The 57,671-nt window shown below is 50.5% G+C and carries 54 protein-coding genes; 22 read left to right on the top strand and 32 right to left on the bottom strand.

What is annotated here, in order from left to right; genetic code table 11:
* Nucleotides 1–224: 224 nt before the first annotated feature.
* Nucleotides 225–1,184, top strand: a complete 960-nt coding sequence (locus LN341_RS15655) for a transposase (RefSeq protein ID WP_234205837.1) — start codon at nucleotides 225–227, stop codon at nucleotides 1,182–1,184.
* A gap of 267 nt (nucleotides 1,185–1,451) precedes the next feature.
* Here the strand turns inward: LN341_RS15655 and LN341_RS15660 are convergent, their stop codons facing one another.
* Nucleotides 1,452–2,372 (bottom strand): LysR family transcriptional regulator, encoded by a 921-nt coding sequence (locus tag LN341_RS15660; protein ID WP_234205839.1) that lies wholly within the window; start codon nucleotides 2,370–2,372, stop codon nucleotides 1,452–1,454.
* 105 nt (nucleotides 2,373–2,477) lie between these two features.
* Between LN341_RS15660 and LN341_RS15665 the strand changes: the two genes are divergently transcribed.
* Both LN341_RS15665 and LN341_RS15670 read left to right on the top strand, forming a co-directional pair.
* A complete protein-coding gene (locus tag LN341_RS15665) occupies nucleotides 2,478–2,933 on the top strand; it encodes a DMT family transporter (RefSeq protein WP_234205841.1) in 456 nt (151 codons plus the stop codon).
* A 34-nt stretch (nucleotides 2,934–2,967) separates the two neighbouring features.
* The gene (locus LN341_RS15670; RefSeq protein WP_234205843.1) at nucleotides 2,968–3,420 is read left to right on the top strand and encodes a DMT family transporter; all 453 of its coding nucleotides are present in this window, start codon (nucleotides 2,968–2,970) and stop codon (nucleotides 3,418–3,420) included.
* A 118-nt stretch (nucleotides 3,421–3,538) separates the two neighbouring features.
* Here the strand turns inward: LN341_RS15670 and LN341_RS15675 are convergent, their stop codons facing one another.
* The 3 genes from LN341_RS15675 to LN341_RS15685 all read right to left on the bottom strand — a co-directional run bounded on the left by LN341_RS15675 (nucleotide 3,539) and on the right by LN341_RS15685 (nucleotide 6,289).
* Nucleotides 3,539–4,786 carry a cysteine desulfurase-like protein gene (locus tag LN341_RS15675; protein ID WP_234205845.1) on the bottom strand — a complete coding sequence of 416 codons (1,248 nt, stop codon included), beginning with the start codon at nucleotides 4,784–4,786 and terminating at the stop codon, nucleotides 3,539–3,541.
* On the bottom strand, nucleotides 4,776–5,426 hold the full coding sequence (locus tag LN341_RS15680; RefSeq protein ID WP_120512880.1) for a 2OG-Fe dioxygenase family protein: 651 nt from the start codon (nucleotides 5,424–5,426) through the stop codon (nucleotides 4,776–4,778). The genes LN341_RS15675 and LN341_RS15680 overlap by 11 nt, the downstream gene beginning before the upstream one ends.
* 509 nt (nucleotides 5,427–5,935) lie before the next feature.
* Nucleotides 5,936–6,289 (bottom strand): hypothetical protein, encoded by a 354-nt coding sequence (locus LN341_RS15685; protein WP_234205847.1) that lies wholly within the window; start codon nucleotides 6,287–6,289, stop codon nucleotides 5,936–5,938.
* Nucleotides 6,290–6,425: 136 nt separating this feature from the next.
* Between LN341_RS15685 and LN341_RS15690 the strand changes: the two genes are divergently transcribed.
* Together LN341_RS15690 and LN341_RS15695 are read left to right on the top strand one after the other, a co-directional pair.
* The gene (locus LN341_RS15690; protein ID WP_046220198.1) at nucleotides 6,426–7,004 is read left to right on the top strand and encodes a hypothetical protein; all 579 of its coding nucleotides are present in this window, start codon (nucleotides 6,426–6,428) and stop codon (nucleotides 7,002–7,004) included.
* Between the two features lie 164 nt (nucleotides 7,005–7,168).
* Nucleotides 7,169–8,335 (top strand): cation:proton antiporter, encoded by a 1,167-nt coding sequence (locus LN341_RS15695; RefSeq protein ID WP_234205849.1) that lies wholly within the window; start codon nucleotides 7,169–7,171, stop codon nucleotides 8,333–8,335.
* A gap of 8 nt (nucleotides 8,336–8,343) precedes the next feature.
* Here LN341_RS15695 and LN341_RS15700 read toward each other — a convergent pair whose 3' ends face one another.
* Nucleotides 8,344–8,856: a hypothetical protein gene (locus tag LN341_RS15700; RefSeq protein ID WP_052729952.1), complete on the bottom strand. Its 513-nt coding sequence runs from the start codon at nucleotides 8,854–8,856 to the stop codon at nucleotides 8,344–8,346.
* Nucleotides 8,857–9,007: 151 nt separating this feature from the next.
* Entirely contained in the window at nucleotides 9,008–9,415 is a 408-nt protein-coding gene (locus tag LN341_RS15705; protein WP_234205851.1) for a hypothetical protein, read from the bottom strand.
* A 380-nt stretch (nucleotides 9,416–9,795) separates the two neighbouring features.
* On the opposite strand from LN341_RS15705, the gene LN341_RS15710 reads away from it, so the two are divergent.
* The 4 genes from LN341_RS15710 to LN341_RS15725 all read left to right on the top strand — a co-directional run bounded on the left by LN341_RS15710 (nucleotide 9,796) and on the right by LN341_RS15725 (nucleotide 14,517).
* Entirely contained in the window at nucleotides 9,796–10,839 is a 1,044-nt protein-coding gene (locus LN341_RS15710; protein WP_234205853.1) for a GMP reductase, read from the top strand.
* Between the two features lie 407 nt (nucleotides 10,840–11,246).
* Complete coding sequence (locus LN341_RS15715; protein ID WP_234205855.1) at nucleotides 11,247–12,554, top strand: mechanosensitive ion channel family protein; 1,308 nt, start codon at nucleotides 11,247–11,249, stop codon at nucleotides 12,552–12,554.
* Nucleotides 12,555–12,993: 439 nt separating this feature from the next.
* Nucleotides 12,994–13,389, top strand: coding sequence for a PEGA domain-containing protein (locus LN341_RS15720; protein WP_046220194.1), 396 nt, complete (start codon nucleotides 12,994–12,996; stop codon nucleotides 13,387–13,389).
* A 339-nt stretch (nucleotides 13,390–13,728) separates the two neighbouring features.
* Entirely contained in the window at nucleotides 13,729–14,517 is a 789-nt protein-coding gene (locus tag LN341_RS15725; RefSeq protein ID WP_234205856.1) for a hypothetical protein, read from the top strand.
* Nucleotides 14,518–14,615: 98 nt separating this feature from the next.
* On the opposite strand, the gene LN341_RS15730 is transcribed toward LN341_RS15725, so the two are convergent.
* The 12 genes from LN341_RS15730 to LN341_RS15785 all read right to left on the bottom strand — a co-directional run bounded on the left by LN341_RS15730 (nucleotide 14,616) and on the right by LN341_RS15785 (nucleotide 27,672).
* Nucleotides 14,616–15,551, bottom strand: a complete 936-nt coding sequence (locus tag LN341_RS15730; RefSeq protein ID WP_234205858.1) for a hypothetical protein — start codon at nucleotides 15,549–15,551, stop codon at nucleotides 14,616–14,618.
* A 101-nt stretch (nucleotides 15,552–15,652) separates the two neighbouring features.
* Nucleotides 15,653–16,444, bottom strand: coding sequence for a VOC family protein (locus LN341_RS15735; RefSeq protein WP_234205860.1), 792 nt, complete (start codon nucleotides 16,442–16,444; stop codon nucleotides 15,653–15,655).
* Between the two features lie 9 nt (nucleotides 16,445–16,453).
* Nucleotides 16,454–17,500, bottom strand: coding sequence for a ferritin-like protein (locus tag LN341_RS15740; protein WP_234205861.1), 1,047 nt, complete (start codon nucleotides 17,498–17,500; stop codon nucleotides 16,454–16,456).
* A 14-nt stretch (nucleotides 17,501–17,514) separates the two neighbouring features.
* Nucleotides 17,515–19,443: a hypothetical protein gene (locus LN341_RS15745; protein WP_144409027.1), complete on the bottom strand. Its 1,929-nt coding sequence runs from the start codon at nucleotides 19,441–19,443 to the stop codon at nucleotides 17,515–17,517.
* A gap of 9 nt (nucleotides 19,444–19,452) precedes the next feature.
* Complete coding sequence (locus tag LN341_RS15750) at nucleotides 19,453–20,685, bottom strand: alkaline phosphatase family protein (protein ID WP_234205864.1); 1,233 nt, start codon at nucleotides 20,683–20,685, stop codon at nucleotides 19,453–19,455.
* On the bottom strand, nucleotides 20,660–20,839 hold the full coding sequence (locus tag LN341_RS15755; RefSeq protein ID WP_234205867.1) for a hypothetical protein: 180 nt from the start codon (nucleotides 20,837–20,839) through the stop codon (nucleotides 20,660–20,662). Before LN341_RS15755 ends, LN341_RS15750 begins: the two co-directional genes overlap by 26 nt.
* Nucleotides 20,832–22,034, bottom strand: a complete 1,203-nt coding sequence (gene eboE / locus LN341_RS15760) for a metabolite traffic protein EboE (protein ID WP_234205869.1) — start codon at nucleotides 22,032–22,034, stop codon at nucleotides 20,832–20,834. Before eboE ends, LN341_RS15755 begins: the two co-directional genes overlap by 8 nt.
* 61 nt (nucleotides 22,035–22,095) lie before the next feature.
* Complete coding sequence (locus LN341_RS15765; RefSeq protein ID WP_234205870.1) at nucleotides 22,096–22,980, bottom strand: TatD family hydrolase; 885 nt, start codon at nucleotides 22,978–22,980, stop codon at nucleotides 22,096–22,098.
* Nucleotides 22,967–23,911, bottom strand: coding sequence for an EboA domain-containing protein (locus tag LN341_RS15770; protein ID WP_234205872.1), 945 nt, complete (start codon nucleotides 23,909–23,911; stop codon nucleotides 22,967–22,969). The genes LN341_RS15765 and LN341_RS15770 overlap by 14 nt, the downstream gene beginning before the upstream one ends.
* Nucleotides 23,912–23,928: 17 nt before the next feature.
* On the bottom strand, nucleotides 23,929–24,879 hold the full coding sequence (locus LN341_RS15775) for a UbiA family prenyltransferase (RefSeq protein ID WP_234205873.1): 951 nt from the start codon (nucleotides 24,877–24,879) through the stop codon (nucleotides 23,929–23,931).
* Nucleotides 24,879–26,798, bottom strand: a complete 1,920-nt coding sequence (locus tag LN341_RS15780; RefSeq protein ID WP_234205875.1) for a 3-dehydroquinate synthase — start codon at nucleotides 26,796–26,798, stop codon at nucleotides 24,879–24,881. The genes LN341_RS15775 and LN341_RS15780 overlap by 1 nt, the downstream gene beginning before the upstream one ends.
* A 415-nt stretch (nucleotides 26,799–27,213) precedes the next feature.
* Entirely contained in the window at nucleotides 27,214–27,672 is a 459-nt protein-coding gene (locus LN341_RS15785) for an N-acetyltransferase (RefSeq protein ID WP_234205877.1), read from the bottom strand.
* 211 nt (nucleotides 27,673–27,883) lie between these two features.
* On the opposite strand from LN341_RS15785, the gene LN341_RS15790 reads away from it, so the two are divergent.
* From LN341_RS15790 to LN341_RS15800, 3 genes are all read left to right on the top strand, one after another.
* On the top strand, nucleotides 27,884–28,201 hold the full coding sequence (locus LN341_RS15790) for a hypothetical protein (RefSeq protein WP_046220185.1): 318 nt from the start codon (nucleotides 27,884–27,886) through the stop codon (nucleotides 28,199–28,201).
* 270 nt (nucleotides 28,202–28,471) lie between these two features.
* On the top strand, nucleotides 28,472–30,919 hold the full coding sequence (locus LN341_RS15795) for a M9 family metallopeptidase (RefSeq protein ID WP_234205879.1): 2,448 nt from the start codon (nucleotides 28,472–28,474) through the stop codon (nucleotides 30,917–30,919).
* A 263-nt stretch (nucleotides 30,920–31,182) separates the two neighbouring features.
* The gene (locus LN341_RS15800) at nucleotides 31,183–32,097 is read left to right on the top strand and encodes a pirin family protein (protein ID WP_234205881.1); all 915 of its coding nucleotides are present in this window, start codon (nucleotides 31,183–31,185) and stop codon (nucleotides 32,095–32,097) included.
* Between the two features lie 46 nt (nucleotides 32,098–32,143).
* Here the strand turns inward: LN341_RS15800 and LN341_RS15805 are convergent, their stop codons facing one another.
* The 3 genes from LN341_RS15805 to LN341_RS15815 form a co-directional block, all read right to left on the bottom strand.
* Nucleotides 32,144–32,908, bottom strand: a complete 765-nt coding sequence (locus LN341_RS15805) for a helix-turn-helix domain-containing protein (RefSeq protein WP_234205883.1) — start codon at nucleotides 32,906–32,908, stop codon at nucleotides 32,144–32,146.
* Between the two features lie 34 nt (nucleotides 32,909–32,942).
* The gene (locus LN341_RS15810) at nucleotides 32,943–33,404 is read right to left on the bottom strand and encodes a carboxymuconolactone decarboxylase family protein (RefSeq protein WP_046220182.1); all 462 of its coding nucleotides are present in this window, start codon (nucleotides 33,402–33,404) and stop codon (nucleotides 32,943–32,945) included.
* A gap of 928 nt (nucleotides 33,405–34,332) precedes the next feature.
* Nucleotides 34,333–34,545 carry a cold-shock protein gene (locus tag LN341_RS15815; protein ID WP_046220180.1) on the bottom strand — a complete coding sequence of 71 codons (213 nt, stop codon included), beginning with the start codon at nucleotides 34,543–34,545 and terminating at the stop codon, nucleotides 34,333–34,335.
* Nucleotides 34,546–35,093: 548 nt separating this feature from the next.
* Between LN341_RS15815 and LN341_RS15820 the strand changes: the two genes are divergently transcribed.
* Nucleotides 35,094–36,071 (top strand): LysR family transcriptional regulator, encoded by a 978-nt coding sequence (locus tag LN341_RS15820; RefSeq protein ID WP_234205886.1) that lies wholly within the window; start codon nucleotides 35,094–35,096, stop codon nucleotides 36,069–36,071.
* Nucleotides 36,072–36,075: 4 nt separating this feature from the next.
* On the opposite strand, the gene araC is transcribed toward LN341_RS15820, so the two are convergent.
* The 5 genes from araC to LN341_RS15845 are packed head-to-tail and all read right to left on the bottom strand — an operon-like array spanning nucleotide 36,076 to nucleotide 41,517.
* Entirely contained in the window at nucleotides 36,076–36,915 is an 840-nt protein-coding gene (araC, locus tag LN341_RS15825; protein WP_082095723.1) for an arabinose operon transcriptional regulator AraC, read from the bottom strand.
* Nucleotides 36,916–36,966: 51 nt separating this feature from the next.
* Nucleotides 36,967–37,500: a hypothetical protein gene (locus tag LN341_RS15830; protein WP_234205888.1), complete on the bottom strand. Its 534-nt coding sequence runs from the start codon at nucleotides 37,498–37,500 to the stop codon at nucleotides 36,967–36,969.
* 50 nt (nucleotides 37,501–37,550) lie between these two features.
* Nucleotides 37,551–39,053 carry an L-arabinose isomerase gene (araA, locus tag LN341_RS15835; protein ID WP_046220176.1) on the bottom strand — a complete coding sequence of 501 codons (1,503 nt, stop codon included), beginning with the start codon at nucleotides 39,051–39,053 and terminating at the stop codon, nucleotides 37,551–37,553.
* Nucleotides 39,054–39,062: 9 nt separating this feature from the next.
* Nucleotides 39,063–39,821 (bottom strand): L-ribulose-5-phosphate 4-epimerase, encoded by a 759-nt coding sequence (locus LN341_RS15840; protein WP_255783143.1) that lies wholly within the window; start codon nucleotides 39,819–39,821, stop codon nucleotides 39,063–39,065.
* Nucleotides 39,811–41,517: a ribulokinase gene (locus tag LN341_RS15845; protein WP_234205890.1), complete on the bottom strand. Its 1,707-nt coding sequence runs from the start codon at nucleotides 41,515–41,517 to the stop codon at nucleotides 39,811–39,813. Before LN341_RS15845 ends, LN341_RS15840 begins: the two co-directional genes overlap by 11 nt.
* A 372-nt stretch (nucleotides 41,518–41,889) precedes the next feature.
* Between LN341_RS15845 and LN341_RS15850 the strand changes: the two genes are divergently transcribed.
* From LN341_RS15850 to LN341_RS15870, 5 genes are all read left to right on the top strand, one after another.
* Nucleotides 41,890–42,894, top strand: a complete 1,005-nt coding sequence (locus LN341_RS15850) for an arabinose ABC transporter substrate-binding protein (protein ID WP_046220173.1) — start codon at nucleotides 41,890–41,892, stop codon at nucleotides 42,892–42,894.
* Nucleotides 42,895–42,952: 58 nt separating this feature from the next.
* Nucleotides 42,953–44,467: an L-arabinose ABC transporter ATP-binding protein AraG gene (gene araG / locus LN341_RS15855; RefSeq protein ID WP_234206621.1), complete on the top strand. Its 1,515-nt coding sequence runs from the start codon at nucleotides 42,953–42,955 to the stop codon at nucleotides 44,465–44,467.
* 17 nt (nucleotides 44,468–44,484) lie between these two features.
* A complete protein-coding gene (gene araH / locus LN341_RS15860; RefSeq protein WP_304622706.1) occupies nucleotides 44,485–45,477 on the top strand; it encodes an L-arabinose ABC transporter permease AraH in 993 nt (330 codons plus the stop codon).
* Between the two features lie 131 nt (nucleotides 45,478–45,608).
* The gene (locus tag LN341_RS15865; protein ID WP_234205892.1) at nucleotides 45,609–46,919 is read left to right on the top strand and encodes a DASH family cryptochrome; all 1,311 of its coding nucleotides are present in this window, start codon (nucleotides 45,609–45,611) and stop codon (nucleotides 46,917–46,919) included.
* Nucleotides 46,900–48,459 (top strand): cryptochrome/photolyase family protein, encoded by a 1,560-nt coding sequence (locus LN341_RS15870; RefSeq protein ID WP_234205894.1) that lies wholly within the window; start codon nucleotides 46,900–46,902, stop codon nucleotides 48,457–48,459. The genes LN341_RS15865 and LN341_RS15870 overlap by 20 nt, the downstream gene beginning before the upstream one ends.
* Here LN341_RS15870 and LN341_RS15875 read toward each other — a convergent pair.
* Nucleotides 48,450–49,370: a LysR substrate-binding domain-containing protein gene (locus LN341_RS15875; RefSeq protein ID WP_234205896.1), complete on the bottom strand. Its 921-nt coding sequence runs from the start codon at nucleotides 49,368–49,370 to the stop codon at nucleotides 48,450–48,452. The genes LN341_RS15870 and LN341_RS15875 overlap by 10 nt on opposite strands.
* A 127-nt stretch (nucleotides 49,371–49,497) precedes the next feature.
* Here LN341_RS15875 and LN341_RS15880 point away from each other — a divergent pair, with 127 nt between their 5' ends.
* Nucleotides 49,498–50,412 (top strand): DMT family transporter, encoded by a 915-nt coding sequence (locus LN341_RS15880; protein ID WP_234205897.1) that lies wholly within the window; start codon nucleotides 49,498–49,500, stop codon nucleotides 50,410–50,412.
* 86 nt (nucleotides 50,413–50,498) lie between these two features.
* Here the strand turns inward: LN341_RS15880 and LN341_RS15885 are convergent, their stop codons facing one another.
* From LN341_RS15885 to LN341_RS15900, 4 genes are all read right to left on the bottom strand, one after another.
* Entirely contained in the window at nucleotides 50,499–50,993 is a 495-nt protein-coding gene (locus LN341_RS15885; RefSeq protein WP_234205899.1) for a VOC family protein, read from the bottom strand.
* 100 nt (nucleotides 50,994–51,093) lie between these two features.
* Nucleotides 51,094–51,840 (bottom strand): metallophosphoesterase, encoded by a 747-nt coding sequence (locus LN341_RS15890; protein ID WP_234205901.1) that lies wholly within the window; start codon nucleotides 51,838–51,840, stop codon nucleotides 51,094–51,096.
* A 221-nt stretch (nucleotides 51,841–52,061) separates the two neighbouring features.
* Nucleotides 52,062–52,718 carry a DsbA family oxidoreductase gene (locus tag LN341_RS15895; RefSeq protein WP_234205903.1) on the bottom strand — a complete coding sequence of 219 codons (657 nt, stop codon included), beginning with the start codon at nucleotides 52,716–52,718 and terminating at the stop codon, nucleotides 52,062–52,064.
* Between the two features lie 88 nt (nucleotides 52,719–52,806).
* Nucleotides 52,807–53,175 carry a hypothetical protein gene (locus tag LN341_RS15900; RefSeq protein ID WP_234205905.1) on the bottom strand — a complete coding sequence of 123 codons (369 nt, stop codon included), beginning with the start codon at nucleotides 53,173–53,175 and terminating at the stop codon, nucleotides 52,807–52,809.
* A gap of 237 nt (nucleotides 53,176–53,412) precedes the next feature.
* Here LN341_RS15900 and murQ point away from each other — a divergent pair, with 237 nt between their 5' ends.
* Nucleotides 53,413–54,321, top strand: a complete 909-nt coding sequence (gene murQ / locus LN341_RS15905) for an N-acetylmuramic acid 6-phosphate etherase (protein WP_234205907.1) — start codon at nucleotides 53,413–53,415, stop codon at nucleotides 54,319–54,321.
* 11 nt (nucleotides 54,322–54,332) lie between these two features.
* Here murQ and LN341_RS15910 read toward each other — a convergent pair whose 3' ends face one another.
* Nucleotides 54,333–55,214: an AraC family transcriptional regulator gene (locus LN341_RS15910; protein WP_046220163.1), complete on the bottom strand. Its 882-nt coding sequence runs from the start codon at nucleotides 55,212–55,214 to the stop codon at nucleotides 54,333–54,335.
* Between the two features lie 170 nt (nucleotides 55,215–55,384).
* On the opposite strand from LN341_RS15910, the gene LN341_RS15915 reads away from it, so the two are divergent.
* Entirely contained in the window at nucleotides 55,385–56,536 is a 1,152-nt protein-coding gene (locus tag LN341_RS15915; RefSeq protein ID WP_120512845.1) for an iron-containing alcohol dehydrogenase, read from the top strand.
* A gap of 316 nt (nucleotides 56,537–56,852) precedes the next feature.
* Entirely contained in the window at nucleotides 56,853–57,641 is a 789-nt protein-coding gene (locus tag LN341_RS15920) for a TetR/AcrR family transcriptional regulator (protein ID WP_234205908.1), read from the top strand.
* Nucleotides 57,642–57,671: the final 30 nt, after the last annotated feature.

The raw sequence follows: 57,671 nt of genomic DNA on the forward strand, positions 1-57,671 counted from the left end.
TGATTAAAGCTCGCAATAGGCCCCATAGAGAGGACAGACACTTTACTTTAAAGCCCATAAAAGGACAGGCACTTTAAGTCAGATTCTGCGGATTACCTGAAAGTTACAACTACCTCAATTACACCACACTGCGTATCGCGTCGAATTTTTCACTATCCGACTTCTCATCCAACCCGTCTTTATATACTGTTCATACATCCAGTAACTTATTTGTGAACGCTTTCATGACAACAGCCAGACACCAGCAAATTTGCCTTGAAGCCACGGCCTATTATCACTGCATTTCCCGGTGTGTACGCCGCGCTTTCCTCTGCGGACAGGATGAAGAGTCCGGTGTCAGTTATGAGCATCGCCGTAGCTGGGTCGAAGACAGACTGTTTGCCTTAGCAAAAGTGTTTTGCATCGACCTCTGTGCTTACGCCATCATGAGTAATCACTATCACCTTGTACTACATGTAAACAAAGCCAAAGCCGACTCTTTGACTGACAGCGACGTCATTGATCGCTGGCTTTCATTTCACAATCCTCCCATCTTGATCCAACGTTATCTACGGGGAGATATTCGCACCCAGGCTGAATACAACGCAGTCTGTTCCATCATTCAGACCTGGCGGCAGCGTCTCTACAGCATCAGCTGGTTTATGCGGTTGCTCAATCAATTTGTTGCTACCGAAGCAAATAAAGAAGACGGCTGTAGCGGTCACTTCTGGGAAGGACGGTTCAAAAGTCAGGCCCTGCTGGATGATAAAGCACTTGCCGCGGCGATGGCGTATGTCGATTTAAACCCCATCCGTGCCGGTATCGCTGAAACACCGGAAACATCAGACTTCACGTCAGTTAAATCCCGTCTAGATAACTTGCACAGTCCCAAAGCCAGTTTGAGTTACCTCTATCCTTTTATTGGCCAAAACAACAGCACACAAGAAGGAATTCCCTATCACCTGGCGGATTATCTGGCGTTTCTCGACTGGACAGGCAGGTATTTTCATGAAGGAAAAACGGGACAGATTGCACACGACGCGCCACCCATTCTTAAGCGATTAGGATTGGATAGTTCACCTTGGCTGCGCACATACAAACAATTTGAGAAAGGCAGCATGATAGGGGCAAAGTCATCAATGAAAGCCAATTTGGCGTTAATGGGACGGAAACGAATGTCTGGTACTCAGTTACCAATAAATTAAACAGAGCTTGGCCAATCGTGAAAAAGCTTCAGCATTTGGCTTTTGACCAAGTCAGGTTAACGCATCTCTAATCCCCCCCTCATTTCTGGCGCCTTACTACATCGACATAATAGCCTCAACTTTCCCAGCAGCATCTGGCTACGCTTGCTATCAGTCTTATCCTTACAGACACCTTAGCTTTCCCATAAAAAATCCAAATGGTTAACTCATTCATTTGACTGTCCCATTTAGGTTTCAGCGACACAACAAGTAAAAGTGCCTGTCCTTTTAACTAAAGCTATCCCAACTTGGCTTATCCCCTCCCAGCTTCTCCACCAAAAAATCAATCAGCACCCTTACCTTCTCAGGTAAGTGCTTACGTTCTGGAAACATGGCGTAGACAGCATGCAGTGGTAACACATAATCTGGCATTACTGGAATCAATTTCCCTGAAGCTAAATCCGCCCCCACGATAAAGGTCGGCATCTGACAAATACCTAAGCCAGCAACCAAAGCATCTCGCAGCACTTCACTGTTATTAGCCTGGAAATTCCCTCTGGGCTGAATGCTCTCAACACCAGCTGGCCCGTCAAATCGCCACTCTGCACCGCCACGAAAATAGCTGTAATACAGGCAGTTATGATTCTGTAAATCCGCTGGTGACTGTGGCGTACCGTGCTTTTCCAAATAGTGCGGAGCTGCGCACAGCACACTTCGGCAAGACGCTAACCGCCGCGCAACGAGGCTGGATTCAGGGATATGACCAATACGAATCGAGAGATCATAACCCCCTTCGACAAGATCGACCATTTTGTCATCCAGTGACATCTCCAGTCGGATATCGGGATATCGTTGCAGAAACTCAGGGATCAACGGGCTGATATGCAGGCGCCCAAACGTCATCGGGACAGTCACTTTTAGCAGCCCGCTGGGATTGCCCTGCAACTGGCCGAGTTTATCTTCAGCTTCACAAGCAATTTTGTATGCGGCTCTGGCAGATTCAAAGTACTGCTCACCGGCATCGGTCAGACTCAGGCTGCGCGTTGTCCTGTTCAGTAAACGCGTCCCCAGTTTCGCCTCAAGGTGATTGATACGTTTACTGACTGCAGATTTAGTGATCCCCAACCGTTCAGCAGCTCCAGAAAAGCTGCCACATTCCACCACAGTGACAAAAACCGGGATGGTACTGAAAGTATCGTTATCACGCATTTGTATACTATTTCTCAACAGTGTTTTTCTATTGAACCCAATTATAAACTCTACAGACACAATATAAAATCCATCATAGACACGACACAATGAGTTGGATTATCCATGCTGAAATTATCCCCTGCGCTACTTGCGCTTTTTGCTGGTGCTATGTTGTCACTCATGATTTTGCTCAACAGCCAGTTGGCCGCACACAGCTCTCCTCTACTGGCCTCCTGGGTTGCACATGGCATAGGCGCAGCGTTTGCTGGCTTTATATTGTTTGTCTGTCATCTTCGGAGTAAACGAACTCGCCCGGCCCCCAGACCAGTTCCAAAGTGGGCTTATCTGGGCGGTATTCCCGGTGCATTTACCGTAATTCTGGCTGCGGCTACGGTGAATAGTCCGCTGGGTCTGTCGGGCTCTGTGGCTTTTATGCTGGTGGGACAGACACTTTTCGGGATGCTCAGTGATGTGTTCGGGCTGATGGGTTCGAAAAGAAGGAAATTATCTTCGCAAGATTTAGTCGTGGTGTGCTGCATTTTATCCGGCAGCATGCTGATCATTTTCACACCAAGCTGATTGCTGATAAATCACCGATTAATGAGGATAAACCATGGCGTTGTTCATTTTTCTTGCTGTACTCAACGGTATCTGTATTAGCCTGAGCCGCATCTTGAACGGAAGGTTAGGACTTGACCGAACAGCAATAACCTCTTCTTACTGGAACCATCTGATAGGTTTTATCTTCCTGTCATTATTGGTGCTGCTTGTGAATGGCAGCTCTTTCTCTTTACCACAAAATGCACCATTAAGTGCTTATGCAGGGGGAGTCATTGGTGTGCTATTTGTAACGATTAATAGCCTTGTGCTACCCAAAATTGGAGCGATGCGAACAAGCTTGCTGGTGATCAGCGGGCAAATGCTGGTAGGTGTTTTGCTTACCTTGATTTTGTTGTTCTTAAAGGGACAGACACTTTTGTATATGATCTGGCCTATCGCGGGAATGATATTGATTTTGCTCGGTGTGTATCTAAACCAGCAGCGCCAGGCCAACCCTGATGCTTAACTGGGTAGCATGCACTAAACAACAAAAAGCCCACGAAAAACGTGGGCTTTCGTTCGATCAGCTTAATGGCTTAAGCCTGTGACAGTGTTCTGCTAATTGCAGTAATCATTGTTATTTATTATTCAGAAACAGGGTTCAAAAACGGCGTTAACGCTTCAAAAAGTCGATCAATTTCTGCTTGAGTATTGTAGTGCATGAAACCAATTCGGACGACGCCACCACTTTCAAGCACTCCTAACTGCCGGCACAAGCCTAACGCATAAAAGTGACCGTTCCAGACGCACATATTCTGTTGACCCAGGTGGGAGGCTATATCCGACGGCGGTACATTATCAATACGTAGTGCAAAAGTCGGGGTACGTTCTGCGAGCCGTTTATCATCCTCGATACCCAGCAAAGTCACATTGCTGAATTTCCTGACCCAGCTCAAAAAATACTGGCTCAGCGATTCTTCATGAGACTGGTACTGAGTGTAACTGGCTGCCAGACGCTTGCGGAAGCTGTCTTGCGGATCGCCCCACTGTGCCAGATAGTCAATGGCAGCCACGACACCGGCCAACCCCTCAAAGTTCTGGGTTCCCGTTTCAAAACGTCCCGGACCGAGATCGGTCGCAGGTTCAACTTTATACGGCTTCAACGTCTGCAGCCACTGAGGTGCCACATAAACGATTCCCACATGCGGACCAAAGAACTTATAAGCTGAACACGCCAGAAAATCACAGCCCAGTGCCTGCACGTCTACCAGCTTGTGCGGGGCATAGTGCACTGCATCAACATAGACTTGCGCGCCAACACTGTGCGCAGCTTTAACAATGCGCGCAATGTCCACCAGCGAGCCAGTTGTATTCGACGCGTATGTGACGGCCACCAACCGCGTTTTATTATTCAGCAAAGATTCAAAGTGCTCGTAGTCTAACGTGCAGTCGGCTTGATTCACCCGAACCTGACGAACCAGTACCCCTTTGTCATCCGCCGCTTGCTGCCAGCTAGACACGTTCGAATAATGATCCAGGGACGTCACAATCACTTCGTCACCTTGCTTCCAGTCACGTGAAATAGCACGGCTGAGCTGAAAAGTCAGTGAGGTCATATTCGGACCAAAAACAATATTGTCGGGCGACGGCGCATTCAGTAATGCCTGAACAGACTGACGCGCCTTTGCCATGAGTGACACTGTCACCTCGCTAGAGAAAAACGAACCGCCCAGATTGGCATTATATCGACCAAGATAATCCGTCATGGCCTGTAAAACACTGGCAGGCACCTGTGCTCCACCCGGTCCGTCAAAGAAATACACAGGTGCATCATTTATCTGTTGAGCCAGTGCAGGAAACTGCTGACGAACACTCGAAACATCAAACTGCATACTGCGTCTCCCGGGCTGTCAGAACAAAGAGGTCCATATAGCCTTTTTTATCTTTCTTCACCGCTTTGATGGGCCGCGCGTTATGCCAGAGCTGATCGTCGGCCAGAATCGCGACCTCACCCTGCTCTAGCGCCATACTCAGAAAAGGCAGTTCATTCTTATTCTTGTAGACCAGAAACTCCCCACCCTCGATGTTTTCACGCCCAATCCCAATCACCGCAATGTGATTAAAACCATCCTGATGAACCCCTTCAGGCGCCACCTGAGTCTCGCCTTCCAGCGTAGCAATACGGATCTGATGAATTTCAATTTCCTGATCATCTGATAAGGCATTGGCGCGTTTGAACACTTCACACATTTCACGCATCCCGGCACTAAAGAGTATCTTGTCCTCCAAAGGCTCAAAAGTGCGGCTGACATTACCCTGAAAATGGTTAATGTCGTCAGATTGCACAAAAGCTCTGGGTGGCATGTGCAGTACACCATTGGCGGTCGCTTTCACAATGGAATAGCGGCGCAGACGATACTCGCCATCTGCATGCCCGGTTTTGGGTAAATGGTCAAACGAAGGGGAAAGCTCATTGATAGCCTGTCCGCTCAGTTGTGTGAGTTGAAAAGTACGATCCAGTGAAACATTCATTGCATCAGCTCCTCTTAGCAGCGCCTTATCCCTAGCAGTCCGCAACAGCGTCGGACACTCTCCCATTTGCATCGAACTGCAAACAAGAGATTAACAATTCAGTTACAAGCTAGGGTAAAGGAAAATTCGATAATGCCAAGACCTTGCAGATGTAAACTTCGACATATGGGTAAAATTAAGAATATCCAACCAATAAAGTGATTATGACTGGCCTAACAAACTGGTATTTTAATCTTGCATCACCAAAAAGCAGTGTTCCTTGCTAGGAAAAATCGTAACCCATTGATTTTTATTGTGTAATGGTTTGACACTCTAGCGGTGGCACTTGTGTGAACTCGTCAAAAAGCCAGCATAAAATACCGTTTGTGATGTGTATCCCACCAAAAATATTGATATTTTCTGCATGTACAGAGGAAACGAAAACGCAGAGTGCAAAAAAAACCTCCTGCCATTTCTGACAGAAGGTATGCAAATCTGGAGGATAATGAACGGAACAGTCTGGTGGCAGCTTAAGGGCGGTATGGGGTGTAAACGTAATTGTCACCAGATTTTTTATAAAATGCGTTATCAATAATCGCATAGGTAATGCCAGAGACCACAGCAAAGGTCACCAGTTCGGGTAAATTGGTACGGTGATATTCCCTGCGTGGGCGTTCCTTAATGACGACAACATCATGGTGGTGATAATGTCTTACCGGTTTACGATGATGATGGTGTCTGTGCTTATGTTTATGCTTATAGTATTTTTTATAACCATGATCATAACCATGGTCTCTGCCACCGTGATCTCTGCCACCATGGGCAAAACTGGTTGCTGGTGCAATCAGAGACAAGCACAAAATACCAATCCATAGAGTTTTCATATAACACTACCTGTTTTTCTACATATGTGTACAGCGTACATATAGCTTGGTAAAGCAGTGTCAACCGCAAGTAAACCTTAAGTAAAATCGCGCTTACATTCACTCAACATACTGCATACAAAGAAGATCGACACATATGCCTGAAAAAACACACAATATCACCGAAGATACCACGCAACACCTTATCGGGCTGGGATGTCCCGACTTTTCCTTAGCTGCCTATATCGAACACCGGCCAGGTATGCCCGGGATGGCATGTTTGGATCAATTACAGCCTGCGGCTTCAGGCGAAATACAGGCTATCGGCCAGGCGTGCGGTAACGGCTGGCGAAAAGTATTCAATGTGTACGCCAAGCTGATTTATGCCCTCGACAGCAAGGTGTTTCCTCATTCAACGAATGCACCGAGTTGGCAGTCATTCAGAGATGAGTTCCTTCTCCAGCAATCCAGCCAAACCGCGCTGTTATTCAATCCGCCCATTCTTGATGCATCAGACACCGCCCCTCGCTACCACATCATGATGGGCAGAACCTACGCCAAGAAACTGATCCACGAAGAGAAACTGACAGTGCCTCTCATCTGGCTGGATAATGAATTCGCAATTAACCGCGAACACCGACTGGTCATCTGTCCCTACTTTGATTATCGCCAGCTCTCCAATAGCAAAATAGAGCGATTGGCGAATATCCTTGCCGGATTTTCCTGCCACACATAAATGTCTGTCCCTCTATGGCACTATGGCATCCGATCAGCCCGTCACAATTGTGACTGTCCCGTTAAAGCAGTATCCGATTTACCCGTCGCAATCGTGTCTGTCCCACCAAAGCATCTATGCTTTTAAGGGATCAACAAGCCTGATTTCTGTCGTATGGGTGCTGTATGTTAAATGAACTGCAAACCATGATTTTCGAACTCGGGATCATTGTGGTCAGTTCAGCGTTAATCGGCACAATGTTCCTGTACGCCCGCCAGCCCATCATTCTGGCGTACATCGTTGCCGGCATTGCCCTTGGCCCGAGTGGCTTAGGCTTGCTGAATGACAACGACCGAATCATCCAGTTCGGCCAATTCGGTGTCATCCTCTTACTGTTCCTGCTTGGCCTGAATCTGCAACCCTTCAAACTGCTGACTCTCTTTAAAGAAAGCGCCCTGATCACACTGGGGACCTGCTGTCTCTTTTTTCTGGTCACATTAGGGTTTTGCTTGCTGATCGACCTGTCCCTTGGCGATTCACTTGTGGCAGCCGCCGCGCTGATGTTTTCAAGTACCGTCATTGGGTTGAAATTAATCCCGACCACTACCCTTCACCATCAACGTGTGGGCGAAGTCATGACCAGCGTGCTACTGATACAGGACATACTGGCTATCATTGTGATTCTGTTTCTGAATGTGCGTGAACCAGATGCCATGATCAGCGCCTTTATGCTCATCCTGCTGAAATTAGGATTGCTCTGCCTGCTGGCCTATTTAGGCGTCCGCTATCTGGTGCTCCCGCTGTTTCGTCGTTTTGATGTGATTCAGGAATACACCTTTGTTACCGCACTGGCATGGTGTTTGCTGTGGGCGGAAACGGGTCACCTGGCGGGTTTATCCTATGAAATCGGGGCATTTGTAGCCGGGCTGTCTATAGCCATCAGCCGGGTTTCGCAAGCCATTTCTCTGCACCTGAAACCCTTGAGGGAATTTTTTCTGATATTATTTTTCTTCGCGGTGGGCGCAAAAATGGACATCACACAAGGCGGTACTGTACTGCTTTGGGGTGGGCTATTTGGAATGCTGCTGGTGGCAGTAAAAGCAGCAGGTTTCATGATTGCGCTAAAACTGGCAAAGGAAAAAGCGCCTCAGGAGCTGTCTGCCCGGCTCAGTCAAGCCAGCGAGTTCTCGCTATTGCTGGCTTATTCGGCCCTAACCGCCGGTCTGGTTTCCGAGCAGGGAATGCTCTTTATTCAAGCCGCGACCCTCATGACTTTCATCCTGTCCACTTATTGGGTCGTAAGCCGCTTTCCTACACCCATCTCAAGTGCGAGCAACCTGCGCAAAGACTGATTGCTCGGTCAGGCTGCCTGGCGCTGGCATTGCATAGAGAAATGATTCTGCGGAGTAATGTGATACCACATTTCGAACTGCGCTGCGTTTTTACCTTTCATCACCGGCTGCAAGAAGATGCGGTAACCCATGAGATCGCGCTGCGCATCATAACCAAAAGGATTAGCCTGATTGGGGTCTGACAGAATTTCCCGTTTCATTGATAAAGGTTTTAAACGGTATTCACCTTCCAGCGACTCAAGGTGATAGTCGACAAATAAGTTGAATTCCAGCTCAGTTTTGCCCTGATCCTGATAGCGAATCCATTCTTTAGAGCTGACTTTTCCATCATGATGAAAGTCATAATTCACCCAGCTCTCTTCCTTATCTGATGCCTTCTCATCCGGCAGGCACTGCCACTTACCCACCAACTCTGACATGGATGCCAGATCCGTGGTGGCGTGCACATTGCTGGCCAGCCCAAACTGAGTCGCCAGCAACAAAGATACGGCCAGAGATCTGCCCTGCGTCCATGAGTTCATCCATTCACCTACATGATTATTGTCAGATTCATTTCCTAACATAGCGAACTTAAGATAATGTCTCCACAAGCTTTTACCAAAATCAGACATTAAAAAAGGAGCCATCGCTCCTTTTAAATATTCAGTCGTCATTCAGGCCATAATTCAGCGCTTAAGATGACTTTGCCTGAAATTGCCCAGCATGCGTTGCGGCTTGGGTTTTCTCAGTGCCGCTCGTCTTGTTTGCCAGCCTTTCTGCTATATTAGCCAGTAAATGTTTGACCGGCACAATCGGCCCCATCATATTCACCCGCATCGCAGACCCCACGGCCCCCAAATGCAACTCCGAGACGTCAGAGGCCGAGTAGTTGTACTTATAGTTAAACTTGTCGATCGCTAGATGAAGCAGATCAAACTCCTTCCTGTGACAAGAAATATATGCACGCCAATACATAGCATCCAGAACTTCATCAGACGAGTAAGCCCGCAGAATAAAGCGCCAGCTGCCATCTTCACCGTAGAAATCCAGCGGGAATATCTGTTTTGTTTTTCTTTTGTTAAACAAGGTAAATCGATCCACTTAGCCAGCGAGACTCATAGGATTATCCAAGGATTGAAACAGATTGGAAGCAAAAAATAATAAATTTGACATTCGGATTCAGGAAGTCATCCGCGTCTGGTTATGAAGTGATTTGAATGCTTGAGGATTCACCAAAACGCCACCTGATTGTAGGAGTCGGGGTAAAACGTCTGGATGCAATCTTCGGGAGGATACCATAAAAAAAATGCATTTTTCAGGCTTGTAGAAAAAATAACTGCGCCTATAATGCTGAAAACCGGAGCGTCTGCCAACGCTCCGGTTTTTTTGTGCCTGCTCTTCAGGAAACTTGCTATCTGCCAATAGCGCATTACTGACGAGCAATATCCGATAATCACAGAGAAGATAAAGAAGGAACTTCCATGCGTATCGAACAAGACCTGAAACTGGGATTCAAAGATGTACTGTTTCGCCCGAAACGTTCAACCCTGAAAAGCCGATCTCAAGTTGAATTAACCCGCGATTTTACATTCAAGCATAGCGGTCGTCAATGGTCAGGCGTTCCTATTATTGCCGCCAATATGGACTCAGTCGGCAGCTTTGACATGGCTAAAGCACTGGCAAAACACAATGTCATGACCGCCATTCACAAACACTATAGTGTTGAGGACTGGGCCAGTTTCATTCAAGAAAACAGTGCTGATGTCCTGAAACACGCCATGGTCTCAACCGGTACATCAGATGCTGATTTTCAGAAAACCAAAGACATCATGGCGCTGACCGACGATCTGATGTTTATCTGCATTGATATTGCAAACGGTTACTCTGAGCACCTGGTCGAGTACGTGGAAAAAGTCCGTAAAGCATTCCCTGATAAAGTCATCAGCGCGGGTAACGTCGTCACCGGCGACATGGTGGAAGAGCTGATTCTGGCGGGTGCAGACATCGTCAAAGTGGGTATCGGCCCGGGTTCAGTGTGCACCACTCGAGTGAAAACCGGTGTCGGCTACCCGCAACTGTCTGCCATTATCGAATGTGCGGATGCCGCACACGGCCTGGGTGGACAGATCATTGGCGACGGCGGCTGCACCTGCGCCGGTGATGTCTCGAAAGCCTTCGGCGGCGGCGCCGATTTCGTGATGCTGGGCGGCATGCTGGCCGGCCATGAAGAAAGCAACGGCGAAATCGTTGAAAAAGACGGCCAGCAATTCATGAAATTTTACGGGATGTCATCCCAGAGCGCGATGGACAAGCATTCTGGCGGTGTTGCCAACTACCGTGCCGCTGAAGGAAAAACCGTCCTATTGCCTTACCGTGGCCCGGTTGAAAACACTATCCAGGATATCATGGGCGGCGTGCGCTCAACCTGCACCTACGTTGGCGCGGCGAAGCTTAAAGAGCTAACCAAACGCACCACTTTCATCCGTGTTCGTGAGCAAGAAAATAACGTGTACGGGAAAGAATAACTCGGTTTTTTCGAAGTATTTAAGGCCGCTTTTAAGTGGCCTTTTTTATACCCCAAATAGCCAAGTGTCTACAAAGTGTCTACACCTGAGAAATTTTTCTTTCTCCTCTGGCCTTGATTATTCCAACAGCTATGCCTTCATATTTCAAAAATCTAATATGGCGAAACAGCGACTAAGGCCGAGAGTGTTAAACACACGCATTTAGATAACCAATACAGAGATTACGAACTGGGATTATTTAGTAGCACCACACGAAGTGAATCGTTTAATGAAACCTATAACCTCCCCAATCAGCACTTCACACAATCCCCCACTCCACCCAGATTTAACATTTCCCCTCATGTTGAACAGCCGCTATCCATGCTACATTGACGGCCTGTTTGTGATTTATGGCAGCACTATTTTTCATGCTTACTGAATGGTTTACTTCTCACAATATTCATATTGAACAACTGATTGATCTCGGCGAGGTGCTAGGATTGATCGCCGGTATCTCTGTCGTCATTCATTTCATCCTGCACCGCGGTGTGATTCTGTGGCTGAACCGGTTTACCGGGCATAGCGAAACGCTCTGGCACCAAGCTGTGTTTGGCAAAAAGCTCTTCAGCCGGTTTGCTCTGCTGATTCAGGGCATTGTGATTGCGGTGCAAACGCACTTGTGGCTGTCTGACGACAGCGCCGTGTATGAGATTTTGCAAACTTTCACGTCGCTGTGGATCGTGCTGTACAGCTTACTGACACTCTACGCGGTATTGGGTGTGATTGAAGTGCTGTTAAGCCGGACGCAGGCTGGCCGCAATATGCCGTTGCGAGGCATTTCGCAGAGTCTGAAAATCATCTTTTTTGTGGTTGCAGCCCTGCTGAGTACCTCGATTTTGATCGGTAAATCTCCGGTCATACTGCTCAGCGGTCTGGGTGCGATGACCGCAGTGATCATGTTGGTGTTTAAAGATCCGATTCTGGGACTGGTGGCAGGCATTCAGTTATCCGCCAATAAAATGCTCAGTGTTGGCGACTGGCTGGAAATGCCGAAATACGGTGCCGACGGTGATGTGATTGATATCAGTCTGACCACGGTGAAAGTGCAGAACTGGGATAAAACCATTACCACGATTCCGACTTATGCGCTGATTTCAGACTCATTTAAAAACTGGAAAGGCATGCAGCAGTCAGGCGGACGCCGTATTAAGCGCAGCGTGCTGATTGACGCCACCAGCGTGCACTTTCTGGCCGATAACGAGATTCGCTATCTGGAAAAAGCTCAGCTGCTTGAGCCGTATATCAAACATAAAGTGGCAGAGATCAATCAGTACAACGAGCAAAAGAAGTCGGATTTAGGCTGCCGTATCAATGGCCGCCGCTTAACGAACCTTGGCAGTTTCCGTGCGTATCTGGAACGCTATCTTCGCCAGCACCCGAATATTCATCAACACATGACATTAATGGTGCGCCAACTGCCGCCTTCACACGAAGGGATATCGCTGGAAATTTACTGCTTTACCAATACCACGGTCTGGGTGGAATACGAGCAGATCCAGTCGGATATTTTTGATCACCTGTATGCCGTGCTGCCCGAGTTCGGATTACGCGTCTCGCAAGCGCCAACCGGCAGTGATTTTCGCGAATGGCACTATGCCAGAAGCTCAGCCACCCCACAGGGGATCGCATCCGATACGCGTTCAGCGCAAATATCTGAACCGATGAAGATGAATTAAAGACGCAAATGAGTCAGGGCAGACTGAATCTGTCTGTCCTGACTGAACCTGATTATTGCGATGCTTTAAAAAGAATAATTAGTCACATCTTATTTTTTAATCGATGCTCAGCATTATTCTTTCTATCCTCTTTCGCTCTGAGATTATAAACAACCCACTCTTTATCAAAAGGCACCCGATTTACTTTTCACGCTGCCATTTTGAATAGCCAAGCAATAAATCGAAATAAAACACCCCGCTATGTGCACAACAGAAAATCCATATAGAGCACTGATATTAATAGATTTATTCACAAAACCGCTTCTAGTTTATTGTATTTCATGTACAATCCCGTCCGACATTTTCATCAACCACTTAGATTAGTTTTTGGTGAATTATCTTTTTGATACGCCCTTTTCTGTCGTATCCCTTTCAACAACTCACAAACCCAAGGTAAACAATGAAAAAGCTGTTTTGTTTATTTATTGCTCTGTTCATGCTGAATGGCTGCGCGGCCATGTTTAGCGGTACCAGCCAGGAAGTCAGCATTCGCAGTAAAAGCCCGAATGCGAAAATTTATGTTAATGAGCGCTATATGGGCCAGGGCCAGGTTCTGACGTCGTTTAAAAAGAAAGAAGAATACACAATCCGTGTAGAAGAAAACGGTTGCGAGTCAGTGATCCCAGTGTCTAAATCTTTTGATGCCACCACACTGCTGGGTATTTTCATCGACTACGGCCTTGTCTCAATCCTGGTGATTGATGGCGCGGCAACAGGTTCATGGCAGGAATTTGATCAAACCAACTACCTGGTTGATGCAGAATGTCAGGCTGAAGCCGTCACCGCTGCTATCTGATTGATCTCTCCTTATTGACAATCATTCCCCCGCTAAGACAAGAGCAATCCTATTCAGGATTGCTCTGTGAATATCAGAGTTCATTCACCACAAAAATCAACCCAAGAGTGCCTGTCCTGTTAATTTGGTTCATGACGCAAAAGTGTCTGTCCCTCTAATTTCTTCCGTTACTACTGAGCCATAAACGTGCCTGTCCTGCTAACTTCTAAAGTGTCTGTCCCGTTAATTTCCGGCACCGGAACAAGGATGAATTCTTCGAACAGCTTCACTAAATTCTGATGAAATAACAGTCAGCCCAAGCACCTGTGATAGCCTGAACCGTCTAATCTTTGGAGAGCAATGATGGTTAAATTTTTATTTCTCGCACTTCCATTTTTTATCGTATTTGGCGTACATGCTGAAGCTGGTAACGCACATGCGGGTTACACGAAAATAGATGAAGTGGACGGCAGGATGGTCAGTTACTTTAATTTTCGTGCCGAAAATATCACTGAAAACCGGGCCATTACCTCTTTTTATCCGCTATCCATCCAAAGCTATTCAAATGTCTCTCAACGAAGAAAAAGCCTTGCTGTGATTGCAGAGAATCTCTCTCAGACAGCATCCAATGATTATTTATTGCAGTTCAGCAACGACGAGATCGATGGCGACATCCTGTTTTTCTTAACCTATGGCTTAGGCATTCTGAGTACCCGGAAAGAATTAGTTCAGGGCGTAACACTCACATCGAATGATGCCTTCAGGGTGAAAGCAAAGCTGAATGAAACCTATCAACAGGTCTCTGAAAAATTAACGGCGAGAAATTTTCTCTCGTCCCTGACCCGATCAAAATCAGGCAACCTGGCGGTCTATTTTGACTGGGAAGGCGATTGCAGCCAGATGGCGCCAAAAACGACAACGACGATTCCGGTGAATAACGTCGCGGTGAATATGACCGTTTGGTGCGATGCTAAATCCAATGCACTGACTGCCACACCCAACTCGCGTGAAGACTTGCAGTCTGTCTATGACATCTTCTCAATGAACGAATGGGCGACCATACAACTGCCGCAAACACAGCATGAGGTCAGATTCTGGGTGGCTGGATTTCAGCAAAGCTGGGCATCGGCAAATCAGAAAGACCTGTAACCTGAATCGGGACAGACGAGATAACCTGTCTGTCCCGATAATCTTACTGCACAACAACCACCAAAGAGCCCACAAGAGTACCTGTCCCGTTAACGTGATTACTCACCCGATGGTCTGAGACGTGGTGCTTTCAAGTCACTCCAGACACCAGCGCCGCGTTTTTCCGGCACGGCCTGCAGTGCTTTGTTGTCCTGCTGGGCCTGATACGTAAACAGCTGACACTTGGGCAAAGGCTGCGCTGTACACATCTGGCCGACTGTGTCCCAGGTATCTGCTGCCTGAGGTTGTTGCTTACGAAAACTGGTGTAGTTCTGACTGACAATAGGGGCTTTTGCGGTTTGCGAATCTCCCGAGAAATAGAAAGACTGCGGATGTCTGTACCATTCGCCGGTCGCAGCGTCAGGCGACAGTGCTTGATTGAATGCATAACCAAACAAGATCGGCTCCGGTCCTTGCAGGGTCAGCGCATAGGCCTGTACTGATCCATTCAGCAACGCGCTCCGGTTGGCGCTATACGGTAAGTGCTTGATAAAATCCCGGCGAGGCGGATGATTTTGCGGCGAGAACAAACAACATTCCGGCATATCGGCTGGCCTGTCTTCCGGATAAGTCAGGAAGTACGCCTTATTTCCGAGAGACACAAACGAGCAGGAATATTCGTTATTTTCTATCGGGAAAATGGGCAGGCAGTATTTGTGATAATGCTCCATCATTGCCCCTTCACCATCACCGTCTGCTGGTTTGTATGTGCTGTCGTAATAGGTCGTGCCGTATGACACCGTATAATCCTGCGGACTCAGTGTAGAAGGCGGGTTGGTGTAAGGCGGCGGATTATCCGCATAGTTCTGGAACACCCGGAACATGGTCCAGTCGCTGATCCAGTACTCCGGATACTGAGGATCGCTCGGATCGCCCGCCTGACGCTGTGGCAGGCAGTTAGACGCAGGCTGACAGCCAAAATCATTATGCACACCCATCGTAAAATACACATCCGGGGCATCATCATTGTCAGCAGCATGAACAGCGCTACTCATAACTCCTGCAACCAGAGCGCCGACTGCCAGGACATGAGAACTCAGGGCGCCGGGCGTCAGAGTACTGAACAGCAAACCTCTTTTTTCTGAACAAAACAAACTCATGGCTTCACTCCCTGAATCCGGCGAATTAATCCCAGCTGATTGCGCTGCGGGTCGGTAAACATGGCAATCGACACCATTTCATCCCCTAAGGGCACTGTGACTTCCGGCATAATCACTTCACCGCCCATCTGAGCAATCTTCTCTAAGCTGAGGGCGATATCGTCCACCTTGATATAAAAACCGGCGTACGCATGAAATCCGGGCTGATCGCTGACTTTCGCAATGCCGCCGCTCAGTGTCGCGTTCTGGTCGGTACTGATGGTATAAAAAGGCGCTTCCGCAGAGCCCGTCATCTCAATCGCCCAGTCAAACAAGGGCCGATAAAAACGCTCGACCAATGCCGAAGGATTCGCTGTCACGATTTCATTGAAATCAAAGGGCGTTTCGGGAAGCGCTGCTACCTGCCCGGCTCGCGTTACCGCTTTCATCACCCCAAAGTGGTTTCCCTGCGGATCGCACAGCACAGCCAGACGGTACTGCCATTCCCCGAGCGAAGACGCCATTGCGGGCATCACGATCTGAGCGCCAAACGATACTGCTTTTGGCAAAAATGTATCGATCGCCTCAACCTGAATATAAAACAGCGTATTTTGAGAAAACCCCGGTTCGTCCGAGGTTTTTGTCAGCAGACCAACCGGTGCACAGCCCGGTGTGGAAGATCGGATAGCGTACAGGGTTCCCTGATCATCAATACGTTGAAACTGCCAGCCAAAGACCTCGCCATAAAAATGGCTGAGGTCATAGGGGGATGGCGTGACAATCTCGTGGAAAACAAACGGATTCGTCATACGCCAGCCTCATACATTGGTCGTTACATACTGAAATGGCGGCGCGGCAAACTCGCCATTGCCCAAATCGATTGTGACCATTTTTTGTACACTTAATCGCAGTTCATACATCAGCCCCATGGCATGATCCAACTGTTGCGGCTCACCGTTGAAGGTGTGATGCAATGAGTTCAGCAAAGATGAGTAAGTGTAATTAGTTTGCTCCGCGTAGCGCCGGGCCACACTGCCCTCAGGATAATCCTGCGCCTTGGCATTGTGCCGGAGGTTGTATACATCCTCCGGATTGAGCGGCACGGGTTCGCCGCTGAATGACCAGCCAACCGGTGAACTGGCATCTTTGACCAGGCGTTTGCCATAATAAATTTCGGCAAATCGGTAATAGTGCGCCAGCTCACCTTCTTCATCGGTCGGCGATTTACTGCTGCCCTCCCCCTGCTCAACAATCAGTTTAAGTGCGCTGCAAGCAGTTTCCACATCGGTTACGGCCCATAATTCATCCGCCGGAAACCACTTGGTGTCAGCCAGCTGGCGGCTGGGATCGCCGGTAAAAATGCTGTTTCCCAATTGCACGATTTTGTCGATAATCGCCTGATAAAACTCACCAATCGTGGCGTAATTGGCATCTGCCTGGAGCATACGGGTTACTGGGATATCAATGGGGTTTTCCGGCTCTTCGATGGCCATGAACACGGTTTTCACCTGCTCTTTGGTCAACGGTGCCAGGGTGGCAATTAACCCTCTGTCTTCCCCCACCCCCATAGGCAGGGGACCGGGAAACGTCGGAACAAAATCGGGCTTGTTGATTTGCGGCGCACCGCCAATTGCATTGAGCACATTACAGGCAATGCTCATGTGCAGCATTTCTTCAATCACCACACTGCGGACTATATTGCCGGCTTCGACATTCTGCGCCTGTTTCAGCGAGAACAAACCGGTCAGATACACAGGCACTGTCGCGTGTTCAAGCTCGATCGCGCTTTGCAGATACTCACGCAATTCGCTCACTTCGGAAATATCGCGAATTTTATCAATGATTTGTCTTTTGAGTTTCAACATGTTCGTACCCGCCTTTAATCTTGTTGAGTGAGATTGCGACGATACTGCTCCGCAGCCAGTTCTTTTGAGCCTTTGATATCTTGTGATGATTCCGCTTCCAGGCTGGCTTTTGCCAGTGGCGAGCTGATTTCACAAGAAGCACAAGGTTCAATCGGTAAAGGCGCGTCGTTCTGCCCTCTTCGCAGCAGGTAATTGCCGTTGGCGTCCTGCTCGCACAGCCACTTGAGCACCATTTGTCGCTTCGGCTCGGAAAGATCACGGGTGACAGGCATGTAATTCGGATCGCTCTGCTCGCGGGAGAAAGCCAGTTCCAGCAGATTGCGGAATCTCACCATCGAATCGTAACTGCTGAGATTAACCAGCATGCGGCCCATGATCGGGTACAGGTTGTTGTACTGACTCATAATGGGCTTGATGTCATCCCAGGTGGGTTTATCGGGCACGGTAAATTTGTCAAAGACCAGATTGGCAATAAAATCAAACATCTGCTGGATATAACCCGGATCACTCACCGGTGTGTAACTGAGTAGATACACCTGGCCGTCGATATACTCTCTGGGATTACCCGGCGCCGAAACGCTGTAACCATAATGCGCCCTGCCGTGTGAGTCGGTGGCGACGGTCTGGCCGAGGGAGATGGCAGATGCCGGGATGTTGATGACAGGAATAGGCACATCTGCCGGTTGTGGGCCACCGCCGCCCATACCTTTTGCCGGCGGCTGGAGCGTCACGGCAATCTTTTCTCCGGCAGCAGGAATACCATAACGGGATGCGTACAGATCGACCGACACAGGTACAGCCGGATTTAACCGATGTACCACCTGATCGGCCCGCACCAGAAGCCCTTCTGCCGTTTCCCGGATCAGCACGCCATTGTTGTCTGTGCTCAGCAAGGCCAGCGGCTGGCACTGTATTTTCTGAAGCAGAGTCGGGTCAATATCAGTGACATTGAACAGCGCCCCTTCAGCATTGAGCCAGTCCGGTGTCAGATAAGGGATCGCACCGCCAATCGGGGTAAACTGATTGCCAGCGATGAGCTGGGTGTCGCCTTCTTTGATGTTCTCAAAAGGCGGCTCTAAGACCACCAGTTTCATCTTGCCAAGATCAACAAAGGCGCCGTCAGTGCCCGACAGCGGTAATGCATTACTGAAGTCAACGCACAGATTGCGGTTGGCAGCATCCACCTGAGCATTAAAGAAATTAATGTTTTGTGTCGTATTCTGCCCGTTGGCTGGCGCAAAACGACGCCCGAGCACAAAGGTATCCGGCTCAAAATCCAATGCCGGGCCAATCACCCCGCTGACACGGCCAATGGTAAAGTCCGGATTCTTATGATCCATGTTGTAGCTGTACAGCATCATGCGGACAGACAGTTTTCCAACCTGCTCTGTCATTGCTTTCAGCTGCTGCAGAAAAGGGGAATGACTGGAATCAACCCAACTCAGATCCTCCAGTACCGACTGATAAATTGCCGTGGCAGCCTGATCGCCGGCACCGCCGCCCTGCTGTCGGCCAAACAGAATGTCACGAAATGGTGCAGGCAAAAAACGGCCTGCCACGAAATCTGGCGTCTTGCCGTCCGTCAGCCGCATGCTCAGCCCCCAGATTTCAGAGACCATCTGCATCTGCGGATCCAAGTCCACCATTTTGGCACTGACCAGATCATTAGAGCCACCCAGCAACATGCCGATGACAGGATCTTTGGCCGGATCACTGGTAGTTGTACCGTCCTGATAGCCGACCTGCGTTACTCTGCAGTCGATCAAGCGAAACGCACCGGAGCCACACGGGTTCCACCAGCCATTGGTCGCACCCGGCCCGTATTCCTGATACTTGGGGACGAACTTGTCGACATCGAAATGGCGCACATCATTATTGACGGTTGATACGTCCGACTGAAACCGACCGGAAAACACCATCCGCAAGTTATTTAAGTAGCTCATATTGCCTCGCTATTGAAAGTGCTGTTGCAACAGACCACAAACTTGCTGCATGAGTAGACAATCCGGCTGATTCAACCGGTCTAACATCTGCTTATTATTGGTTATGAATATCGGTCCATCTTCCGGCCGTTCGGCCAGACGCCCGTGGCTGCCTTTCACCAGGGAAGGATCCAGAGGAATGACGTCCATGAGCATGCGCTGCCCGAGTTTTTTCTGGAGCAATCGGGCGGCAATTTTCAGTTTGACGAAACGAATCGTAGGGTCGACAAACAGTTCTGCCGGGTCGTAACCGGGTTTACGGTGAATATCCACGGTGCGGGCAAAATCAGGCGCTTTGCTGTCATCCAGCCAGTAGTAATAATTGAACCAGCAGCCCGGCTCGGCGATCAGCACCAATTCTCCTGCCCGCGGATGCGCAATGCCATACGCTTGCTGATCGCGGTCATCAAGCACCTGCGCAATACCCGGTTGTGCCTGCAACAGAGATTTCACGGCAGAAAGGTCTGCCGGATCTTTGATATACACATGCGCAACCTGATGATCCGCAACAGCAAAAGCCCGGCTGCTGCCACAGTCGAGCAATTCCCAGCCCAGTGACTCGCGAACGCGAAGTAAACCGGCTTCTCGTAACAGCCGGTTGACAGACACTGACTGACTGACCTGCGTAATCCCGTATTCAGAGACCACCATGACATCAGCGCCCTGCTCACGGGCAAAATCAAGCAAACGCCCGGCTTCGTGATCGATCATCGCCAGATCTTTGGCAATCTCCGGTGAGTCCGGCCCTAAGCGCTGCAGGTTGTAGTCGAGGTGCGGTAAATACACCAATTGGAGATGCGGGCGATTCATGGTGAATTCGAGCATGGCGCAATCGACAATCCAGCGGCTGGATCGGATATCGGCCGTTGGTCCCCAGAAATTAAAAAAAGGAAATGTACCGACCCTGGCTTCGATTTCCTGATGCAACTGCGACGGCTCTGAATACAGGCCCAAGATTTTGCGGCCATCGGCAGGATAATGCGGACGCGGCGTGATCGCATGGTCAACATCCGCGTACATGTTGTACCACCAGAACAGTTGCGAGCACCGCAGGCCGGGATTGTCCCGTTTAAGCTTGTGCCAGATTTTCTCGCCCTGAACCAGCTGATTGGGTTGCAGCCAGAATTTCACTTCTGCCAGTTCGCGAAAATACCAGCCGTTGCCCACGATGCCATGTTCAGCAGGCAACAACCCGGTCAACATGGTGGCCTGCGCTGTTGCTGTGACCGCAGGAAACACCCCCTTGCATGGGTAACATGATGCCGTCATTGGCCAGTGCATTCAGCTGGGGGGTGTGTTCACCGAGCAGGGCAGGCGTGAGTCCGACAATGTTGATCACAATTAAAGGCTTAGTCATGAATTAACAGCCCTCGGTCAGCCAGTTGCTGCTCCAGCCAGTGCAATTCACCGGCAATCCCGTCAATCAGAGCATCATCATCCTGAGGCTGCAACGCTGCCGGCAAGACACCCCAGGTGTAGGTTTCAACTTCCAGATAAGGCTTCACGACACCCTGATAGTCAGCAAGAAACTGAAAAACACCATTGAGTGTATCGTGCAAAGGCTTGATCGCCGGGTGTATACAGGATGAAACGCTGAGCGGTATATGAAAATGGACCCGCCAGCTTGTTGTATCGTTCAGCCCGGTTCGCGCCATATACATTGACGCTAATGCCTCAGACAAATCCGATACAGCCATGATTTGTCCGTCCGGGCGACGGGCTTTGACCTGATGGAGATAACGCGCTTCGGCGAATTCAGACAACAAATCGTGCACATCTGACACGGGATCACGCAGACTGTCCGTATCCACTTCGAACGCATTGGAAATCTGGATCTTTCCTATTGTGATGCCAGCTTCAGTGAGCCGGCGTAAGGCATCATAGCTGTCTTCATACATCACGCCCTGATGGCAGACATCGAAACACACGCCCAAATGTACCGGATATTCACCATTGGCAGCTGTCAGCGCCGAGAAAAACGCGATCAGCTGCGATGTGGTTTCCAGCACACAATCGGGCTCCATTTCCAGACACACCACAATGTGCTTGCCCTCCAGCGCTTTCAGCACAGCCAGTTCAGCATTGAGCCGTAATAACTGTTCAATACTCTTTTGCTGCTTTTCCTCACTCCATTGGTGCCGGTAACCGAGTGGTAAGGTTGAAATCGTCCCCTGCGCCACGGATGAAGGCAGACAACTGGCCAGAATGACCGCTAACTGGCAGGTATATTTCAGCCGCTCTGGTTCGCTCCAGTCTGGCAGATACACCGCCTCTTTCACCGTCCTCTGATGAAAGTTTCCATAAGGAAATCCATTCAGGCTTGTCAGTACCACACCTTGGCGATCAAGAGTTTCTCTGAACGCTTTTAACGATTCAGGCAACTGGAGTGTACCGGCTGCAGCAGCACTGAGCCAAAGTCCACTTGCCATGTCTGACAGCGCGCGCCAGGCGACCACACGGGAAAAATACCGCGCCAGATTTTCTTCCACCTCGGCCAGTTGCTCGCCAGGATGGAGATTGCTGCAGTAAGTCAATTCACTCCGTCGCCACATATATGCGCCTCTCCTTGTGCGTGTTGCGTGGGTTGTTGGAACCGAACGCCAGTTTTCTGTATCAGTTTTCTACAATGGGTGTTTGCCCGCGCAGTGCCGAATTGGATTCCCAAAGTTTTGTCTGATCCACACTGATGGGAATACTGACCTCCTCTTTGCTGATACGGCCACTTTGAGCAAAGAAATCTATCGGGTTATCAAACAGCACTTGGGTAATCTCCGCATCGCTGTAACCCGCCTGCCGCATCGCAGCGCCTGTTTTCGGCACTTTGAGCGGATCGCTGCATCCCCAGTCAGCAGCACTGTTCACCACCATTTTTTCCAGTCCGTACTCTTTCAGCAGCGCGACCATGCGTTGTTCAGACATCTTGGTATTGGGATAAATGGAGTGGCCGCGCCAGCAGTCGGTTTCCATCACCAGCGGCAAGGTTTGTTCATTCAGGTGATCGATAATGACCATGTGTTCTGGAATACCCACTTCACGGATCAACGCAATGGTGCGTTTCGTTCCGCCGATTTTGTCTCTGTGCGGGGTGTGAACCAGAACCGGCAATTCAAATTCCATCGCGAGCTGCATCTGTTCTGCCATAAACAGCTCTTCTTCAGGCGTAATATCGTCATAGCCGATCTCGCCGACCGCAACGACCCCGTCTTTGGCCAGAAAGCGTGGCAACACTGCCATGACTTCTTTCGCCAGTCCCAGATCATTGGCTTCTTTGGGGTTCAGCCCCATGGTGCAGTAATGATGGATACCAAACTGGCTGGCTCTGAACCTTTCCCAGCCCAGCAAGGTGTCAAAATAATCGATGAAACTGCCCACAGAGGTTCGTGGTTGCCCCTGCCAGAAAGCCGGCTCAATAACGCCGACAATACCGGCGGCGAACATACGCTGATAATCGTCTGTGGTGCGCGACACCATGTGAATATGCGGATCAAAATATTTCATGATTGAAGTACCCGGTGAGTGAAGAAAGCGATTGAGAATGGCCAAAGCGAGACGCGGTCAGAAGATGGTCTATCAGTTGTTGAACCTCGCTGGTCAGTGACTGTGATTGCCTTGCTGCAAGCCTTTGCCAGAATGAATCCGGGCAGTCCTGTGCACCATTATTAGCCAGTGCCAGTAAGGCGTAATACTGATGCGCATCAGACTCGGAAAAGACATACCCCAGATAGGTATCTTTGCCACTGTCAGACAAATACCGAAAGCGCATCCCCAGCCAGATTGACTCTGGCACTTGGCGTTCAGCCAGCAGCCTTTCCTGCACCAGATCCGCACAAAGTTGTGTCAGTTCTGCCGACTGGCGCAGTGGCAGGCCTCTGACTGAATCAATATTCAAATCAAGAAACAGCGCCTTGAGCACTAACTGATGAAACGACCGCTCATTGAAATACTTCACCGGGTAGGCATTATTCAGCGCCAGTGCCGCAAACAGGTTCACATCATTGGTCCGTGCGGTTTCGTGCGCAATACCGTTCAGTTCATGATGACTGGACAACCAGTCCAATGCCCTGACCAGAACAATCTTCTCGTTTTCATCGAACTGACGATAGATAGAGAACAACACATCACTCCAGTCCGAAACCGGCACTCTGGCTCTCAGCGTCAGTAACAGCAGTAAACGCCCGGCCTGATCCACCCGCCAATCGGTGCCTTCGGGTTGATAGGGCAACACCGCTTGCCCCAGCTTTCGCCGTGCCATGGCACTGGTGAGCAGCAAAGCGGACACGGCGCCCTCAACAGATTTGGTGCCAAGAATCTTGTCTCTGGCAACCTGTAGCCAGGTCCTGGCTTCAGAGGTCAGGGCAACCGCCAGTTCACTTTGCAGTGCGTCGGGTGAAAAAGGGCTAAGTGGCGTATCAAAACGTCGTGAATGCATGACTTTGTCTCACACGATCAGGTTGCCTGTATCCACTTCTGTAAACCAGGCATGATGAAAAACACCGCCACGCACAACAGGCTCGGCAGAATCAGATTCATACTGGCAAGCATTAAGCCATCCAGCAGCGGTATAGCCGCAAGCAGACCGCCGATAAAACCCCGTACATTTTTGTGCGGAGTGAACAGGCAACGTCGCAGGGTATCAAGCAAATACAAACTCAGACCGCAGGCATAGAGCCAGAAAAACGGGAAGGAATAACCCAGAAGACTGACCAGAAAAACAGGCAGGAAAAGCAACCCGACGGACCAGAGCTGAGAGACTTTATTCGTGTGCTCTTCACGGGCGACATAGGTGATTCCGCTGATATAGAGACACAGCGCCAATGCCGCGAGAAACAGCTCAGGGGTAATCTCTGCCAGCATGAGCGCAGCAATCAGGTAGACACTCAAACGGCATCCGCCCATCAGCACCGCGCTGTGCCTGAACCGCTTATGGACCAGGTTGTACAGCAGAATCAATGTTGCCAGTAAACCAACGGCAACCCAGCCATAGGCCGCCTGTCCGGGAACCGCGCGCTGATACAAACTCCCTGCCAGCCCCATTCCCAGCACCAGCATCCCCAACCCATTGAGCCAGACAGCGGCAACAGAGACCTTGCCCTGAGCAATGGGCCTGGTGTTGTTGTTCCGTCTGTCCCAGTTGGCATCAAAAGCATCATTCAGAAACATGCCGCCCAGATACATCAGTGAAAGGGATAACAGACAACCGGTCCAAAGCATGATCTGCAGGCTCAGGCTGCCCGGTATCCATGCTTCATTATCCATTGCGCCAGTACTCAGTGCGTCGTTACCCAAAATCTTGGTGTTCAGACTGGTTTGCGCAATCAATGCCGCAGCAAATACATTGCTCCAGACGCTGGGGAGATTGGAGGCGCGGCCAAGTGTCAGCCAGGTATGCAGGCGCATTAGCCTACCTCCGATAAAGTGAGCGACTCACTTCGCGCGCTCACTTCAGCCTGATGCTCGCGTTTCAGGGCACGTAAGGCGCTCAGCAACCGGTCTGCATCAATGTCGTGCACTTCGACGCCCACCCCGACAGACGACAAAAGCGTGACACATAGCTGGCCGCCAAGATGCTGCCGGAAATCCTCCAGCCCCTGAAACACCACGGGCTGGCCAAGCTCATCACACCGATCCAGCGCCGGGTGCCATAAGGCAAAACCGAGTGCTGTCAGCAGCTGAATCAACCTTTGCAAGTCACCCTGGCTCAACAGCCCGATCTCTGCCGCATAATAAGCATCCAGCGCCATGCCGATTGCAACGGCTTCGCCGTGACGACACTCATAATGGCTCATGGCTTCCAGTTTATGTGCGGCCCAGTGGCCGTAGTCCAGCGGACGGGCGTTTCCGGTCTCGAAAGGATCGCCGGCAAGCGTAATCTGGTTAATGTGCAGCTCAGCACACCGCGCGATAGCATATTGAGTGGCCTGATCGTCAAAGGTATTCAGCGAATGCGCATTGTTTTCCAGCCAGTCAAAAAATTCTCCGCTGCGGATGGCGGCCACTTTCACCGCTTCCGCCAGACCCGCACGACGATCACGGTATGACAAGGTATTGAGCAGGGAAAAGTCGTTCAGCACGGCGAAAGGCGGACAAAAAGTACCAATCAGGTTTTTTGACCCATAACCGTTCACACCATTTTTCACCCCGATACCCGCATCATTCTGAGCCAGCACTGTACTCGGCATGCGCAGCAATTGAATACCGCGGTGAAACGTCGCGCACACATAACCCACAGTGTCCAGCACAGCACCACCGCCCACAGCAATCACCACATTGTGTCGGTCCACCTGATGATTCAGCAGGTACTGATACAGCAGGTCTGTCTGCGATACCTGTTTTATCGCCTCCCCGCCTTTCACCACCAAAGGTTGTCCTTTCAGGTGTATGTATTGCTGATGTTGCTGAAAATAAGCCTGCGCCTGTTCCAGCCAGTCGGGACTTTCATTCACGACCCCCTGATCAACAATCAACACACAACCTTGAACCGCCTCTTCCCGGCGCGCTCTGAGCAAGAGCGTTAATAAATCCGAGTTGCTGGGGGAGAAAACATCGTGCGTAAAACAGACGGGATATTGGTATTGAACTGTAAAGCGGGCTTTGATTGTCTCAATCTCGGTTGCTGACGGCTGGGTATGTGATGTTGAGGAAACAGCGGATACTGGCGTCACTCGTTGCCAGAATCTATGCAGCAACCAGCCAATCACCGGAATCAGTACGCTGCCAGCCACCACTAAAAAGAAAGGATCACTCTCGGCGCTGTAGAGACTGACATACGCAAAAGCACCAGCTAACCAGCCGTTGGCCAGCGAGGTAAACAGTAAGAATTTAGCAAAGGGATACCCAAGCATGCCTGCCGCAATCACTGAGGTCTCAGCAAGTACAGGCACACCCCGCATCATGATGAGCGCGCCGCCGCCCATTTTGTCCGCCAATTGCCGGGCCTTTTGACGCTCTTTCACAGATAACCAGCGCGTACCCATCCATTTTTCCGAGCAATCACCGAGCCAGTATCCAACACAGCAACCCAGTGTCAGCCCCAGCCACACAGAAGCCGCACCGGGAAGCGGGCCTAGAGCGGTTACCGCGAACATAGCCACCACACTCGAAGGCACAGGCAGAACAATGTCAAATGCCAGGATGACGACAACAAAGAGAAAAAGCAGAAACAGCCCGGAACCGTGAGAACCGGAAAGCTGAGAAATGGCTGATGACACCCATCCCATTGCATCCTGTTCAAACAATAAAAAGCTGATGGTGATCAGGGCCATGACACTTGCACAGTAAAGCAGCAAGACAGTGCCTGTTCGCTGAAATGTATCCATATGTCCAACCTTGCCCAACTGAAAGTGGGTGACTCACCGACCGGATACATCGCACTCGCTTACTGACTTATCCCTGTCAACAGAAAGCAAAAAGGCACTCTGGTCACTCAACGCTGAGTCAAGAATCACACCACATCGTTTCCAAAAAGGAATCATTGTTGTTTGAGTTGAATATAGCCCTGCCCGAATCAGGGCTAATGGAAGAACACAGCTTACACTCAATCAAAGGTTTATATTGCGAGCCGATTAGGAAAATTAATGTAAAAAATAATAAAGTCAGTTACATTAAAGTGAATGGGCAAAGAATAAAATAACAATTTAAAATCAACAAATTAAGACGATGCAGTATATAAAGACTTGGATTTTCACTCACTTGAAGATCTCAGGTAACCCATCACTCTTATCGCCACCATAGTTACTCCCTGTCAAATGGGTGAAAAAGCATATTGAACTCAAATTCAGATTCACTCATGCACTGGAAGCCAAGACGTTCATATAAACGCCGGGCAGGGCTGCCTTTTAATACACTTAAAGATACAGACTCATGATTGTCCGTCGCTTTAGTGATCAGCTCGGTGATGAGTGCCCTGCCTATTTTATGATTCTGATACTCGGGAAGGATTTGAATCTGAGCCAGATACCACTGGTTCAAATCTGCCTGATAAAATGCTTTAAACAAGCCAACACGTTTATCGGCTATTTCCACAATTTGCGCGTCATCAAAATGATAGAGAATTCGGTTTTTATAGGCATCTTTGTCTGTTGGTGCACCTGCCTTTTGCAAATACTGTCGCATAGTCCGATCACGCAATTTCAACAAAAAGTCCATATCTGCCCATGTCGCTTTTCTTAGTCGAACCGGGTCAATATCCATGCTTACTTCATCCTGTTCCATCTTCATTTTGATAATAAGTAGCATAGTATCAAACACTTAAAATCAATCCAGATAATACACACACCACTCATTCGAAAAAACCGAACAACACGGAAGAAAAAACACTCTTTAACGTGATGCAAATCACACTTATTATCACTACATGCTTTAAAACATCCTTCTCACCTGAATCAATTGTCGGAGTCACACTATGAAAACCTTTATTGCAGCACTGTTCACAGCCGCCATCGCATTTTCCGGTTCAGCATTCGCCGATTTAACAGAATCACTCACGGTACAAGTTACGCCTTTAAAAGGCGGGGCATGGGTGTTCGTAGAAAAAGAGGGCGTGCCGCAGGCCAATGTTGATGTTTCTGTGCCAAGCCAGAAATCCCATTACAAAACCAAAGAAGACGGCCGTGTTTTTGTTTACAGTCACAGAGAAGCGGCCCACACGCTCACCCTCAATATTTCTGAACAAGGTGGCGAGACATTTGCGGTTCAACGTCTGATTCCATCAAACCGATAATTCAGCAGCACCCACGACTTTCTACTGACACTGGCGCGTTTATCCGCGCCATTTTTATTCCTGCGCCTTGCCACTTTGCCCCTTTCAATTGGTGAGAGTTATTTTCTGCCCTGATTTTTTGTACTTGCCTGGCAACCATATCAGGCTGTTTCCTTTTTCGTTGATTTGTGGACCGACCTCTTAGTTTAATATTCAACACAGTGCACTATTATTTCCTGCTGGTATAACAGGCGGCTTACCTTAATACTGATAAATCAAATGGTTGGCCATATGAAATACCTACACTCAGGATGTCAGCGTTCAGCGCTGGCTTTGCTCATCTCCGCAGCTTTCTATGCAAACACAGCCTCTGCCGCGCCGGCTTGCGAGATTGATGCCTTGTCATCTTCACCGTCGCCGATCAGGACCATTGAACAGGCCGATCTCGAATGCAGAATTGCCTGGTTCTCTGCGCCTTCTGATATATTGAACTCGCTGTTCAGCGAGAGCAGTATTCGCCAGATACAACAGCAGTTAATGCTGCATATCAGTAACTACCGGGGAGAAACCCAGCAAGCAAGTGTCATCGAAAATCTCGGTGAATTTATCCGGGCTGCCTATTACGTGCGTTATCCGCATCAAGGACAATACGGCGATTTCTCTGATGCTTTAGATGTGTCGCTGGCAAATACCATTCAGACTTTTCTTGCCTCACCCTATGCCACGCAAAGTGGCAGGGAACAGGTTGCAGCGCTGAAAAGCATGACAACCATGGTAGACAACATCCGTCAGTTACCCTTGACCATGGCCAGCCAGTTACAACTGCTGAATCATTTCACCGCTGAAAAAGCACAGGATCTGCAATTTGTTGACACCCTCAACAACCTGTTCCGTGCTATGAGCGGACATATCGGCGTTGACCATTTCTATGATGATTTGGCACAACACCCTGAGTACCTGGAACAGTTACACCGGTTTATTCTGGAGAGTGAATGGGCCTTGGGCACTGAGGCTGATTTCATTGTGACCAATGCCGCCCGTGAAATGGGCCGTCTGCTGGTAACACCTCATGAATCGACCCGAACTCAAGTGCTCGCCATTCTGGAGTCACTGCTCCAGCGCTATCCGCTGGGCGGTAAGAGCGACAAAATGTGGGTCGGTATTGCAGAAATGATCAATTACTTCGCCCCCGAGAAAGCAGAAGCGCTGGGGCTGAAAGATGCGAAAAATCAGCTTGAAGCCAGAATCATGCCACTGCGCCATCACTGTGACGGACCGGCCATTATTCGCGCTCAGGCAATGACGCAAGAACAGGCCGCAGAGGCCTGCACTCTCCTTGCGGAGAAAGAAGCCGATTTCCATCAGGTCGTCAACAGCGGGTATCAGCCGGTAGCCGATGATTATAACGACAGTGTTGAGGTGATCGTTTTCAACACCAATGCCGATTATGTCAGCTATTCCAACTTCCTGTTTGGCAACACCACCAACAATGGCGGGCAATACCTGGAAGGCAATCCGGCCAACCCTGACAATCAGGCCCGCTTTGTGGCCTACCGGAATGAATATTCGCAAGGTTACAGTATTCTCAACCTCGAGCATGAATATGTGCATTATCTGGATGGCCGCTTCAATCTCTACGGTGACTTCAACGATGTATTAAGCCCGGGGCACACCGTGTGGTGGCTGGAAGGTTTTGCCGAATACATGCATTACAAACAAGGTTATGACGCTGCCGTTGAACTGGCCCGCAAACAAACCTATTCCTTGTCTGAGATACTGAGTACCACCTACGATCACGATCTGGATCGCATCTATCGCTGGGGTTACCTGGCCGTCCGTTTCCTGATGGAAAACCATCCGAATGAGGTCAATACTTTGCTCTCTTTCGCCCGTCAGGGTGATTACACGCAGTGGACAGAAACCGCAAATACGCTGGGCTCGCGCTATGCGGAAGCGTTCAATCAGTGGTTACTGACCGTGAGCACTGACGGTGAGCAGCCTGAGAACCCGGAGCCTGGCCAGGATGAGGCGAAAGCACTGGCATTAAACAGCACTGTCACACTGTCCGGTGCGGCTTACAGCGAGCAACTGTTCTATGTTGATATCCCTGCCAACACCCGCAATCTTACCTTTGCGATCACAGGTGATGGCGATGCGGATCTGTACGCAAGTTATGATCGCACTGCTCATTACTACGACTATGACTTCACTGCTTTCACAGCCGGCAGCCATGAACAGCTCACGATCAGCCCTGATGCCAATGGCAACATCAAGCCTGGCCGATATTATCTGAGCATTGCAGGGCGTGAAGCATTCAAGCAGGTCGTACTGAAGGCCGCTGCGGATATCGCCGAGCCCGAGGAAAATGGTGGACACACCGGTTCACAGCCCGCAGATGATTTAACCCCTGTAATATTAGAAGCCGATACCCCTCAGACGTTACGCATTTCAGCGCAGCGTTATCTGGGATTTTATGTGCCGGAGGCAGGACAGACACTACGGGTCTGGGTAACACCAAGCGAGCAGAACCAAAACGCGAATGTCAGCCTCTATGCTGCCAGCTCGCACTGGCCGACAGCAGAAAGACACGACACAGCATCGGCTGATCCAGACAATCAGGCGTTCATCGAAATCACGGCTGACAAAGCCGGGTACATGCATTTACTGTTGACCAATGCAGGTGAAACCGCCCATGTTGAGGTATACGCAGCAATCGTCGGATCTGAACGCGATATCTGACATTCAAGATCAAACGCGTTTTAACGCTTAGGCATCACTCAAACAGCGCAGTACGGACACTGCGCTGTTTTTTTTGTCTTTCACCCTTGGACAATGTATTTAAACCGAAACACCTGACATGTCTCACCCGCCAATTGGTCCATTCTTCTTTCTGCACAGGCTTTTTCCATCTTTGTTCAAGACTATGTTTGTTCACGACCAAATTGTTCACGAATGACTGTCACTACGCCATACTTAAACCAAAACAACGGGCAGGAGAGATGATGAGCAATACATTGAAAGATGCAGAGCAGCCGTGTGACTGCACAGACAGTTGCGGGGCAATCAAGCGCATTCTGTTTGCAAAAGACAAAGACTTAGGGGGCTTTTCCGTTCGCCGCTTGCTGCCGACAGCACAACAGAAAATGGTGGGACCGTGGATTTTTTTCGACCATATGGGCCCGGCGAATTTTCCCGCAGGCGAAGGGATTAACGTGCGTCCCCATCCGCACATCGGCATCGCAACCGTCACCTATTTATTTGAGGGCGAAATTCTGCATCGTGACTCGCTGGGAAGCCTGCAACCTATTCAACCCGGCGACATTAATCTGATGGTCGCAGGCAAAGGGATTGTGCATTCCGAACGTGAACGATATGAAGTCACCGCTACTGATCACCTATTGCATGGCCTGCAGCTCTGGTTAGCGCTCCCGCTGGCCGACGAAGAATGTGAGCCGGCATTTTATCACTACCCGAATGACACGATTCCATCCCTTCATATCGACGGTGTTCCGGTCAGAGTATTGATGGGCACCGCGTTTGGCGTAACATCACCGGTACAAACATTTGCAGAAACCCTGTACGTAGAAGCAGATCTCCAGCCGGGACAGCGCTTCACCCTGCCGATGGCCGAAGAACGCGCGATCTACATTGCCAAAGGCCATGTCACTGCAAAAGACAGCGACTTGCCGGAACATAGCATGGCCATCGTGTCGCAGCAGGAAGGCATCACCATTGAAGCAAAAGTGCCCTCCCGCATTGCGATTATCGGGGGTGAAAATGTAGGCACACGTTTCATTGAATGGAACTTTGTCTCCAGCCGTAAAGCGCGGATTGAACAGGCCAAAACCGACTGGCGAAACCACGATTTTCCGCTGGTTCCTGGTGATGAGACGGAGTTCATTCCTTTACCAGACTGACAACCGTGAAAAAGAAGCGTACTCAATGAGCATTCAGTGACAAGCGCTATCTGCCCTGCTTCTGTTTGACCAGCCGGCTGTATTGCTTCGGAGTAATTTTAGCGATGTGGCTGAACTCCCGCGTCATATGTGCCTGATCGGCAAACCCTTGTTCAGCGGCCAGATCCGCCAGCGGGATATCAGGTGAGCGCTGTATCAGCTCCAGTGACTGTTTGACCCGCAGAATTCGCTGATAGTATTTGGGCGTCATGCCCATCCATTTCTGGAAATGTCTTTCGATCTGCCGGGTACCGACCGGCAGCGCTTGTGGCCAGCTGTAAGGCTGCACCGCTTTCACAATACGGGTAATCGTCTGGTGTGTAGCATCGTCAGTATCCAGATGGTATGTCAGCCAGCGATACATGGCGACAAGGCGCGCCTGATGGTGGCGGCACGCGCCAAGCTGCTGCTGCAGCGATTGAAGAAAATAGAAACGATCCGGTTCATCGGCAATGGAAACCGGATGGTCAAAACGCTTGCCCAGCACGCTATAGCCCATGCCGGGATGAAAACGAATCCCGGCCAGAACAGCACCGGGAGGCAAAGTCACATACTGGGCTTCTTTACTGTTTGGCATGATCATCACGCCTTCCGGCTGACTGTAATTCCCAAAACAGACCTCGCCTCCCAGATTGAACATGATGCCGCTTCCGGCATCACTGAACAGCAGTTTTTTCTCATCAACAACCCGATGAGGTGACACAGAAAGCGACCATATTCCCTGAACATGATCTTTCAGCACGCCTTGTGGTTTAAAGATCCTGAAATCCATATATGGTCACTATCCTATATCCTGTACTGCGGTTCTATGCTGCGGTAAAACTCCCGACTTCGGGTTTGAAGGTTTTTACCACCCGGTTCCAGCTGTTAATCGCATTGATGGCGAACGTCAGATCAACCATAGCCTGTTCACCAAAGGTGTCCAGCACCTGCTGATACATAGCATCGTCCACAGGTTTGCAAGCGCTGAGGTGTTCTGCAAATGCCAAAGCGACTTTTTCCTGCGCGGTATAAAACGGCATGTCGCGCCAGGCGTTCAATCCCCAGATACGTTCCGGTTGCTCACCCAGTTTGAGTGCATCTTTGCTGTGCATGTCGATACAAAAAGCACATTGGTTGATCTGTGATACACGCAGTTTCACCAGCTCCCAAATGATCATCGACATGGTTTGTGATTCACTGAACTGCTGATGAAAATAGTTTTCCTGCTGGAACAGAATCTCTATCGCTTGCGGGGCAATGCTGAAGTAGTTTACGCGTTTCGTCATGTGATATCTCCTCTGTGTTGAACATGAAGATACTCAGCCAGGCGTGTGATTTATTGAATATTTCCGACACAGAACATGATTCGTTCATGGTTGTGACCGTCAATGGACGAAACGTTGCAACCTGTACGCACTGTTGCGAGCAAAGCACATCAGCAGCCCAGCTGGAAATACAGCTAAAAAACCGGATGCAGTTGCTTAAGAATTCGATTTTTATACGGTGCTGGCTGACCTGCGCATTTTCAGGCTGAAGTAAAGACGGCAACAAAGATACGGGGGCAAATGAATATCATCGGCGGGAAATGACTCAATCATCGTTCACTGCATGGCCTGGCGGCGGTAGCCATGAAATGAATGACTGGTGGTGTTATGGCGAAGTTATGACGAAAAAACGCTGAAATGACCAATCACTTGATTTTCACTGTTCAGAATATTTCCCGAGTGGGATCTTTCACAGTAGGAAAAATCGATATCTCTGCGGGCAATATTTCCCTGAAGGTGGACATGCCGGAGCAGGACATCATCATTTAACTGATGAATACGTGAACTCCAGGATTTTTGTTCTTGATAAAGCGTAAAATTAACAATCACTGAATGGCGACCCTCTTATTTTCGGATGTATTTTTAGTACGACTTTGATGAAACCAAAATCGATGACGACCAATTGAACGAGACATAATGTCTCCTTATTTTTTCTTTCAAATAAGCAAAATCATTACGTATAAAACGCAATATGAAACTTGCTTAAGATAAATATGCTAATGGAATTTATTTGCAGTTTAATGACAAAGCAAATACTGGTGTTTGATGGTGTGTTACGAAGGCGTTTGGAAGCTTACAGCTGACGTGCTTTTAAGGCAGGAGAGGCATAATTTTCGTTGTCGATACATTGGCGTAAAAGGCATAGTGCCCTTTACGCCAATGAAAAAAATTACAGTGCTACTACGTTAGCAGCCTGTGGGCCTTTCTGACCTTGCTCAACGTCAAAAGACACTTTCTGACCTTCAGCCAGAGTTTTGAAGCCTTCTGAAGCGATTGCACGGAAGTGAACGAATACGTCAGCACCGCCGTTGTCTTGAGTAATGAAACCGAAACCTTTCTCTTCGTTAAACCACTTAACCAGACCAGTTGATTTGTTAGACATAATTTGTCCCTTTTATTTAGATGAATTCAAAATATTTACCGCATTCATGCGATGCGCTGAGAGCCTAAATTATTGAATGTCACAATGAAGCTAAGGGAAACACTGAGGATAACGACAGTTACGAAGAAATTCTGAGGTTTTACTTTGACTTGAAGTTGCATTAATTAATCTGAGCGACAGAGCAAGATGAATCATACGCGACTCTCCACCGTTGTAAAGGTTTATTTGATCTGGTTCTAAAATAATATCGCTGTCTGCCTGAAAAGCCTCTCTTTCGTACATTCTTTCCCCGGTCACAACCATCCGCCATACCCGAGGAAAATCCGTTACGCGTAATTTTCAGCACCTGCCAGACAAGCAGAACCGAGGAGAACACCGTCAGCCATCACACGCCCGCTGTACTGAGGTCCGGAACCGGATAATACCCATCTCGAGTATCAAGATTCACTTTGCTTACCTATAGTTAGAACAATAAGAACAATGGAGCGCCTACACTTCCATTGCGACGTGATGAAATCTGATGGATAGGTCAATCAACAACGATGAACATGGATAAGTCATTTGCCCTGCTGCACTACTTTCAGGCGGTCGCGGAGTACAACAGCTTTTCCCGTGCGGCGAATAAGCTGAACATTTCGCAGTCCACCATCAGTGCCCAAATCAAGAAGCTGGAGTCCCAACTTGGCTGTGATCTGTTTATTCGTGAGAACAAACATCACTTCAAGTTAAGCCGTGAAGGCATGACATTGCTGGCAGAATGCCAGACCAGTCTGAACGGGTTGCGTCACTGCATGATGTCACTCGGACAAACAGAGACAATGGCAGGTTCGTTCAATCTGGCCTGTTCGGTCGCGCTGGGCAATCGGGTGATGCTGCCTGTCATCGACCAACTCATGGCCACTTACCCGCACTTGGTAATCAATCTGGTCGAAACCAGCCTTGAAAAAGCCTTCTTTGACGATGATTTAGATATTGCGCTGAATTTTTCTCAGCCTGAACCGGCCTTTTATTACCAGCGGGTGGCAGACGTCGATAAAGTGATTGTCGCCAGCCGTACATACCTGAAACGTTACGGTACGCCTGCCTCACTTTCAGATCTTGGTGAGCACCGCTTGCTGATTCAGTCGAAAGGGAAATTAGACTGGCCGAACATCTATGCTCAGCAAAGTAAGTTCTCCCTGCCTGAGCGCAGCCAGTATTTTGAGACCAACCTGACCAAAATGCATGCCGCCGAAAGAGGGATGGGCATTGCCGTGCTCCCCACTTACCTGTATTCGCCCGATAGCCAGTTAGTGCCTGTATTACCGCATTACGCCCTGCGGCTGAGCGAATCTCTCTACATCATGTGCAGCAAAAAAAAGGTCAGGCAGCCGGGCATGGTCGAGCTGATTGTCGAAATCGCAGAAATGATCCGGCAGCGGCTTTACGATACCACCTTTACCGCTGAGTGTTTCCCTGGTCACGAGGCCAAGCCTTCAGGAACAGAACAAGCTCAGAAAGCGGCAGAACGGATTCTGGACGTGTAGCGCCTCAGGTGACCTGCTCACGATACAGCTTAGGGCTGACGCCTGATTTACGCTTAAACACGCGGGAGAAGTACAAAGGGTCGGTATAGCCGACAATGCGGCCGATATGGTTGATGGAATAGTTCGTGGTAACCAGCAATTGCTTGGCACGGCTGATCCGCTGATCATCCCGCCACTGAGTGATGGTCATTTCCATTTCATCCCGGAACAAATGCCCGAGCCGCGACGGGGACAGACAGATATGGGCGGAGATGTCTTCAATGCTGAAATCCTGATTCAAATGCTGCGTCATATAATTCATCGCTTCGATCACACGCGGATCAAGCGGCCTGCTCACCACATCCGGTTGCAGACTCTTACAACGAATCAGTAGCTGCTCCAGCAGATTCACCGCCAGGTCGTTGCGATAGGGCACATCCGACTTCGAGGTGTATTCGATATCGATAAATAACCGTTCGATATGACGAATCGTCTCTTCATCTAATCCTCTGGTGATGTACACACCATTCTTTTCTTCCTGCCAGTTCAGCCAGTCGTGCCAGAATGCCCGTGGCCGAAAATACACCCAACGGTGAAACCAGGACGAACAATCTTCCTTGCGTTGGTAGTAATGTGCCGCAGAAGGCGGGAACAGCAAGAGATCCCCGGGCTGGACATCAAACGCATCCTTGCCGTGGAAAATGGTTCCTTCCCCTTTGCTGGTAAAATTGATGATAAACCCTTTCATTCCGTTCGGGCGATCAATCGTAAAGTCGAGCTCATCCCCTTCGATAATCGGCGTCAGCCCGGCAACCAGGTGGGCATCAAAATTATATCCGGGTTTGAGTGGATCGTTTTGCATCATTCGTTTTCTGTACCCGCTGTAAGCAGCCTTCTAGTGTATGCAGGCGGCGCATTAAGTACGAATGTTCTCATCACAGTTTTGACCTAACAACAGCCACAGAGAGGCCGAAAAGGCTTCGCAGAAACCATGAGTGGTCTGCTCGATTAAATATTCGCTTGGCTGTCCATTGCGTTGAAACAGCCAGCTCACTGCAGGTTTGCTATCCGATTGCGCTTCCTGCAACACGGTTGAGCTGATCTGATGCGCCAGTTCAAGCCGGGAGGGAATCGGATTACGGGCCAGATAATCAATTTCCAGCCTGTCTGCACTAAACCTGTAAGTCATGCTGATGGATAAGGTGTCGCCCAGGGTGAGATTGCACCACTGCTCCAGCTGATGCGCTTTCCGGCGAAATTGCCAGCGAATATCATGCAGAGACAAAGCCCGGCCATTCACGCTGAGCGCGAGCACAGCCTGGCACTGCGGCTGATCCCGAAAGTAAAGAATAAAGGTCTCAGGTTCAGCGACAGAGACTTCCACCCGCCAGTCCTGATAGCCCGTCGTCTCATGTTGCAACCCTGCTGCTATGGCGTTGTCTTCTTTCACAAGTGATCCGTTAGCGCCCTTTTCATCACGAAGAGGGCGCAAAATGAAGTTTAAATCCCTGATGCCAACCGGTAATAGACGCTGTTATTTTTCAGCTCGGCTTTGAACGGACGAATCCGGGTCTCCTGATCAATCAGCACCATTTCAATACCGGCCATTTCGGCGTAATCCGCCAGCATATCGACGGTGACCGACTGGCTGTAAACGGTATGGTGAGCGCCCCCGGCATGGATCCAGGCGGCAGCGGCCGTTTCCAAGTTTGGCTGAGGTTCCCAAAGTGCATGGGCAACGGGCAGATGCGGCATCGTCTGTGGCGGAGTCACGGCTTCCACGGTATTGACCAGCATGCGAAAACGGTTCCCCAGATCAATCACAGACACATTCACCGCCGGGCCGGCTTTGCCCCTGAACATCATCCGGGCAATATCACAACGACAGCCAATGGTATGACGGTGGATTTCAATCGCGGGCTTGGCATCGGCAATGGACGGACACACTTCCAGCATGTGCGCGCCCAGCACCTGGTCCTTCGCACCAAAGTTATAGGTGTAGTCTTCCATGAAAGACGTCCCGCCACTGCGGCCCTGACCCATCACTTTCATGATTCTTGTCATCGCGGCGGTTTTCCAGTCACCTTCGCCGCCATAGCCGTAGCCTTTTTCCATCAACCGCTGAGTCGCCAAGCCCGGCAGATTGCTCAGGCCGCTCAGGTTTTCAAAGGTGTTGGTAAATGCTGTTGCGCCGACGGATTCAAGAAAGCGCTCCATGCCCCGCTCCAGACGCGCTTCCTGACGCAGGATCGCCAAAGTATCGGCATTGGACAGCAAAGCCGGATCCAGGGTATAGCGTGAGGCATACTCATCCAGTAAGGCTGAAACCTCCCCCTCGCTAACGGCATTCACACTGTCGCTCAGCTCACCCAGCCCATAGCCATGCACCTCGTAGCCAAACTGGATCTGGGCGGATACCTTGTTGCCTTCGGTGACCGCCACCTGCCGCATGTTATCGCCAAAACGAGCCACTTTGAGTTGCTGCCCGGCATGGATCCCCACTGCCGCCCGGCACCAGTCATCAATCTGCTGATGCACAACCGGGTTTTCCCAGTGGCCGACCACCACTTTGCGGTCGATATTCAGACGCGTACCAATGAAACCGAACTCGCGGCACCCGTGCGCACTCTGGTTCAGGTTCATAAAATGCATGTCAATCTCATCCCACGGCAATGCCGCATTGAACTGAGTGTGCAGGTGCAGGAAAGGTTTACTGAGCTGGCTCAGACCGGCAATCCACATTTTGGCCGGCGAGAAAGTGTGCATCCACAGCACCAGTCCGACACAATCCGGATCGTTATTGGCCAGACGACAGACCGCCAGAATTTCATCCGGTGTTTTGACGGTTCCTTGATTGACCACAGGGACAGAAATAACCGGTGACTGGTTGAGGCTGTTCACTATCTGCTGACTGTTCTGTGCCACGCTGTCTAAGACGGTTGGCCCGTACAGATGCTGTGACCCGGTCACAAACCAGACGTATTTATTGCTGAAAGCTTTCATTGTGATTCCTTATTTCTTATCCGTTTTGCCCTGCCCGTAATAGGCATTTTTGCCATGCTTACGCAGGTAATGTTTGTCCAGTAATGCGGGATTCACGGCGGAAACAGACGGGTTAATCTGCAGCGTCTGGGTCGCCATCGCGGCAACGGTTTCCAGCACAACAGCGTTATGGACCGCCTGATCGGCATCGCTGCCCCAGCTGAAAGGCGCATGTTCTTTGACAATAATGCCCGGGATCGCCATGGCATCCTGGCTGCCGATGGTTTCCACGATCACCAGGCCGGTATTGTGTTCGTAGTCCGTGGTTATCTCTTCATCGGTCAAGGCCCGGGTACAGGGGATGTGGCCGTAGAAATAATCGGCGTGCGTCGTCCCTAATGCCGGAATCGCTTTACCGGCCTGCGCCCAGGCTGTGGCTTGCGGTGAGTGGGTATGCACGATCCCCCCGATATCCGGAAAGGCCTGATACAAAGCCAAATGGGTTGCCGTATCTGAGGAGGGCTTCAGATCGCCTTCCAGCACATTGCCTTCCAGATCCAGCACCACCATGTTTTCGGCACTCAGTGCCTCATAAGCGACACCACTGGGCTTGATCACCACGATGCCCTGCTGACGATCGATTCCGGAGACATTGCCCCAGGTAAACGTCACCAGCTGATGGCGTTGCAAGTCCATATTCGCCTGCCAGACCTGATGGCGCAGCGCCTGTCGCCGTGCGTCCGCACCACTGCCTTGCGCAGCAAGCTGTAACGAAACATCAGTGGTCATGATTGCGCTCCTGTGACAGTTGGAACTCGGACAAGGCTTCCAGTTGCTGCCCGAGTTGTTGATAGCCCTGATAACGTTGTTGATTCATTTTTTCTGTCCCTGTGACCGGTGAGTAAACCCGGCTGATCGGGCTGGCCATCTGAGACTGCGCAACGCTGGCTGACGGGTAAACTCCCGCAGCAACTGCCGCAAAAATAGCGGCGCCAAGCGCGCAGCACTGTTCCGACTCAACGACAGCAATCTCCCGTCCCAGTACGTCGGCGCAGGTTTGCATCACCAGCGGGGATTTCTGCGAAATACCGCCAATCGCAATCACGCGCCTCACCTCAATGCCCTGCCCGGTAAAACAATCCACGATGGCTTTGGCCCCGTGGGCGGTCGATTCCACCAGCGACAGAAACAGTTCCGGCGCATCTGAACCCAGATTCATGCCGGTAAGCGCGCCTTTCAGGCGTTGATTGGCATTGGGCGTGCGGCGTCCGTTATGCCAGTCCATGGCCACCGGCAGGCTGAGATCGCGCTCTGTGCCCAGTGCGGCCTGAGCTAAGGCAGGGATCAGCTGTTTTTCGATGTCCTCCAGTGGCAGGCTGGCTTGCGGATGCTGCCTGGCATACGCCTGTAACGGCCACATCAGCAGCCGCTTATACCAGGCGTAAATATCCCCAAAAGCAGACTGGCCGGCTTCCAGTGCCACCAGCTCCGGCATAGCGCTGCCTTTCACCTGGCCACAGATCCCGTGTATGGTTTTTTCACCCAGCGTCTGGTGATTGACCATCAGGATGTCGCAGGTTGATGTACCAATCACCTTGACCAGATCATGCTCACCCGCACCGGCCCCAACAGCCCCCATGTGGCAGTCAAATCCGCCGACGGCAACGGCAATCCCCTCCGGCAGTCCCAGTTTGCCTGCCCAGGTCGCAGACAGACGTCCTGCCTGCTCGTCCGATGTAAATACCTCTGTGAACAGCCGCTCTCGCATGCCGTCTAATGTCGGGGAAATCGCCGACAGAAAAGCCTGATCAGGCAGACCGCCCCAGCTGTCATGCCACATGGCTTTATGGCCGGCAGCACAGACACTGCGTCGCAAGCGATCAGGGTGCTGATTGCCCGTCAGCAATGCTGGCACCCAGTCGCAAAGCTCCACCCAGCTATGGATATGCTCAACAAGCTCCGGAGCCTGCTCCGCCACCCAGGCCGCTTTTGCCCAGAACCATTCCGAGGAGTAAATACCGCCGACATAGCGGGTGTAATCGGGGAAGTCATGGGAGTGCGCCAGTGCATTGATCCGTTCCGCCTTGCTGACAGACGTATGGTCTTTCCACAAAATGAACATGGCGTTGGGGTTGTGCGCAAACTCTGGCCGCAGCGCAAGCACATTGCCCTCGGCATCAACAGGTGCCGGGGTTGATCCCGTGCTGTCCACACCAATACCCACCACAGATTGAGCCACCGCTGGCGGCACCTGGCTGAGTGCCTCGGCAATGGCCTGAGTCATCGACTCGATATAATCCAGCGGGTGATGGCGAAACTGCGACTGACCTGGCTCGCAGTATGCTCCGGCCATCCAACGGGAATAATAAGCCACCCCTGAGGCAATCTCTTTGCCATTCCGGGTATCCACCAGCAGCGCCCTGACCGAATCTGATCCGAAATCGAGACCGATAACACACCGCTGTTCTGCACTGACCTTGTCCATGACTGCTCCACTCGTCGTCCTGTTCTTTTTCTTTTATATCGGGGACACAGGTTTTCAGCCATGAATTGAACCGCTATAAATATGGATAAATTCGTCAGACACTTCAGTTTGTGTCAAAGAACAAAAATGGTCACCAGATTCATCCAGCAGGCATGTAAAACGTTTACAAATTCATAATTGCTGCAAATTAATGCGCATCAGGTTTTATACTCATGGAAAAATGCGAATCACATCATAGCCATTCACGCTATATGCATGGACAAAATCGCTGCCTTTTTCTGCTGTGATTTTCATCACGCCAATTCTCCGTTTCTTGCTCAAATAATGATTCCCGATGAAACAAAAAATCCTACACGTAGACGGAATTACAATATGAAAAAAATCACACAGACACTTGCTGCCGCCGCACTGACAGGTGCGACATTACTCAGTGCTTCCGCAAATGCATTCTGGGGAAGTGACGATGACACCCTCAAACTGGGTTACCTGGTAAAACAACCGGAAGAACCCTGGTTCCAGACCGAGTGGAATTTTGCCGAGAAAGCCGGCAAAGACTATGGCTTTGAAGTGATCAAAATGGCGGTTCCTGACGGCGAGAAAACCCTCAACGCCATTGATACGCTGGCGGCCAGCGGCGCGAAAGGTTTTGTCATCTGCACCCCGGATCCCAAGCTCGGGCCGGCCATCATGGCAAAAGCCAACAGCTACGACATGAAAGTCATTACGGTTGATGATCAGTTCCTGAACGCCAAAGGTCAGCCGATGACCAACGTGCCTCTGGTCATGATGGCCGCCAGCGAAATTGGCTATCGTCAGGGCAGTGAGCTGTACCAGGAAATGACAAAACGTGGCTGGGATGCCAAAACAACGGGCGTCATGGCCATCACTGCAGATGAGCTGGATACAGCACGCCGCCGGGTAGATGGCGCAGTCAAAGCACTGACGGAATCCGGTTTCCCGGCCGCTCAGATTTACCGCGTGCCAACCAAATCCAATGACATTCCGGGCGCCCTTGATGCGGCGAACTCTCTGCTGGTGCAGTATCCGGATGTCAAACACTGGCTGGTGGTCGGAATGAATGACAATACGGTGCTGGGCGGTATTCGTGCCACCGAAGGTCAAGGTTTTGCCGCTTCAGAAGTCATTGGCATCGGGATCAATGGGGTCGATGCCGTCAACGAGCTGGCGAAGTCTCAGGCAACCGGCTTTTATGGCTCACTCCTGCCAAGCCCGGATGTTCATGGCTATAAGAGTATTGAATCCCTGTACAAATGGGTGAAAGAAGACGTTCAGCCACAGAAATTTGTCGAAGTCACCGACGTGGTCCTGATCACGCGCGACAACTACAAAGCCGAACTGCAGAAGAAAGGTCTGTAAGCACGAACCAGGCGGCAGTGTCTCATTGCCGCCCCATGATTCTACAGGAGTACGCATGATGGCTACGTCCCCTTCTCATCTGGAGTTTCGCCAGATTTCGAAGCACTTTCCCGGTGTCAAAGCCCTGTCTGATATCAGTTTCCGGGTCAGCAGCGGCAGTGTGCATGCGCTGATGGGCGAAAACGGTGCCGGTAAATCGACCTTACTGAAAACCCTGAGCGGGCTTTACCAGCCGACCAGTGGCGAACTGGTGATCAACGATAAGCCCGTTCGCCTTTCTTCCACTGTCGATGCACTCGAGCAAGGCATCGCCATTATCTATCAGGAATTGAACCTGGTTCCTGAGCTCAGTGTCGCGGAAAACATATATCTCGGTCAGCTGCCCACCAAAAACGGAAAAGTGGATACAGAAACCTTAAATCGCAATGCCAGGAAACAGCTGGCACGCCTGGGTGAAGATTTTGACCCGTCACTGCCTTTGAAAACCTTTTCCATCGGTCAGTGGCAAATGGTCGAAATTGCCAAAGCCCTGAGCCGCAACGCCACCATCATTGCCTTCGATGAGCCGACCAGCAGCCTGTCACAGCGTGAGATCGATAACCTGTTCAAAGTGATCCGCGAGCTGCGCGATGATGGCAAAATCATTTTGTACGTCTCTCACCGGATGGAGGAAATCTTCTCGCTCTGTGATGCCATTACGATCTTTAAAGACGGCACCCATGTGCAGACCTGTGATGACATGACCCACCTGACCCACGATAAGCTCGTCGCGCTGATGGTGGGACGTGAGATCAACGACATCTATAACTATCGCTCACGCCCCCTGGGTGAAAGCGGCCTGAAGCTGGATAAGCTGACGGGAACCGGTTTAAGTGCCCCTGTTTCGATGGATATTCGCCAGGGAGAAATTCTGGGGCTGTTTGGCCTGGTTGGCGCAGGTCGCACTGAACTGACACGGCTGATCTTTGGCGCCGAAAAACCGGATTCCGGCGACATTTACCTGCACAACCAGAAAGTACAGATCCGCAGCCCTCAAGACGCCATCAAAGCAGGCATTACCCTATGCCCTGAAGATCGCAAAGCGCACGGTATCGTGCCGATTCTCTCGGTCGAAGAAAATACCAACATCAGCGCCCGCCCATGGCATCTCAAACTGGGCGGGGTCATCAACCGTGTGTGGGAGCGCAAGAATGCCGAGACGCAAAGTCAGGCACTCAATGTCAAAGCCGCCAATCTGGCGCAGGCCATTGGCCAGCTCTCCGGAGGCAATCAGCAGAAAGTGATCCTTGGCCGCTGGCTGTCGACCGACATGAGCGTGATTTTACTGGATGAGCCCACACGCGGCATTGACGTTGGCGCGAAATCGGAAATTTATGAGCTGATTTTCAGGCTGGCTGAAAACGGGGTCACAGTCCTGGTTGTCTCCAGTGATTTACCCGAAGTGCTGGGGATCTCTGACCGCCTTCTGGTCATGAAAGAAGGCAGAATCACCGGTGAACTGGCCCGTGATGCCTTTGATGAACAAACCGCGCTTCGCCTGGCCATGCTTGGCGACGCCCCGATTGCCGCTTGATGAAAAGGAACCTTCTCATGGCTACAAGTAGTACAACGAAACTGATGGAATCTGACAATACGTCCGCCTCTCTGAACATGTCCGCAGTCTGGGATAAATACGGGATGCTGATGGTGTTCGCCGGCCTGTTTTTACTGTGTGCGTTTTTTGTCCCTTATTTTGCCACACTGGTGAATATGAAAGGACTGGGACTGGCCATTTCGATGAGCGGCATGGTGGCCTGCGCCATGTTGTTTTGTCTGGCCTGTGGCGACCTTGACCTGTCTGTTGCTTCAGTGATTGCCTGTTCAGGAGTGGTCACCGCGGTCGCCATCAACACCACCGGCAGTGTGGTGCTGGGGGTGGGCGCGGGGTTGCTGTCCGGCGTGCTGTTTGGCTTACTGAACGGATTTGTCATTGCCAAACTGCAGGTGAACGCCCTGATCACCACACTGGCAACGATGCAGATTGCGCGGGGGTTGGGCTATATCATCTCGGATGGTAAAGCCGTGGGTATCACAGAGGAAAGCTTCTTCGCCTTAGGTAACTCCTCGCTGTTTGGGATCCCGACCCCAGTCTGGCTGACCCTGATAACCTTTGCGGTATTTGCTTTTTTGCTGAACCGCACTGTTTATGGCCGCAATACGCTGGCTATCGGCGGCAATGAAGAAGCCGCCCGCCTGGCTGGGGTCAATGTCGTCAAAACCAAGATGATCATTTTCACCGTGTCCGGTTTCATCTCTGCACTGGCCGGTGTGATCCTCGCGGCGCGCATGACCAGTGGCCAGCCCATGACTTCAGTCGGATTCGAACTGGTGGTGATTTCAGCTTGTGTTTTAGGCGGTGTGTCCCTGAAAGGCGGGATAGGTAAAGTGTCTTATGTGATTGCCGGTGTGCTGATTCTCGGCACAGTCGAAAACGCCATGAACCTGCTGAATATGTCCCCATTTGCGCAATACGTGGTGCGCGGGTCCATTCTGCTGGCAGCTGTCATCTTCGACCGATATAAGCAAACTTCCCGCAAAGCCTGATATCGCCATCCTGACGCGTGCCCCTCTCTGCAACGGGAGGGGCGTACACACTGAAATCATTGCCCTGCTCCTTCTCATCATGGTTTCGCCGCCTACACTTGTGGTAACTCCTTTTGCAGAGAAGGTGAGCCATGACAACGGGATTATTTGTCTTCAGTTACGACTTGCGCCTGCACGATAACCCGGCGTTGAGGAAAACGGCTGAGCAGGTGGAACATCTGCTGTGTCTCTACTGCCTGCCGCAGCAAAGTCCGGTGCCGTATCCGGGGCATCGCATGCCCTGGGGAAAACAGCGACAAGCCTTTTTGCTCGACTCGCTGGCCGATCTGAATCACCAGCTTGCCGATCAGCACCCCCATCAGGGCCTGCTGATCCGCGACACGCCGCTGGAGGCAACAATAGACGAACTGCTGGATCAATACCCGATTTCCGTCATCGGCCGCAGTGAACAGGCGGGCTATTACGAAAACCAGAGCTGGGCGTATATTGAGGCCCAATACCCGGACGTCACTTTTCTGACCATTCCAACCCATACCCTGTTCACGCGCGCACTGCTGCCTTTCACCCTCAATGAACTGCCCGCAAGTTTCACCCAGTTCCGGCTGATGACAGAAAAGCTGGATTGCCGTTCAGAGTCTGTGGTTGATCTCGAACTGCCACCGCCCCCTGCATTACCGCAAACCGCTCCGCTCCACCCGATCAATCTGGCGCGCACCCAACTGGACAGAATGCCGGAACGACCTTCCGTCTCCCGCGGCTTCACCGGCGGTGAAACGGCAGCCTTTGAGCATATTCAGCGCTATTTCTCCGGCGATTTGCCAGCCCGTTACAAAGAGACACGCAATGCGCTGGATGGCTGGGATAATTCGACCAAGTTTTCCCCCTGGCTGGCGCTGGGGTGCCTGTCCCCGGTGACTGTACTGCGCTATCTGGACGATTATCAGACCAAGGTCATCAGAAATGACTCAACCGAGTGGATTCGATTCGAACTGTTATGGCGCGAATACTTTCAATGGTATGCCCATGCCTACCAGCAAAAGCTGTTCTATTACCGTGGCATTAAAAATCAGGAACCGACTAACCGCCATGATGAGAGCCGTTTTCAGCAATGGTGTAACGGCAAAACTGGCTATCCGATTGTCGATGCCTGCATGCGGCAACTCAATCAGACCGGCTATATGTCTAACCGTGGCCGCCAGTTGGTTGCCAGTTGTTTTGTCCACGAGCTGGCCCTCGACTGGCGCTACGGCGCCGCTTACTTTGAGCAGCAGTTAATCGATTATGATGTCGCATCCAACTGGGGCAATTGGCAGTATCTGGCCGGGGTGGGTGCCGACCCGCGGGGCTGGCGCTACTTTGATCTGGAGAAACAGACGAAAATGTACGATCCTGAGGGCGACTTTATTCATCGCTGGTTAGACAATGGCAGCCACTCGATATAAAACCTTAAGACTGATTCTGGGCGATCAGCTCAATGCCAAACATGCCTGGTTTCAGCTAAAGGATGACAGCACCTTATACCTGATTGCCGAACTGCATCAGGAAGCGACTTACACCAAGCATCATGTGCAGAAAATCTGCGCCTTTTTTGCCGCCATGAAGGCCTTTGCCAGCGCGCTCAGCCAAGCCGGCTTTCATGTCTGCCACCTGACACTGGACGACACCGCGGCATACAAAAGCCTGCCGGAACTGCTGCACCAACTGATATCCGATCATCAGATCGAGGTGTTCGAATACCAGCGTCCTGATGAATACCGCCTGCTGCAACAACTGCGAACTTTAAGCCTGCCTGCCAGCGTCTCGTGCACAGAAGTGGATACCGAACATTTCCTGTTGCCCTTTGACGAGATACCCCACCACTTTGCCCGGGGCAAGCATGTCTTAATGGAACATTTTTACCGGATGATGCGACGTCGCTTTGCTATCTTAATGCAGGGCGAAAAGCCTGAAGGCGGCAAGTGGAACTTCGACAAAGAGAACCGGCATAAACTGACTGCCACGGATCTTGCGGCCGTTCCGGCACCGCTACGCTTCGACAACCCGGTCAGTGATATCCTGGCCCGACTGGAAAAACACAAAATTCCGCATTTTGGTCAAGCCTCAGACTCACTGCTATGGCCGGTAACACGCCGGCAGGCCATTGAATTACTGAACTATTTTTGCCAGCACCAGCTTCAGTGCTTCGGCTATTTTCAAGATGCCATGACAGATCAGTGTGAGCACCGGTGGAGCCTGTATCATTCGCGGTTATCTTTTGCCCTGAACACGAAAATGCTGCACCCGATGCAGGTCATTCAGACCGTTCTGACCCATTATGAACAAGCCGATGGCAGGATCTCTCTGGCTCAAGTGGAAGGCTTCATCCGTCAGATACTGGGCTGGCGCGAATACGTACGGGGGATTTACTGGGCCAATATGCCGGATTATGCCAGCTACAACACCCTTGGTGCTCACCGGAATTTACCGGATTTTTTCTGGACCGGAAAAACAGGCATGGCCTGCCTCAAAGCCGCCGTCTCGCAGTCGCTGGATTACGCCTATGCGCACCATATTCAAAGACTGATGGTCACCGGCAACTTTTGTCTGCTCACTGAAATGGACCCCGATCAGGTCGATGCCTGGTATCTGGGGATCTATGTCGATGCCATTGAGTGGGTTGAAATGCCCAACACCCGGGGCATGTCTCAGTTTGCAGATAACGGCATCATTGCCACCAAACCCTATGCGGCAAGTGGTAACTACATCAATAAGATGAGTGACTACTGCCAGTCCTGCCAATACTCAGTCAAAAAGAAAACCGGCGCGGATGCCTGTCCCATCAACAGCCTGTACTGGCGATTCATGGATAAACACCAGCAGCGTCTGGCCGTCAATCCAAGAATCGGGATGATTTATCGCAGCTGGGATAACTTAGCGGACAACGAACGACAGGCAATACTCAGCCGAGCCGAATTCTGCCTCAATCACCTGGATCAGCTCTGAATGCCTCTTCGATCCAGCTCATCACACTGCTGTTTCAGCCAGCGGCCCAGCGTGATAATGGCTGTTTGCGAGGCGCGGGATTTTTTATACACAAAATAAAAACTGTCGCCCGTTGGCAGCTCGTGCATGGGGATCCGCACAAAGTGCTGTTGCCTGTCGATGTCATTCATCAGGTAATCATTGAGAAAGGTGATGCCCTGATCATAGCGGGCCGCTTCTGCCGCCAGCAGCATATGGCTGAACAACTGAAATCGCGCCAGTTCAGGTAATTCAAAACCGCCCAGCTTACACCAGCGATGCCAGTCTTCACCGTGTTTGGCATTTTTAAAAATGGATCGCGTCGTCAGCAAGGGATGCTCCCACAGGGCATCGGGCAGCGGTTTATCCCGCATTTGCTGCCAGAGTTTATGGCTGCAGACCGGATACAACTGCTCATGATACAGCAGCTCTGAAATGAAATTGTTCCGCTTGGGTGGCGAGACGGTAATAAAGCAATCGGCCAGTTCATCACTGAAATTCGGATCATTACTCACCATATTCAACGTGAGCTCAATTTCCGGGTGCAGCTGACGCAGGTTTTCCAGCCGCGGGATCAGCCATTTCACCGCCAGAGAACTGTATAGTGCCAGGCGAATCTTTCCCCCTTCACCTTCCCGGATTTGCTGACTGGCTTCAGAGATATCCGCCAGCGCATGGCTGATTTGCTCGTAATACTTTTCACCGATAGGTGTCAGAGACAACTGGCGTCCTTGGCGCTGGAACAGTTCTTCCCCCAGATAATCTTCTAACAGACGAACCTGATGGCTGACCGCACTTTGCGTCACGCTCAGAAACTCTGCCGCACGGGAAAAACTGTTCAAACGAGCGACAGCCTCAAAGTAATGAACGGCGCGAAGGGGTGGCAGTTTCACTATCTAAAAAACTCATACCAAAAAAATTTATATCATTATACTTCATCACTGTGACTGGTTTATGCTTTGGATCACAGTTTGTCGTCTCGTTGATTTATCACTCACTCAAAACAAGAAGGAGCAGCCCATGCCTCAAATGTCTGTCGGTTTAGCCATGATATTGCTGATTGTTGGCAACTTAATTGCTGTGTGCTCCGATGCCATGATCAAATCATTGGGTGATGAAACGGCGATTTTTCAGTTTGTCTTTTTCCGTCAGTTAACCGCCGTTGCTATTCTGGCACCGTTCTGTATCGGCACCAAAAAAGCCGATTTTTTTGCCGGATTTAAGTGGCATGCTCTGCGCGGACACATTTGGTTGCTGGGCATGGTCTTTATGATCATTTCGATTACCAGCCTGCCCCTGGCAACAGCCAATGCCATCTTCTATGCCGCGCCGCTGATCATGCTGCCGATGGCCATGATGCTGTTTCAGGAAAAGCTGACCAAATATTCTGTCGGCGTGGCAGTGATTGGTTTCATTGGTGTACTGGTGATTATCCGCCCGACCGAAATCAACTGGGCAGCCATTGCGGCACTGATTGTTGCCTTTACGCTGGCCTGGAACAACCTGCTGGTCCGTAAACTGCCAAAACATCAGACGGTTGCACAAACCCTGATGCTGACCAACCTGGCGGGTATGCCGGCTGCGCTTGGGCTGGCCCTGTGGGAAGGACAACCCTGGGACTGGTCGCCGCTGCTGACTGCGGCTGGCTCAAGCACTTTTATTATGATTTATGCCGGCGCCTGTGTACTGGCTTACCGCTCGGCGGAATCAAACAAAATCGCGAGCGCTGAATACAGCGGGCTGATTGGCGCTGTGATCATCGGTATGCTGTGGTTCGATGAAGTGCCTGATTTGCCCATGATTCTTGGCACCATGATGATTATCGTTCCTCTGATTTGGCTGGCACAAAAAGAAAAACGTGCCAAAAAAACCGCTGGGCTCAAATCAACTGAAACAGCAGTTGCCACAGAGGCCGTAGAAGAAACCAAAGCCTGACCGTTTATTATCCGTTGTGCGACAGTTCGGGTACTCCTGCCCGCCCTGTCGCTTTTTTTGTGATGCACTCTTTTTTATTCGGCCTGCTACTCACCCGACGACTCACCATTGAACGCACGTTCCAGCACGGCTATCTCCAATTTTGTCATGGTCAGAAAGCACTGTGTTAAGCGCGCCAGTTTGACGGGATCATGGCTTCGCATCATCGCCGCCATCGATCTCGGCACGATCTGCCAGGACAAGCCGTATTTATCTTTCAGCCAGCCACACTGCCCTGGCTCACCGCCATCCTGCGATAAGGCCGCCCAGTAACGGTCGATTTCTGCCTGATCGTCACAATGAATCACAAATGAGATCGACTCGTTGAAAGTGAAAAATGGCCCGGCACTGATCGCTGTAAATGGCTGACCGAACAATTCAAAGTTCACCACATCAACACTGCCTGAGGGGGTGTCTTCAATCTGGGTGTGATTGACAATTTTTGAGTCGTCAAAAACTTGCGTATAAAACTCAGCGGCCTCAAGCGCTTCTTGATCAAACCACAAGTGAGGAGAGATTTTCGCCTGCTGAAACGATGCCATAAAACCTCCGGGAAACTGGACAGGAACATAAAGAAAAACGGCATGCGGTATCGACCAAGTGTAGCTGAAGACGCGGCGTGATGAACTGACGCTTACTGAGTTAACACCTGCCTGTCATCAGGTAATGCGCCCAATCTTCTCGACCACTGGCTGCGGCGGCCTGCACAGCCGCTTTTACGTCGTAATTCACACGGTGAAAGGCAACATCCCAATCCCCCTTGTCCTGTAAAGTCAGCACCGCATACGACGCCTGCGGGGTGTGATTTTGCATCACATGGGGCGAGGGCAGATCGTCAGCATAAGCCTGAAGGCCCACACTGCCCGGATTGATCACTGTCTGTCCCGTCGACAGCCGGACACAACGGGGAATATGAGTATGACCACAAAGAATGATGGGGGAATGGATGTCTTTAAGAGGCATGGCTATTTCAGCATCGGCTTTAACCCGCGGATGGCCCGAGCTGATATCTTCCAGCAAATACACCAGATCATCGTCCGGCGTGCCATGACAGGCATAGATATCATCGGATATCCGGGCATCGAATGGCAGTTGCTGCATCCAGTCCAGCGGTGCCTGGCCTAAGTCGTTGAGAATAAATTGCAGCGTGGGGTTGGCAGCCACTTCTGCTGCCGTTGACTGGTAAATTTGTCGATCCTGATTACCTGAAATCGTCAGCATCTCTTGCTGCTGCAGGAAATCAAAGGTAGCACGAGGGGCTATCGGGCCGTATAAAATATCCCCCAGATTCACCAGCCGGGTCACCCCCTTGCTGAGCGCATCCTCAACCACAGCTTCCAGCGCAAAGACATTACTGTGAATGTCCGATAACACGGCATATTTTTCCAACGCACACTCCTTGTGATCATCCAGATGATTCAGCGCGACACCTAGCTTTTACTCTCAGTGATGTCCTTACTGCACACCACTTTGCACCGTGTAAAAAACATAGCCAAACAAGGCAGCGAATATCACGACAGTCAGAATCAGCTTTATCCAGAATCCTTGCATCCGTTTTCCTTGTCAGATTGCTCAGTGGTCAAAATTCGCTTACTGCCCAGCAGTGTCTTCTAAGCCATCTCATCTAAAAGCGTCTCGATAACCTGCTTGAAAGTATCCGCATCCTGTGCACCAGAAAGCAGATATTTTTCATGAAAGACAAACGCAGGCACAGCAGTGATCCCCTGCCCGCTCCAGGTTTGTTCTTCAGCTCTGACGGCTTCAGCAAAATTGCCTTGCTTAAGTACCAGTTCGGCTTCATCGCGATCCAGGCCGGCGGTCTCAGCAGCATCCAGCAACACAGATAATTGACTCGGATCATCCTGTTCAGTGAAATAAGCCTCGAAAAGCGCCAGTTTCAGCTCTGTCTGACGGCCGTAGTTCGCGGCCCAATGCAACAACTGATGGGCTTTGAAGGTATTGTAGATACGGGAAAGCGGTGTGAAGTGGAATCGGATACCGGATTCTTCGCCTAAAGCGATAATCCTGGCCCGGTTCTGCTCGCTTTGTTCGGGGGTGATCTGATATTTCTCTGCCAGATGCTCACTCAGCAACTGGCCCTCTTCCTGCATCGCCGGATTCAGTTCGAAAGGGTGCCAGCGCACAGTAAACTGTACCTGATCCTTATAGGCAGCCATGGCCTCTTCGAGCCGTTTGTAACCAATGTAGCACCAGGGGCAGACCACATCAGATACGATATCAATGGTTAAGTGGGTATGCGTTGACATGCATTGCATCTCTTTATTCAGGTGGGCTGATAGTGGTTAGCACGGCGTAAAAAATCAACCCGTAATCCCTAAAAATGAGATCTCAAAATTAAGGCTCGGCTAACACGGAAGTGTCCCACAGGACATAGATTGATTTATCACTCATTTCAAAAATCATCCCTTTCGCGCCTAAGCCGCTTCTTTGGTAGACAGGCTGATTCCGGCCATCACGGTATTGCCCCGGCTCTCCCTGCGTCGGATGAAAATCGTAATAGACACCATCTGCTCTGTCGATCGTGACATAGCCATGATGCTGAGACAGCACACACAAGTAACGGCCTGAGGGTTTATCGGCTCCTTTGGGGTATATATCGCAGCGGGCATCAACAATATCGGCTTGAACAGGCAGGGCAAAACTTGCCCATATCAAAGCAGGGACAATCAGAGTCGCAAACCATTTCCACAGCAAACTGACCATACTTGCCTCCGCGACGAACCCATTTCCACGAAGTCAGTGTCGATATGAGTGTAGCATGCTTGTTCAGACAATCAGGACGCTGACAAGCGCTGCCCCCCTTGAACCCAATGATTTGCCTGTTTATCGCGTTTTTGAATCAGGGACGGCAAGAATGAGCCTTTCAGATTGCGCCGTTTGCTACGCAATATGTTATTCCCTACAATTCTCATCAGATAACGAACCCTAAGGTCATCCTTGATGAAAATTGATTTAAACACGCTGATCACTGAGAGCCGCAACCCTGCCAGCCACGCGATAGACACCCTGTCGACCGTCGAGATGCTGAAAGTCATCAATGACGAAGATAAGCAAGTGGCGCTGGCGGTTGAACGCGTCTTACCGCAAGTGGCTGAAGCTGTTGATGCGATCGCCACGGCTTTTCAGCAAGGTGGCCGCCTGATTTACTCGGGCGCAGGCACATCAGGCCGCTTAGGCATTCTCGATGCCAGTGAGTGCCCGCCTACTTATGGCAGTGATCCTTCTCAGGTGATCGGCTTGATTGCCGGAGGCCGGGAAGCGATTTTCCGTGCCGTAGAAAATGCGGAAGACAATCGCGAACTCGGTGCAGAAGATCTGAAAGCCCTGAATTTTTCTGACAAAGATGTGTTAGTCGGCATTGCTGCCAGTGGTCGCACGCCTTATGTCCTGGGCGCAATGGCATACGCGAAATCAGTGGGTGCGACCGTCGGAAGCATCAGCTGCAACCCGGACAGCGCCATGACCCGGTTCGCCGATATTGCCATGACGCCGGTCGTTGGGCCGGAAGTGGTGACCGGCTCCTCCCGCATGAAAGCCGGTACAGCACAAAAAATGATTCTGAACATGCTGACAACAGGCGCCATGATCCGCACCGGCAAAGTCTACGGCAACCTGATGGTGGATGTTGAAGCAACCAATGCAAAACTGGTCGAGCGCCAGAAAAACATTGTCACCGCGGCTACCGGCGCAACACGCGAACAGGCCGAATCTGCGCTGGCAGCCTGTGGCGGCCACTGCAAAACAGCCATTGTGATGATTCTGACCGGTTCAACCGCTGAAGAAGCACGAACTCTGCTAAACCATTCGCAAGGATTTACCCGGCAAGCTGTGCAGAAGGCAGGTCAGTAAGCGTACACCACTTACCCCGCCTTACTGGGCGGCAAGCCAAAATAGCGTTTAAACTCGCGGCTGAACTGCGCGGCGCTTTCATACCCGACTTTGCTTGCTGCCACGCTGGCTGACACGCCATCCTGCACCATGAGCTGCTTGGCGTTATTGAGCCGGATTTTCTTGATGTATTGCAAAGGCGGGTCGGTGACAACTTGCTTAAATGCACGGTGAAAAGCTGAAATGCTCATGCCTGCCATCTCAGCGAGATCATCCACCGCCAGCTTATCGGCATAGTGCAGCTGCACATGCTCGATCACGCCGGATACACGAGCTAACGCGCTATCTTGCTTTACATACTGGGCCAGCAGAATCCGCTGGGGACTTTGCAGCAAGCGGTAAAAAAACTCTCTGAGGATCTGTGGGCCCAGTAATTTTGCATCCATCGGGCTGTGCAACACGGATAATAGTCGCTGCATACAATCATTGATCTCTGGTGTAACCGGTGAGGCGGCCACACCTTTGTGCTGCTGTTGCGAGGCAAAATAGTCGGCGCCCAATTCGGCCTCCATGTCATCAACCAGCTGGCGAATCACACTGTGGTCGAATCCGATATCAATCCCGATCAGCGGCGCCTGCTCCGACGCAAAGGTTTCACAGGCAATGGGGTACGGCGCTGACACAATCAGGCAATGTTCTGTGTCGTACTCAAACCGATAGTCATTCAGGTGGCCAATTTTGTTGCCCTGAAAAATAACGACCACCCCTTGTTGGTACATCTGTGGCGTCACATGATGATACTGGGTGATTTTAAACAGGCTTACGCCTTTTAATGCCGAATTTACCTTACCTTGCCTGTCTTCCAGGCCCAGCTGACCACTTAAAGAGATCGCCAGTTCCAGGGTTTTATTCATAGTCGCAACTCTGTTTATCTGAGTAAGTCATTGTTGATGAATCGCCATACGAATAAAAGAGTAAAGCAGAATCAGGCAAGAATTAAGCAGAATTGTGTATTACAGCGAACCTGCTTGTCACCTACACTTTGCAGCACACTATATCTTACAGGCAAACCTGGAGAGCAATGATGAACCCATTTAGCTATCACAACCCGACACGCATTCATTTTGGCGAAGGCCAGATTGCTGCAATCACAAACGAAATACCTAAAAGCAGCAAGGTAATGGTGCTGTACGGCGGTGGCTCTATCAAAGCTAACGGTGTATACGACCAGGTCGTTAAAGCGCTGAGTGAACACCAATGGATTGAATTCTCTGGCATTGAACCTAACCCGCAATACGACACCCTGATGAAAGCTGTCGAACAGATAAAAGCTGAAGGTGTCGACTACCTGCTTGCTGTCGGTGGTGGTTCTGTGGTTGACGGCACTAAATTTGTCGCGGCCGCTGCCTGCTATGAAGGACAAGATCCTTGGGATATGTGGTCAAAAGGAATCAGTGTGAAACATGCTCTGCCAATCGGCTGCATCCTGACCCTGCCGGCAACGGGTTCTGAGAGCAACAAAGCCTCTGTCGTTTCACGTGGTAATGACAAAATTGGCTATATGTCCTCTAAAATCCAGCCTGTGTTCGCTGTTTTGGACCCGACAACCACGCTGAGTCTGTCTCCTCGTCAGATCAGTAACGGTGTGGTCGATGCGTATGTTCACGTGATGGAGCAATACCTGACCTTCCCGGTCAATGCCAAAGTTCAGGACAGATTTGCCGAAGGCTTGCTGTTAACCCTGATTGAAGAGGGCCCGAAAGCACTGACCAACCCGGATGATCTGGCTGTGCGTGCCAATATTATGTGGTCCGCTACTCAGGCGCTGAACGGACTCATTGGTGTGGGTGTTCCGCAAGACTGGGCCACACACATGATTGGCCATGAACTGACTGGCAACTATGGTATTGATCATGCCCGTACTCTGAGTATCGTGCTGCCGGCGGTTATGAAAGAGCGACGCCAGGAAAAAGCCGCCAAGCTTCTTCAATATGCTGAACGTATTTTTGGCATCACTGAGGGCAGCGATGACGAACGCATTGATGCTGCCATTACCAAAACAGAAGCTTTCTTCAAGGCCATGCAGGTGCCAACTCGCCTAAAAGATGTCGAGCTGGATGAAAATGACATTAACGTTCTGCTCAGCGGTCTGGAAAAACATGGCATGACCGCATTGGGTGAACACGGCAAAATTGGTATTGCCGACAGTAAAGCCATTCTCCGCACTGCGCTTTAATTTCTTTGAGCCAACACAGATACACACCTAAAACCGCCAACACTGGCGGTTTTTTATTGCCTGCCGCACATGCTATTCATGTGGCTGAATAAATAATTTCAACAATGGTATTGATCTCTGTGCACAAGTGTCTATTATGACGATAAGTCAACTTTGACCAATCGTCATTTTTACAGAGATTTACCCTTTTCGTATTCGTGTTAAACTGTTTACAGGATGTTTGCTTCTTGTAAAGCAGAAACTTACAGGAGTGCCAGCATCTTACAGAAGGAGTTGCAATGTATTCACGCAACTGACAACTTAAAAGTCGGAAGTTATGTTCGGGTTGAACTGTAATAAAGAGAGATGTGCCCTCTTCTCCGGAGAGCGTGTACCCAAAACCAAAAAACAGCAAGCGATTGCAGAACGCGATCACGAGCTGATTATGCTTGCCAAAGATCTGGTTAACAAAGAAGGCTTTGCTAACCTCACCATGGATAAGCTGGCGTCAATCAGTCCTTACTCTAAGGGAACGGTGTATAACCATTTCTGCAGTAAAGAAGACGTCATAGTGGCACTTTGCAGCCACGCTATAAAGGTTGAAATGACTCTGTTCAACCGGGTGTTAGACATGGAAGGCAGCAGCCGGGATATTCTGATGGGTGTCCATGTTGCGTACCATATCTTTGCCCGACTCGAACCCATACTGTCGACCTGTCTGCTGACAGCGAAAACCCCCTGGGTTATCGACAAAGCATCCAATACACGCGTGGAAATGTTGAACCAACTTGAGGAGCAAATGATTGATAATGCAGATGCAATCGTCAATCGTGCTCTGGAAGAAGGCAGTCTGGCTATGTCGGCGGCCGTCAGTACCGATGCAGTGGTTTTTGCAAACTGGTCACTGGCTGTGGGATCAAATGCACTGATTACGAATGCGACCAATAGTCGCTGCATACATCGCCTACAGGATCCGTTTACCATTTTGAATAACATCAACATGTTACTTGACGGAATGAACTGGAAGCCACTGTCTAGCGAAAGGGATTACAAAAGGCTGTGGAAACACATTGAACAGACCTTTTTTGCAGAAGAGATCGAACTTCTTTCCCAACTGGGTCGCTAGTTACTGTAAGAACCCGCTTCAGGCGGGTTA

The sequence above is a fragment of the Photobacterium sp. TLY01 genome, assembly GCF_021432065.1.
Classification (GTDB): domain Bacteria; phylum Pseudomonadota; class Gammaproteobacteria; order Enterobacterales; family Vibrionaceae; genus Photobacterium; species Photobacterium halotolerans_A.

Bases quoted from the DNA above. Each gene is read 5' to 3' on its own strand.
- LN341_RS15780 (WP_234205875.1), bottom strand. From the start codon at position 26,798: ATGGATACATTTCAGCGAACAGGCACTGTCTTGCTGCTTTACTGTGCA.
- LN341_RS15735 (WP_234205860.1), bottom strand. From the start codon at position 16,444: ATGACGAATCCGTTTGTTTTCCACGAGATTGTCACGCCATCCCCCTAT.
- LN341_RS15700 (WP_052729952.1), bottom strand. From the start codon at position 8,856: ATGAACTCATGGACGCAGGGCAGATCTCTGGCCGTATCTTTGTTGCTG.
- araC (WP_082095723.1), bottom strand. From the start codon at position 36,915: ATGATGCAAAACGATCCACTCAAACCCGGATATAATTTTGATGCCCAC.
- LN341_RS15800 (WP_234205881.1), top strand. From the start codon at position 31,183: ATGAGCAATACATTGAAAGATGCAGAGCAGCCGTGTGACTGCACAGAC.
- LN341_RS15795 (WP_234205879.1), top strand. From the start codon at position 28,472: ATGAAATACCTACACTCAGGATGTCAGCGTTCAGCGCTGGCTTTGCTC.
- araG (WP_234206621.1), top strand. From the start codon at position 42,953: ATGGCTACGTCCCCTTCTCATCTGGAGTTTCGCCAGATTTCGAAGCAC.
- LN341_RS15895 (WP_234205903.1), bottom strand. From the start codon at position 52,718: ATGTCAACGCATACCCACTTAACCATTGATATCGTATCTGATGTGGTC.
- LN341_RS15805 (WP_234205883.1), bottom strand. From the start codon at position 32,908: ATGGATTTCAGGATCTTTAAACCACAAGGCGTGCTGAAAGATCATGTT.
- araH (WP_304622706.1), top strand. From the start codon at position 44,485: ATGGCTACAAGTAGTACAACGAAACTGATGGAATCTGACAATACGTCC.
- LN341_RS15840 (WP_255783143.1), bottom strand. From the start codon at position 39,821: ATGACCACTGATGTTTCGTTACAGCTTGCTGCGCAAGGCAGTGGTGCG.
- LN341_RS15915 (WP_120512845.1), top strand. From the start codon at position 55,385: ATGAACCCATTTAGCTATCACAACCCGACACGCATTCATTTTGGCGAA.
- LN341_RS15815 (WP_046220180.1), bottom strand. From the start codon at position 34,545: ATGTCTAACAAATCAACTGGTCTGGTTAAGTGGTTTAACGAAGAGAAA.
- murQ (WP_234205907.1), top strand. From the start codon at position 53,413: ATGAAAATTGATTTAAACACGCTGATCACTGAGAGCCGCAACCCTGCC.
- LN341_RS15765 (WP_234205870.1), bottom strand. From the start codon at position 22,980: ATGAAATATTTTGATCCGCATATTCACATGGTGTCGCGCACCACAGAC.
- LN341_RS15715 (WP_234205855.1), top strand. From the start codon at position 11,247: ATGCTTACTGAATGGTTTACTTCTCACAATATTCATATTGAACAACTG.
- LN341_RS15725 (WP_234205856.1), top strand. From the start codon at position 13,729: ATGATGGTTAAATTTTTATTTCTCGCACTTCCATTTTTTATCGTATTT.
- LN341_RS15820 (WP_234205886.1), top strand. From the start codon at position 35,094: ATGGATAAGTCATTTGCCCTGCTGCACTACTTTCAGGCGGTCGCGGAG.
- LN341_RS15755 (WP_234205867.1), bottom strand. From the start codon at position 20,839: ATGACTAAGCCTTTAATTGTGATCAACATTGTCGGACTCACGCCTGCC.
- LN341_RS15790 (WP_046220185.1), top strand. From the start codon at position 27,884: ATGAAAACCTTTATTGCAGCACTGTTCACAGCCGCCATCGCATTTTCC.
- LN341_RS15695 (WP_234205849.1), top strand. From the start codon at position 7,169: ATGTTAAATGAACTGCAAACCATGATTTTCGAACTCGGGATCATTGTG.
- eboE (WP_234205869.1), bottom strand. From the start codon at position 22,034: ATGTGGCGACGGAGTGAATTGACTTACTGCAGCAATCTCCATCCTGGC.
- LN341_RS15680 (WP_120512880.1), bottom strand. From the start codon at position 5,426: ATGAATGTTTCACTGGATCGTACTTTTCAACTCACACAACTGAGCGGA.
- LN341_RS15655 (WP_234205837.1), top strand. From the start codon at position 225: ATGACAACAGCCAGACACCAGCAAATTTGCCTTGAAGCCACGGCCTAT.
- LN341_RS15710 (WP_234205853.1), top strand. From the start codon at position 9,796: ATGCGTATCGAACAAGACCTGAAACTGGGATTCAAAGATGTACTGTTT.
- LN341_RS15845 (WP_234205890.1), bottom strand. From the start codon at position 41,517: ATGGACAAGGTCAGTGCAGAACAGCGGTGTGTTATCGGTCTCGATTTC.
- LN341_RS15850 (WP_046220173.1), top strand. From the start codon at position 41,890: ATGAAAAAAATCACACAGACACTTGCTGCCGCCGCACTGACAGGTGCG.
- LN341_RS15730 (WP_234205858.1), bottom strand. From the start codon at position 15,551: ATGAGTAGCGCTGTTCATGCTGCTGACAATGATGATGCCCCGGATGTG.
- LN341_RS15920 (WP_234205908.1), top strand. From the start codon at position 56,853: ATGTTCGGGTTGAACTGTAATAAAGAGAGATGTGCCCTCTTCTCCGGA.
- LN341_RS15670 (WP_234205843.1), top strand. From the start codon at position 2,968: ATGGCGTTGTTCATTTTTCTTGCTGTACTCAACGGTATCTGTATTAGC.
- LN341_RS15785 (WP_234205877.1), bottom strand. From the start codon at position 27,672: ATGGATATTGACCCGGTTCGACTAAGAAAAGCGACATGGGCAGATATG.
- LN341_RS15750 (WP_234205864.1), bottom strand. From the start codon at position 20,685: ATGTTGACCGGGTTGTTGCCTGCTGAACATGGCATCGTGGGCAACGGC.
- LN341_RS15885 (WP_234205899.1), bottom strand. From the start codon at position 50,993: ATGGCATCGTTTCAGCAGGCGAAAATCTCTCCTCACTTGTGGTTTGAT.
- LN341_RS15675 (WP_234205845.1), bottom strand. From the start codon at position 4,786: ATGCAGTTTGATGTTTCGAGTGTTCGTCAGCAGTTTCCTGCACTGGCT.
- LN341_RS15660 (WP_234205839.1), bottom strand. From the start codon at position 2,372: ATGCGTGATAACGATACTTTCAGTACCATCCCGGTTTTTGTCACTGTG.
- LN341_RS15685 (WP_234205847.1), bottom strand. From the start codon at position 6,289: ATGAAAACTCTATGGATTGGTATTTTGTGCTTGTCTCTGATTGCACCA.
- LN341_RS15870 (WP_234205894.1), top strand. From the start codon at position 46,900: ATGGCAGCCACTCGATATAAAACCTTAAGACTGATTCTGGGCGATCAG.
- LN341_RS15665 (WP_234205841.1), top strand. From the start codon at position 2,478: ATGCTGAAATTATCCCCTGCGCTACTTGCGCTTTTTGCTGGTGCTATG.
- LN341_RS15740 (WP_234205861.1), bottom strand. From the start codon at position 17,500: ATGTTGAAACTCAAAAGACAAATCATTGATAAAATTCGCGATATTTCC.
- LN341_RS15775 (WP_234205873.1), bottom strand. From the start codon at position 24,879: ATGCGCCTGCATACCTGGCTGACACTTGGCCGCGCCTCCAATCTCCCC.
- LN341_RS15690 (WP_046220198.1), top strand. From the start codon at position 6,426: ATGCCTGAAAAAACACACAATATCACCGAAGATACCACGCAACACCTT.
- LN341_RS15865 (WP_234205892.1), top strand. From the start codon at position 45,609: ATGACAACGGGATTATTTGTCTTCAGTTACGACTTGCGCCTGCACGAT.
- LN341_RS15880 (WP_234205897.1), top strand. From the start codon at position 49,498: ATGCCTCAAATGTCTGTCGGTTTAGCCATGATATTGCTGATTGTTGGC.
- araA (WP_046220176.1), bottom strand. From the start codon at position 39,053: ATGAAAGCTTTCAGCAATAAATACGTCTGGTTTGTGACCGGGTCACAG.
- LN341_RS15770 (WP_234205872.1), bottom strand. From the start codon at position 23,911: ATGCATTCACGACGTTTTGATACGCCACTTAGCCCTTTTTCACCCGAC.
- LN341_RS15910 (WP_046220163.1), bottom strand. From the start codon at position 55,214: ATGAATAAAACCCTGGAACTGGCGATCTCTTTAAGTGGTCAGCTGGGC.
- LN341_RS15745 (WP_144409027.1), bottom strand. From the start codon at position 19,443: ATGAGCTACTTAAATAACTTGCGGATGGTGTTTTCCGGTCGGTTTCAG.
- LN341_RS15720 (WP_046220194.1), top strand. From the start codon at position 12,994: ATGAAAAAGCTGTTTTGTTTATTTATTGCTCTGTTCATGCTGAATGGC.
- LN341_RS15810 (WP_046220182.1), bottom strand. From the start codon at position 33,404: ATGACGAAACGCGTAAACTACTTCAGCATTGCCCCGCAAGCGATAGAG.
- LN341_RS15900 (WP_234205905.1), bottom strand. From the start codon at position 53,175: ATGGTCAGTTTGCTGTGGAAATGGTTTGCGACTCTGATTGTCCCTGCT.